Raw genomic sequence first — 57671 nt, forward strand, 5'->3', positions numbered from 1 at the left:
GACTGCGTACCTTTTGTATAATGGGTCAGCGACTTACATTCAGTGGCAAGGTTAACCGAATAGGGAAGCCGTAGAGAAATCGAGTCCGAATAGGGCGAATCAGTCGCTGGGTGTAGACCCGAAACCAAGTGATCTATCCATGGCCAGGATGAAGGTGCCGTAACAGGTACTGGAGGTCCGAACCGACTAATGTTGCAAAATTAGCGGATGAGCTGTGGATAGGGGTGAAAGGCTAAACAAACTTGGAAATAGCTGGTTCTCTCCGAAAACTATTTAGGTAGTGCCTCAAGTATTACCTGCGGGGGTAGAGCACTGTTTAGGCTAGGGGGTCATGGCGACTTACCAAACCTATGCAAACTCCGAATACCGCAGAGTACAGCTTGGGAGACAGAGCACCGGGTGCTAACGTCCGGACTCAAGAGGGAAACAACCCAGACCGCCAGCTAAGGTCCCTAAAATTGGCTAAGTGGGAAACGAAGTGGGAAGGCTAAAACAGTCAGGATGTTGGCTTAGAAGCAGCCATCATTTAAAGAAAGCGTAATAGCTCACTGATCGAGTCGTCCTGCGCGGAAGATGTAACGGGGCTAAGCCAGTTACCGAAGCTGCGGATGTGCAATTTATTGCACGTGGTAGGAGAGCGTTCTGTAAGCCTGTGAAGGTGTCTGGTGACGGATGCTGGAGGTATCAGAAGTGCGAATGCTGACATGAGTAGCGTTAAAGGGGGTGAAAAGCCCCCTCGCCGTAAGCGCAAGGTTTTCTACGCAACGTTCATCGGCGTAGAGTGAGTCGGCCCCTAAGGCGAGGCAGAGATGCGTAGCTGATGGGAAACAGGTCAATATTCCTGTACCGATGTGTAGTGCGATGTGGGGACGGAGAAGGTTAGCTCAGCCAACTGTTGGATATGTTGGTTCAAGCCTGTAGTCGTGCCCGGTAGGCAAATCCGCCGGGCTTAGATGAGGGGTGATAACGAGTCTGCTTGCAGACGAAGTGAGTGATACCCAGCTTCCAGGAAAAGCCACTAAGCTTCAGCTACACACGACCGTACCGCAAACCGACACTGGTGCGCGAGATGAGTATTCTAAGGCGCTTGAGAGAACTCTGGAGAAGGAACTCGGCAAATTGATACCGTAACTTCGGGAGAAGGTATGCCGCAAGTAGGTGATCCTGCACAAGGGGAGCCCAAAGCGGTTGCAAAAAATCGGTGGCTGCGACTGTTTAATAAAAACACAGCACTCTGCAAACACGAAAGTGGACGTATAGGGTGTGACGCCTGCCCGGTGCTGGAAGATTAAATGATGGGGTGCAAGCTCTTGATTGAAGTCCCAGTAAACGGCGGCCGTAACTATAACGGTCCTAAGGTAGCGAAATTCCTTGTCGGGTAAGTTCCGACCTGCACGAATGGCGTAACGATGGCCACACTGTCTCCTCCAGAGACTCAGCGAAGTTGAAATGTTTGTGATGATGCAATCTCCCCGCGGAAAGACGGAAAGACCCCATGAACCTTTACTGTAGCTTTGTATTGGACTTTGAACAGATCTGTGTAGGATAGGTGGGAGGCTTTGAAGTGAGGACGCTAGTTCTCATGGAGCCAACGTTGAAATACCACCCTGGTGTGTTTGAGGTTCTAACCTTGGTCCATTATCTGGATCGGGGACAGTGCATGGTAGGCAGTTTGACTGGGGCGGTCTCCTCCCAAAGCGTAACGGAGGAGTTCGAAGGTACGCTAGTTACGGTCGGACATCGTGACGATAGTGCAATGGCATAAGCGTGCTTAACTGCGAGACTGACAAGTCGAGCAGATGCGAAAGCAGGACATAGTGATCCGGTGGTTCTGTATGGAAGGGCCATCGCTCAACGGATAAAAGGTACTCTGGGGATAACAGGCTGATACCGCCCAAGAGTTCATATCGACGGCGGTGTTTGGCACCTCGATGTCGGCTCATCTCATCCTGGGGCTGTAGTCGGTCCCAAGGGTATGGCTGTTCGCCATTTAAAGAGGTACGTGAGCTGGGTTTAAAACGTCGTGAGACAGTTTGGTCCCTATCTTCCGTGGGCGCTGCAGATTTGAGGAAGCCTGCTCCTAGTACGAGAGGACCGGAGTGGACACACCTCTGGTGTATCGGTTGTCACGCCAGTGGCATTGCCGAGTAGCTAAGTGTGGAAGAGATAACCGCTGAAAGCATCTAAGCGGGAAACTCGTTTCAAGATGAGATCTGCCGGGGCCTTGAGCCCCCTGAAGAGTCGTTCGAGACCAGGACGTTGATAGGTTGGGTGTGGAAGCGCAGCAATGCGTTAAGCTAACCAATACTAATTGCTCGTGAGGCTTGACCCTATAACTTTGATCCCCAGCGGATTAAAGACTAGTTATGCCAAGTCGCAATCAAATATAATCTGATTTCAGTCTCTATGAATTCGCCTAAGCGTTCGACAAACTGAACGCCGAAGCAAAAAGTTATGCCTGATGACCATAGCAAGTTGGCACCACTCCTTCCCATCTCGAACAGGACAGTGAAACGACTTTGCGCCGATGATAGTGCGGGTTCCCGTGTGAAAGTAGGTCATTGTCAGGCTCTTACAGCAAGCAAACCCCCAGCGCCCCAAAGGCCTGGGGGTTTTGTTTTTTCCGGCGCAAAATCCGGACTTCCATGAAGACAAAAAAAGAGAGCGCTGCGCGCTCTCTTTTTGCGTTGAACCTACAGCAGGCTTAGGGAGGGCGGTGGCGGCCTCAATCGCGGCTGGGTATGTGTATGCCCTTGAGCAGATGGCGCATGGACTCTTCCACCTGGCCATTGGCGGCCGCGGGCCGAGCCATCTTGCCCTCGGCAATCAGGCGCTTGACGACCCGCAGCAGCGAGTCAAATTCTATGGGTTTGACCATGAAGGCATCGTAGCCGCCGAACACGCGTCGCACCACATCCTGGCTGGTCGCACTCATGAAGATGAAGGGAATCTGGCTCAGTGCCGGGTCCTGGCTCAAGGCCTGGCCAAACTCGCCGCCATTCATGACGGGCATCATGAAGTCCGACAGTATCAACGCGGGTTTTTCGCTGGTTCTCAGGATGTCCAGCGCTTGCTGGCCATTGGAGGCAAGTGCAACCCTGTAGCCTTCCGCTTCGAGCAAAAGCTGCAATATCTCGGCATTGCCATATTCGTCTTCGACGATCAGAATCATTTTCATCGAGACAGTCCTTGTTCTTAGGGAGTGAGAGCCTGACCTGCATCGGGGCGAGAAACGAAGATGTTCACTGAAGCCTGGGAGGCCGCGCCGCCCCGCACCTTGGCAATCGTGAGAAGGCGTTGGTCGACTTGGCGGTCGCAGGCGGCTGCGGGAGCGAAAGTGAAGACATTGTCGAACCAGCCTGTCACACCATCGGCCAGCGGCGTTCCTGCCGCAACCGCCAGCGCGTGGGGATCGACCGTGAACAGCGAAGTCACACCGCGCCGACGTAATTCCACCAGCAGGCGACCGAGGAAACGGTAGCCACGCTCCGGAAACGCCAAAGTGTCGGCCAATCCTGCAAGACCGTCCACAACCAGCCGGCGGATCTTCAGTTCATCCACCAAGCGCAGCAGTTTGTGGCCCATTTCATCCATTGATTCGTCCTCTTGCCCCAAATTCTTGATCACCAATGCACCAGAGACCACGGCTTCATCGGTTCCCAGGCCGAGTCGAGTCCCGAGCCGACGCAAATCACCGCTGAATTCCATGCTGGAAAGTATCAGCCCTGGAGCATCAGCGGTGGATGCCGCGGCAAAAGCCAGCGCAAACGTGGTCTTGCCTGTGCCAGTGTGCCCTATTACCGCCGAGGCGCTGCCGCAGGAAAGGCCGTTGCCGTGCAGGACATCGTCGATAGCGCGCAATCCGGTCGACAGCATGCTGCTGCCCAGCTTCACATTGCCGTCGCCCAGCGGCAGGCTTTCCAGCCGCGGGAAGAACTGCAGGCCCTGGGTCGAGATGCAAAAGGTATGCTGGCCGCGGATGATCTGGCTACCGCGGAATTTGCGCACCTGCAGCCGGCGCTCCGCGCGCCAGTGAAAGCCGTGGTCCTCGAAAGCGAAGATGCCGTCGACCATGGTCTGTTCTGCGCTCAGTGCATTGCCGTGGCCGCTGGTGAGCACAAGACAGGTGCAGGACATGGCGCTCACCAGGCTCTGGAGTTCGTGCACGAACTGGCGCACCGCATCGTTGGTCATTGAACCAAGGCTGCCGACCACCAGCCCATCGATGACCAGCAGCGATGCACGGTGACGCACCAGTTCGCCGCGCAGCAGGCGCACCACGGCTTTGAGCCCGCCGAGTTCCAGCTCGCGGTAGCCGCTGACATAGAACACGGTGGCGCTGACTTCCTGCTGGTCAAAGAAGATCTGCTGCTCCATGTGCTGCAGCATGCGTGAATGCGATTCCGCCAGCATGGTCACGTACAGCGTGCGGCTTTCACGCCTGGCAAGGGTGTACGCAATCTGATTGGCCAGGGTTGTCTTGCCTACGCCTGGCGGCCCCTCGAAAATGTAGACTCCACCCTCGAACAACCCGCCGTTGAGGATCTCGTCGAGGCCTTCGACAAGGGTTGGCAATCTTTTCATTTTTGTGGACGCTATAGAGATCGAATGGTGTGGACAGCCATTGGCACCACGGAAGTTTTCGATTCTAGGGGAGGCGTGGCATGGCGCGCGGCGTCGCCTGGCCGTATGCGCCGGTATGCTGCGCGTTCATGCGCAGATTGTTCCGACGGCTGCCGAAGGGATGCGGCGGTGAGCCGCTTTCCTTATGCCGTCACTGCAGTGAACTTGCAGCAGTCACCGTTGTCATGGCGCGCTATTTCGCCGAGGCGCCACAGATAGTTCAGATGGGCCAGCGCTTCGCCCAGCGCAAATGTCTGCTCATGCGGGTTGAGGGGGCGGCGGAACATGGCATGCATCACCTTGGCGGCATTGGTTGGGCCCAGCGCGCAGGCGGCGCGCACTTCATCGAGGCGTTCTGCGTGGTGGTCTTGCAGCTGGCGGATGCGCGTGTGCAGGCCCTGAAAAGGTTTGCCATGCGAGGGCAGCACCAGCGTGTCTTCGGGCAGCGGAAGATAGCGTTGCAGCGAATCGAGGAACCAGCCCAGCGGGTCGCCCTGGGGTTCGTTGGCGTGCACGCTCACATTGGTCGAGATGCGCGGCAGCACCATGTCGCCGCTGATCAGCAACTGCAGCTCGGCGCAGTACAGCGCCATGTGCTCGGGCGCATGGCCGTAGCCGGCAATGCACTCCCAGGTCTGCGCCCCTATCTGGATGCGGTCGTGGTCCATCAGGCGGCGAAAGCTGTCAGGGAGGTCGGGAACAAGCTGCGGGTAGTAGGCCGTACGCTGCAGCACATGCTGCAGGAACTCGGGGTCGTCAAGGCCATGGCGCTGATAGAACGCCGCGTAGCGCGCGCCGCCTTCGAGATTGTGGCTCGCGGGCGGCTTGCAGGCGACCAGCGCCACATGGTAGTCGGTGGCGCTGATCCACAAAGGGGCTTGCCAGCGGCTGCAGAGCCAGTGGGCCAGGCCGATGTGGTCGGGATGCATATGGGTGACCAGCACGCGCACGATGGGCAGGCCTTCAAGCTGTTCGGCGAAGATCTGTTCCCATTGCGCGCGGCTGCTGTCGCTGGCCACGCAGCAGTCGATCACGGTCCAGCCTTCGCGCGCTCCCGCGCCGTCGTCAAAGCTGTCGCGCAGCAGCCAGAGGTTGATGTGGTTGAGCGCGAACGGCAAACCCATTCGTATCCATTTGACGCCTGGCGCGACTTCCAGACAGCTCCCCGCTTGAGGCATCGCATCCGCGAGGGGGTAGTGGATTTCGTGTTCAAGCAGGTTCATGGCGCGGACCTAGAGTTATGTTAACGTTGACGTAAACGTCACATTTTGCATTCTAGAGATTCGCGCCAAGATGCATGTCACTTGCGCGGCTCTCTTCAGATCTCCGTATGCCCATCACCTACACCATCAGCGACCTGGCCAAAGAGTTCGACCTGACCACACGCGCCATGCGCTTCTATGAAGACATGGGGCTGCTGCAGCCCGAAAGAACCGGCCCCGCGGGGCGCAACCGCATTTACAGCGCGCGCGACCGCACGCGCCTGCGGCTGACGCTGCGCGCCAAGCGGCTGGGGCTGTCGCTCAGCGAAGCCAAGGACATCATCGACGTGTACGACAGCCCGCGCGACACCGGAGCGCAATTGCGCAAGTTTCTCGAAGTGCTGGGCCAGCACCGCCAGCAACTCGAGGACCGCATGGCCGATCTGCAGATGAACCTGGACGAAGTGCGCGAGCATGAAAACGAGGCACGTCAGCTTTTGGACAAGGTGGATGGGCAAAAATAATTCATAATTGACGTTTACGTAAACGTAATCAAAACAAACCGACAGGAGACAAGCCATGACCGACCTTCCAGGACTCAACTTCCAGCTGGGCGAAGACATCGATGCGCTGCGTGATGCCGTGCGCGAGTTCGCGCAAAGCGAAATCGCTCCGCGCGCTGCCGAGATCGATCGCAACGACCAGTTCCCCATGGACCTGTGGGAGAAGATGGGCGCGTTGGGCGTGCTGGGCATTACCGTGCCCGAGGCCTGGGGCGGTGCGCAGATGGGCTACCTCGCGCACATGGTGGCGATGGAGGAGATTTCGCGCGCCAGCGCTTCGGTCGGTCTGTCGTATGGCGCGCACAGCAATCTGTGCGTGAACCAGATCAACCGCAACGGCAGCGAAGAGCAAAAGCGCAAGTACCTGCCCAAGCTGATCAGCGGCGAGCATGTGGGCGCGCTGGCGATGAGCGAGCCGGGCGCAGGCTCGGACGTGATCAGCATGAAGCTCAAGGCCGAGGACAAGGGCGGCTACTACCTGCTCAACGGCAGCAAGATGTGGATCACCAACGGCCCCGACGCCGACACGCTGGTGGTCTATGCCAAGACCGAGCCGCAGATGGGCGCACGCGGCGTGACGGCCTTCCTGATCGAAAAAGGCATGGCTGGTTTTTCCGTGGCGCAGAAGCTCGACAAGCTGGGCATGCGCGGCAGCCATACCGGCGAGCTGGTGTTCGAGAATGTCGAAGTGCCGGCGCAGAACGTGCTTGGCGGGCTGAACAACGGCGCCAAGGTGCTGATGAGCGGGCTCGACTACGAGCGCGCGGTGCTGACCGGCGGGCCGCTGGGCATCATGCAGTCGGTGATGGATTCGGTCGTGCCGTATATCCATGATCGCAAGCAGTTCGGCCAGAGCATTGGCGAGTTCCAGCTGATCCAGGGCAAGGTCGCGGACATGTACACCGTGCTGCAGGCCGGACGTTCCTTTGCCTATACGGTCGCTAAAAACCTCGATCTGCTGGGAACGGAGCATGTTCGCCAGGTGCGCAAGGACTGCGCGAGCGTGATCCTGTGGTGTGCGGAGAAGGCCACCTGGATGGCCGGCGAAGGCGTGCAAATCTATGGCGGCAATGGGTATATCAACGACTACCCCCTTGGCCGTCTCTGGAGGGATGCGAAACTCTATGAAATCGGCGCGGGAACCAGTGAAATCCGCCGCATGCTCATTGGCCGAGAACTGTTTGCCGAGACCTGCTGAGCGGCCCGCGCCTGTCTTTTGATTACCAGGAATTCCACATGACGACCACTTCCATCGATGAACTCTTCGCTCACAACCGCGCATGGGCTGCCCAGGTGGAGCATGACCGACCCGGGTTTTTCACGGGGTTGATGTCGCAGCAGAAACCGCGCTACATGTGGATCGGCTGCTCCGACAGCCGCGTGCCCGCCAACCAGATCACGGGTCTGGAGCCGGGCGAGATCTTCGTGCACCGCAATGTCGCCAACGTGGTCGTGCCCAGCGATCTCAACTGCCTGTCGACCATCCAGTACGCGGTGGACCAGCTGCATGTCGAACACCTGATGGTGGTCGGCCACTACGGCTGCGGTGGCGTGCTGGCCGCGCTCAACGACCTGCGCATGGGCCTGGTCGACAACTGGATCCGCCATGTGAAGGATGTACGCGACAAGCACCGCGAACTGCTGGAGTCGCTGCCCGTGGCCTGGCGCCACGACGCGCTGTGCGAGCTCAATTCCATCGAGCAGGTGATGAACATCTCGCAGAGCACGGTGATGCAGGACGCCTGGGCACGCGGCCAGAAGGTCACGCTGCACGGCTGGTGCTATGGCCTCAAGGACGGCCTGATCAACAACCTGCAGATGACACTGCCGGGTGTCGAAGGCGCCGACAAGGCCTACAAGCAGGCCGTGGCGTACGTCGCCAGCCGCGAACGCAGCTGACGCGCGGCGACCCGGTACGGCCCGACTGCTCCAGGCACGGCGTGATGTTTCCCCAGCGTCTCGATGCGCCGCAGGCCTATGACATCGCCAAGGCGATGATGGATGGCTTCAACCGCCACTACCGGCTGTTCCGCTCCGAGTCGGCGCGCGCCAAGCACCGTTTCGAAACCGCTGACTGGCATGGCCAGCAGCGCGCGCAGCGCGAGCGCATCGCGTTCTACGACCTGCGCGTCAAGGAATGCACGCGGCGCCTGGAAAAGGAATTCGCCGCCGGCGGATTGCCGATGGCGGTATGGCAGCAGGTCAAGCTGCATTACATCGGCCTGCTCGTGAACCATTTCCAGCCCGAGCTGGCCGAGACCTTCTTCAATTCGGTCACGACCAAGATCCTGCACCGCACGCATTTCCACAATGATTTCATTTTCGTGCGGCCCGCGGTCAGCACGGAATACATAGAGAACGACGACCCGGCCGCACGGCCCACCTACCGCGCCTACTACCCCGCGCGCGCGCCCGCGCCACAGTCGCTGCGCGCGACGCTGCGGCAGATCGTTGAAGACTTCGGTCTGCAGCGCGCGTTCGAGGATCTGCCGCGCGATCTGGCGGCGGTCGAGCAGGCGATCCTTGATCAAGGGGTTCTGGAAAAGCAGCGCACCAATTTCCAGATCCAGGTGCTGTCGAGCCTGTTCTTCCGCAACAAGGGCGCCTATTTGGTCGCCAAGCTGATCAACGGCTTCACCGAACTGCCGCTGGTGCTGCCGCTGCTGCACGGGCCGCGCGGCGGTCTGGTGATCGATGCCGCGCTGTTCGGCGAAGACGATCTGCAGGCACTGTTCAGTTTTGCGCGCGCCTATTTCATGGTCGACATGGAAATTCCCAGCGGCTATGTGCAGTTCCTGCGCAGCCTGATGCCGGGCAAGCCGCGCGCCGAGCTTTATACGGCGCTGGGCCTGGCCAAGCAGGGCAAGACGCTGTTCTACCGCGATTTCCTGCACCACCTGCGCTATTCGAGCGACGCTTTTCGCATCGCGCCTGGCATCAAGGGCATGGTGATGCTGGTGTTCGACCTGCCGAGCTTTCCCTATGTGTTCAAGCTGATCAAGGACTACTACCCGCCGCAGAAGGACACGACGCGCGAACAGGTCAAGGCCAAGTACCAACTGGTCAAGCAGCACGACCGCGTCGGCCGCATGGCCGATACGCTGGAGTACAGCCTGGTGGCGTTTCCACGCGAGCGCTTCGATGACGCGCTGATCGCCGAGATAGAGAAGTTCGCTCCCAGCCAGCTCGAGATCAGCGACCGCGACGGCGACGGTCGCACCGAGGTCATCATCAGCCACCTCTATATCGAGCGGCGCATGATTCCGCTGAACCTCTACCTGCAGGAAGCGCTCGAGGCCGGGCCGGGCGACGCACGCGCCCAGGCGCAGCTCGCGCGCAGCGTGGTCGAGTACGGCAATGCAATCAAGGACCTGGTGGCGGCGAACATCTTTCCGGGCGACATGCTGTGGAAAAACTTCGGCGTGACGCGCAACGGCAAGGTGGTGTTCTATGACTACGACGAGATCGAGTATCTGACGGACTGCAATTTCCGCGCCGTGCCGCAGCCGCGCAACGAGGAAGACGAGATGAGCGGCGAGATCTGGTACGCGGTCGGTCCGCACGATGTGTTTCCGCAGAGCTTCGCGCCTTTCCTGCTGGGCCATCCCGCGGTGCGCGAGGTTTTTCTGCAGCACCATGCCGACCTGCTCGAGCCCGCGTTCTGGCAGGCCCACCAGCAGCGCATACGCGCCGGCCATGTGCACGATGTTTTTCCGTACGAGCGCGAACGGCGTTTCGTGCGGACTGCGACCGATGACCCGGACGCGCACTGAGCGCCGGGCCTTTCTTCCCATTTCAAACCAACTGGAGACAAAAAATGACCGAAGCCATTGTGATTGTGGGCGCAGCCCGCACCCCCATGGGCGCCTTCCAGGGCGACTTCAGCGAACTCGCGGCCCATGATCTGGGCGGCGCCGCGATCCGCGCGGCCGTGGAGCGTGCGGGCATCGCGCCCGAGAAAGTCGACGAAGTGCTGTTCGGCAACTGCCTGATGGCCGGCCAGGGCCAGGCGCCCGCGCGCCAGGCCGGGTTCAAGGGCGGCCTGCCGCAGAGCACGGGCGCCGTGACGCTGTCGAAGATGTGCGGCGCGGGCATGGAGGCGACGCTGCTGGCGCATGACCAACTGGTCGCGGGCAGCCGCGACGTGATGGTTGCCGGCGGCATGGAAAGCATGACCAATGCGCCTTATCTGCTCAAGAAGGGCCGCGGCGGCTACCGCATGGGCCACGACAAGATTTTCGATCACATGATGCTTGACGGCCTCGAGGACGCGTACGAGCCCGGCCGTTCCATGGGCACGTTCGGCGAAGACTGCGCGGCCAAGTACCAGTTCACGCGCGAGCAGCAGGATGCGTTTGCCACGGCCAGCGTGCAGCGCGCCCAGGCCGCGACGCAAAGCGGGGCGTTCACGGCCGAGATCACGCCGGTGACGGTGTCGACACGCAAGGGCGACGTGGTGGTGAGCATAGACGAAGGCCCGGCCAAGGCGCGGCTCGACAAGATCGCCAGCCTCAAGCCGGCGTTCAAGAAGGACGGCACGATCACCGCGGCGTCGAGCTCGAGCATCAACGACGGCGCCGCCGCGCTGGTGCTGATGCGCGAATCGACGGCCAAGGAGCTGGGCTGCAAGCCGCTGGCGCGCATCGTTGCGCATGCGAGCTTCGCCCAGGCGCCCGAGTGGTTCACCACGGCACCCGTGGGCGCGACGCAGAAGGCGCTGAAGAAGGCCGGCTGGAGCGTGGCCGATGTCGATCTGTGGGAAATCAACGAAGCGTTCGCGGTCGTGCCGCTGGCGCTGATGACCGAGCTGGGCGTGTCGCACGACATCGTCAACGTGAATGGCGGCGCCTGCGCGCTGGGCCACCCCATCGGTGCCAGCGGCGCGCGCATTCTGGTCACGCTGCTGCATGCGCTGCAGGCCCGCGGCAAGAAGCGCGGCCTGGCCACGCTGTGCATTGGCGGCGGCGAGGCCACGGCCATGGCGATCGAGTTGGTTTAAGCTGGCTGACGGCCCGTCAACCGCGGGCGGCATCAGAGAAGGGAAACACCGTGATCACCAACGAGGAGCAGCTGCGAACGCTTTATGAAGCGCCCGCGGAGCGGGCCTTGCTCAAGCAGCAGGTGGACCTGGACCGCTACTGCCTGCGTTTCCTGGCGCTGTCGCCGCTGTGCATCGTTTCGACCGCGGGCCCTGCGGGCGCGCTGCTCGATGCCTCGCCGCGCGGCGGCCGCCCGGGCTTCGTCAAGGCGCCCGACAAGAACACGCTGCTGCTGCCCGACGTGGGCGGCAACAACCGGCTCGACAGCATGAGCAATCTGCTGCACGACCCGCGCATAGGGCTGCTGTTTCTCATTCCCGGCTTCGACGAGACGCTGCGCGTCAACGGCAGGGCGCGGCTGCGCGACGAAGCGCACTACACGGCCTTGTTCCGCGCAGACAACCCGCGCATCCGGCTGGTGATCGAAGTGACGGTGCATGAAGCCTATCTGCATTGCGCGAAAGCGCTGATGCGTGCGCGGCTGTGGAAGCCCGAGGCCCAGGTGCCGCGCTCGACCATGCCCGGCATGAATCAGATCGTGCATGCGCAGATCGGCCTGCAGGCACCGGCCGAACCGCACGAAGTGATGGTGGCGCGCTATGCCCACCAGATTGCCCAGGAGCAGGGCGTGCAGCCGGGCGAGGCCACGCGCTGAGGCGCGGATGTTTTTTAAAGGAGGCGCAATGGCGCAGGTATTGGTGATTGGAGCGTCGCGCGGCATTGGCCGCGAGCTGGCGCAGCAGTACATTGAAAACGGCGATCGCGTGATCGCGACGGTGCGCCGCGCCGAGGACCGCGAGGCGCTGCTGGCGCAGGGCGCGTCGGCCGTGCATCTGATCGATGTGGCCCAGCCGCAGTCGGTCAGCGGCCTGGCCTGGCTGCTCGACGGCGAGAAATTCGACTATGCGTGGTATGTGGCCGGCGTGCTCGACCATCTGCACACGACCACGCCGCCCACGCAGCAGGAGTTCGACCGCGTGATGCACACCAATCTGCTGGGCGCGATGCAGGCCCTGCCCCAGGTCGCACCCATGGTGCAGGCCGCGGGCGGCAAGTTCGCTTTCATTTCGAGCAGCATGGCGCAGATCGGCCATGTCGATGACGACCATTCGTGGCTCTATCGCTGCAGCAAGGCCGCGCTGAACATGGCGGTGGCGACGGCCCAGCATGGCTGGCCCGGCGTGCTGCTGCTGACCATGGACCCGGGCTGGGTGCGCACCGAGATGGGTGGCAGCGTGGCACCGCTGTCGGTCGAGGAAAGCGTGCAGGGAATGCGCGCGACGCTCGCCGGAGCGCAGGCGGCCGATGCGGGCAAGCTGCTGCACCACGACGGCCGCCGAGCCGACAGCTGGTAGCGCGGTGCGCGGCTGAAACAAGACAACAACAGATAACGGAGACAAACAACATGCTGCTGACCCCCGACCAGGAAATGATCCGCGACGCGGTGCGCGATTTTGCGCAGCGCGAAATCTGGCCGCACGCGGCGCGCTGGGACAAGGAACACCATTTCCCCAAGGACGTGCACCAGGGCCTGGCCGCGCTGGGCGCCTATGGCATCTGCGTGCCCGAAGCCTATGGCGGCGCGGGCCTGGACACGCTGAGCCTGGCGCTGGTGCTGGAAGAAATTGCCGCCGGCGACGGCGGCACCAGCACGGCGATCAGCGTGACCAATTGCCCGGTCAACGCCATCCTGATGCGCTACGGCAGCGAAGCGCAAAAGCAGCAGTGGCTGGTGCCGCTGGCGCGCGGCGAGATGCTGGGCGCGTTCTGCCTGACCGAGCCGCATGCGGGCTCGGATGCCTCGTCGCTGCGCACCACGGCGCGCAAGGATGGTGACGACTATGTGATCGACGGCGACAAGCAGTTCATCACCAGCGGCCAGAACGGCCAGGTGGCAATCGTCATTGCGGTCACCGACAAGGCCGCGGGCAAGAAAGGCATGAGCGCGTTTCTGGTGCCGACCAGCGCGCCCGGCTATGTGGTCGCGCGGCTCGAGGACAAGCTGGGCCAGCACAGCAGCGACACCGCGCAGATCCGTTTCGAAGGCTGCCGCATTCCGGCCGCGAATCGGCTGGGTGAAGAAGGCGAAGGCTACAAGATCGCGCTGTCGGCGCTCGAAGGCGGGCGCATAGGCATTGCGGCGCAAAGCCTGGGCATGGCGCGCAGCGCGTTCGAGGTGGCGGTGCAGTATGCCAAGGAGCGCGAGAGCTTCGGCCAGGCCATCATCCAGCACCAGGCCGTGGGCTTCAGGCTCGCCGAATGCGCGACCCAGCTCGAAGCCGCGCGCCAGCTGATCTGGCATGCGGCCAGCCTGCGCGACGCGGGCCGGCCCTGCCTGCAGGAAGCGGCCATGGCCAAGCTGTTTGCCAGCGAAATAGCCGAGCGCGTCTGCAGCGCGGCGATCCAGACGCTGGGCGGCTATGGCGTGGTCAGCGACTTCCCCGTGGAGCGCATCTACCGCGACGTGCGCGTGTGCCAGATCTACGAAGGCACGAGCGACGTGCAGAAGATCATCATCCAGCGCGCGCTGGCCTGAGGCTGGTCTGTAACCCATGGCGCTCGAGCCAATCAGCTCATGAAACTGGCGTGTCCCAGCAAGGGGGCAGCGAGGAAGGGCCGCCCCGCACCGAGGCTGCCGTCCCCCTCCACCGAAGGTTGAGAGGGGGAAGCCGCTTTAGCGGCTCAGGGGGTGATTCTTTTTAAAACGATGGTGATATGGCCATCGGTCTCCAGCGTCGCGCGCTCGACTTCGTGCAGGTGCAGGCAGCCGCTGGCGCGCAGCGCGGCGTCGAGGTCTTCGCGCGTGATCAATTCCTGGTGCATGAGTGCCGTGTTGGCCTGGCCTTTGTCGACCAGCACCTGGGCCTTGCCGTCGATGAGGCGCGACAGCTGCGGAAAGTAATAGCCCAGGCGCGACAGCAGCATGTGGCACACCAGCAGCGTGGTCGCCAGAATCAAGCCGCCGAGCAGCGAGTTGTCGCCGGCGTTCATCGCGTTCTGCACCGCGTTGGACAGGATCAGCAGCAGGATCAGGTCGAACGGCGCGTACTGCGCGGTCTGGCGCTTGCCGGTCAGGCGCAGGAAGACCAGCAGGAACAGGTAGACAACCACTCCCCGGAAAACGAATTCCCACCACGGTACCGATAGCTCCAGCATGTCGCGCTCCAAGGGTTGCATGGCCCACTGTGCCGGCCGGCGCGCGGCTTGTCCAGGCCGGCGTGCTGCAGGGATGCTGTGGTCAAAGGCAAAATGGCGGCTGGAACCGCCTGCGCATCCAGGTCGGGCCCCGGTTTTTTGAAGGAATCCTCACCATGCACTCTTCGCTGCCCCCTACCTCTTGCATGACGCGCCGCCAGTGCCATGCGGCCATGGGCGCGCTGCTGCTTGGCGCCTGGCAGCAGGCGCAGGCGGTGTCGTTGGCCCAGCTGTCGTCGGCCGATGCCAGCAGCGGCATCAAGCTGGCGCTGAGCCAGGGCGCGCAGGCCGCCGTGGCCTTGCTCGGGCGGCCCGATGGTTTCCTCGACAACCCCCAGGTGCGCATTCCGCTGCCCGGCTACCTCGACGATGCGGCCAAGCTGATGAAACGCTTTGGCCAGGGCAAGCGCATCACCGAACTGGAAACCGCCATCAACCGCGCGGCCGAAGCCGCCGTACCCATGGGCAAGGACCTGCTGGTGAACGCGGTGCAGACCATGAGCGTCACCGATGCGAAGAAGATACTGACGGGTGGCGAAAACTCGGTGACGGCGTTCTTTGCCGAGAAGACGCGCGCGCCGCTGAGCACGCGCTTTCTGCCCGTGGTCCAGCAGGCGATAGACCAGGTGGGCCTGGCGCAGCAGTACAACCAGTTTGCGGGCAAGGCCGCGGGCCTGGGGCTGATCAGCGCCCAGGACGCCGATCTGTCGCAGTACGTGACGGGCAGGACGCTGGACGGCTTGTTCCTGATGATTGGCGAGGAGGAGCGCAAGATCCGCAAGGACCCCGTGGGCACGGGCAGCGCGCTGCTGCAGAAAGTGTTCGGGGCGCGCTGATGGGCCAGGCAATGGTTGCTGCCTGCCCCTGCGGGCGGGTCGATGGCAAGGCGCGGCCGCTGTCCTATGCCGACTGCTGCGAGCGTTTCATCGCGCATTTCGACACCACGCCCGCACCCGATGCCGAGCATCTGATGCGCTCGCGCTACAGCGCCTTCGTGCGCGAGAACGCCGACTATCTGCAGGCCACCTGGCATGCCAGCCAGCGCCCGGCAACGCTGGATTTCGACGCCGCCACGCGCTGGCTGGGGCTGAGCGTCAAGGACTTCCAGGTGACGGGCGAGGACCGCGCCGAAGTCGAGTTTGTCGCGCGCTATCGCATTGCCGGGCGCGCGGTGCGGCTGCATGAGCGCAGCCGGTTTGTGCGTGAGCAGGGGCGCTGGTTTTATGTGGACGGGGACCAGTTCTAGTCGGGTGTCGGAGGGGTTGGGCGGTTTTTTTTAGGGCAGGACGTTCATGGTTCGACAGGCTCACCACGAACGGTTTTCCCGTTCGCCCTGATCCTGAGCCTGTCGAAGGATCGAAGGGGGAACGGCCTGCGTTCAAGCCACGCAGTTTGGATGATGCCGCGCGCGGCGCCATCGTTCTTTTTTGACTCCATGGAGAAGCCGGCCGATGCCGGCGCAAGCAATGCAATTTGACGCGATCTTGTTTGACTGCGACGGTGTGCTGGTCGACAGCGAAACCATTACCAATACGGTGCTGTGCACCATGCTCAATGAATCGGGCTGGCCGATTTCGGCCGAGGAGTGCATGCGCACCTTCCTCGGCCGCACGGTGCGCAGCGAGACCGCGCGCATCGAGACGCACACCGGCAGGCCGCTGACCGATGAATGGATGGCGGCGTTCTATGAGCGCCGCAACGACCAGCTGCGCGCGCAACTGGTGGCCATCGACGGCGCGCTGGCGTCGGTGCAGGCGGTGCATGCGCAGCTTGACGGGCGCATTGCCGTGGCTTCGGGCGCCGACCGCTTCAAGGTGGAAATGCAGCTGACCCAGGTCGGCATGGCGCCGTATTTCGCGGGCCGGGTGTTCAGCGGCCACGAGACGCCGCGCTCCAAGCCGTTTCCCGATGTCTATCTTGCGGCCGCGGCCGCGCTGGGCATCGCGCCCGAGCGCTGCCTGGTGATCGAGGATTCGGTGCCGGGAATCCAGGCGGGCCTGGCGGCCGGCGCGACGGTCTGGGGCTACTGCCCCGACCCCGTGCTGTTTGCCACGCCGCAGATGCTGCAGGACGCGGGCGTGGCGCGCATCATGCGCTCCATGGCAGAGCTGCCCGCGCTGCTCGCGGCCTGAGGCCCTGGCCCTTCAGGGCCGCAGCAGCGGCGAAGGCGTGGTCGGCACGCCCTGCGCCAGCGCGGCCGCATGCTCGGCAGCAAGCGCGCGCGCAAACGCGGGCCTGGCCTGCAGCCGCTGCCAATAGGCCTGGGTGGCCGGCCCCCATTGGGCCGCCAGCCCCAGATGCACGGCCAGCATCAGCGCATAGCCCACGGCCACGTCGGCGGCCGTGAAGCGCCCGGCGCAAAGCCATTGCTGGGTTTCAACCGCGGCTTCGAGCGCGCGCAGCCGCGCGAGAAACCAGCGCGCATAGTCCTGTGCCACCTGGGGCTGCAGGCGCTCGGGGGGCTCGAAGTGGGTGTAGCGCAGCACCAGCGTCTGCGGAAACGTCAGCGTGGCGTCGCTCATGTGCAGCCAGTTGAGATAGGCCGCGAAATCGCTTTCCTGCGCGCCCACCGACAGGCCTTGCTGCGGATGCAGCGCGGCCAGGTATTCGCAGATGGCCGCCGACTCCGTGAGCCGCGCCGCGCCATGGCGCAGCAGCGGCACCGTGCCCAGCGGGTTGAGTTCCAGGTAGCTGCGCGCCAGCGCGCGCGGCGGAAAGGGCAGCATCAGCAACTCGTAGGACTGCTGCAGTTCTTCGAGAATCCACAGCGCGCGAAACGAGCGCGCGCTCACGCAGTGGTGCAACTGGTAGGGGGCGGGGTTGTGGGGCATGCGCCAGTCTAGGCAGAGCCAGGGAACGCGGCGCGCCGCAAAGGGTGCGGATCGCGCCAGTCTTCTCAGTCGGGCAGGGCCGTGCTGCGCCGCCGGTACTGCGCCGGCGTGTCGCCTGTCCATTGGCGGAAGGCGCGCATGAAGCTTTTCTCGCTGACGAAGCCGCAGGCCAGCGCGACGCGCTTGATCGGCTGGCTGGTGCGGTGCAGCAGGGTCAGGGCGCGCTCGCGCCGCACCGTGTCCTTGAGCGCCTGCAGCGAGGTGCCTTCTTCCTTGAGCTGGCGGTGCAGGCTGCGCGCCGACAGGTGCAGCAGCTCGGCCAGCGTCACGGCCGTGTGCAGGCATTGGGCGTCGGCAATCAGCAGCCGGCGCACGCGCTGGGCCAGCAGCCGCTCGCGCCGGTAGGGGCGCACCTGTATGGGCAGGGCGCGCTGCAGCATCTGCTGCAACGCGGCTTCGTCGCGCGCCAGCGGCAGCGCGAGGTGGCGTGCGTCGAAGCGCAGGCTCGCCTGGGCCGCGCCAAACACCACGCCCCTGGGCTCGGCCACGGGAAACAGCACCGGATAGACATCGGCATGCGCGGGCTGGGCGAAGGGAAAGCGCGCCTGCAGCAGCGGCAGGCGCGCATCGATCAGCCAGCTTGCGAGGCCGTGGATGTTGCGCAGCACCGAGACCAGGCAGAACTCGCGCATCGCGCCCAGCGGCCGCTGTTCGGTGATCACCAGTTCTGCGATGTCGCCCTGGGTCTGCAGGTTCAACGCGATGTCGTCGGCCAGCAGACCGTGGTGGCGGCACCAGCGCGCCAGCGCCAGGCCCAGCGCGCCGCTGCTGATAGAGGCGCGGGCCAGCATGCCATAGCTGCCCCAGGGCAGGCGGCGGCTGAACCAGCCCAGGGCCTCGTCGTCGAGTTCGCGCATCGCGGCGTCGGACAGCGCCTCCATCTGCATCGCGGTGATGCGGGCGTTGTCATCGGCCACCGACTGTGGCGCAATTTGTGCCTTGCTCAGCGCGCCGTCGGCGGGCATGCCGCGGTCGGTGTAGGCCTGCACAATGGCCTGTACAAACGCCATGGGCGTGAGCGCGGGGTGGCCGTCGGCGGCATGCGCGGCGAGCGGCTGGGGCGGGCGGACGAGAACCGGTGTGGACATGGTGCTGGCAATTATTGCAACCTTTGTGGCCTGAATGGCGCAGGGCAGACCCGTATGCTGACAGCCATGCCCTGCCTTGCCCCCGCCGTCCCCCGTCGCTCAATGCGTGGCATGGCCCGTGCTGTGCTCGTCGGCCGGCGGCAGGCCGGCAGCGCGGCGCGCCACGGCCAGGCGCTTGCGCAGCGCCACTTCGGACAGATCCAGTTCATTGACCAGGCTGCGCAACGACTCGTCGTTGATGCGGTGCGCCTGGCGTTCGGCATACAGCACTTCGCGTTCACGCTGCAGGCAGTGGATGCGCATGTCCATTTCCATCACGTAGCGCAGCTTGCGCTGCATCACCAGCTCCGGCGTCTCGCTTTGCGCCTCGACCGACGAGGCCGAGGTGCTGCTGTCGTCCAGCAGGTTCAGCCGGTTGCGGTATTCCTGGGTCAGGTGGCCGACGACTTCCTGGCGCTGCGCGAGCCAGGCCGGGTCGCGCTGGCGCGCCTGCTCGTCGCTGAGCATCAGGCTGTTGAGCGCGGCCTGGCTGGCGGCAACGCGTGCCAGCCGTTCCTCGCGCACGGTCTCGGGCTCGGCGGCCGGCGGCATGTGGCGCAGTATCCAGGGCAGGGCAATGCTGGCCAGCACCAGCGTGAACAGGATGGTGCCCGTGGCCAGGAAGATCAGCAGGTCGCGCGCCGGGAACGGCTGGCCGCCCGGCAGCAACAGCGGCACGGACAGCGCGCCGGCCAGCGTCACCGCGCCGCGAATGCCGGCAACGGTGGTGGCCAGCGTCAGCAGGCGCGAAGGCTTCTCGGCCATCTTGCCCAGGCGGTGGGCCTGGTGCAGGCTGCGCTGCACGCCCAGCATCAGCCAGACCCAGCGCATCAGCAGCAGGGCCGTGGAGATCACGACCACATAACCGACCAGAATCCACCAGTCTTCGCCGGCCGCAAACAGCGTGCTGCCGATGATGGACGGCAGCTGCAGGCCCAGCAGCAGGAAGATCGCGCCGTTGAACGCGGCCTCGACCATGGACCAGGTTGCGGTGCTCTGCATGCGCTCGGTGATGAAGTTGCCGCGGTCCAGGTCGGCGAAGTTGGTCGCCACGCCCGCTGCCACGGCCGCCAGAATGCCCGAGACGCCGATCTTTTCACCGACGATATAGGCGGCAAACGGCAGCAGCAGCAGCAGCAGCACCATCTGCGTCGCGGCGACGTCGCCCAGGCGGCGCGTGATGGTGCTGCGCGCATAGCTGAAGCCCCAGCCCAGCGCCGCGCCCACGCCCAGGCCACCCACGGCCATCCAGGTGAATTCCTTGGCGACATCGCCCCAGGAGAACATGCCGGTCAGCGTCGCGGCCACGGCGAACTTGAGCGCCACCAGGCCCGAGGCATCGTTGAGCAGCGACTCGCCTTCAAGCACATGCATGGTCTTCTCGGGCATGCCCAGGTTGCGCGTGATGGCCGAGACCGCCACGGCATCGGTGGGCGAGATCACGGCGGCCAGCGCAAAGGCCACCGTGAGCGGCATTGCGGGAATCATCCAGTGGATCAGATAGCCCAGACCGAGTACCGTGAACAGCACCAGCACCAGCGCCAGCTTCAGAATGGGCTTGTACAGCGCGAAGAATTCACGCTTGGGAATGCGCGCGCCGTCGGAGAACAGCAGCGGTGGAATGAACAGCAACAGGAACAGCTCGGGATCGAAGGCAATGTGCAGGCCCTTCTGGGGCCAGGCAATCAGGGCGCCGAGCGCGATTTGTATCAGGGGCAGAGGAATGGCGCGGACATATCTGGCAGCGATGCCGGTCAGGGCTCCGAGCATCAGTACCAGCAAGACGGTTTCAACGGTGTGCATGCGGGCATTGTCCTCAGCGGCAAACGCTGCAGACCGCTGAATGGAAATAAAAACCACGTTTGCCGCTAGGGCAAAACATACACAAGGCAGGCCATGGGCATTCTGGACACTCGACTCAACTCCCGCTCGGCGGATTTTCTGGCCAATGCGGCCGCGATGCAAAGCGTGGTGCAGGACCTGCGCCGCCAGGTCGACAAGGTGTTTGCGGGCGGCGGCGAAGCCGCGCGCGCCAAGCACCTGGCGCGCGGCAAGCTGTTGCCGCGCGACCGCGTGCAGCAGCTGCTCGACCCGGGCACGCCGTTTCTCGAGCTCGCGCCGCTGGCCGCGCTCAACATGTACGACAACGCCGCGCCGGGCGCGGGCCTGATTGCCGGCATAGGCCGGGTCAGCGGCATCGACTGCATGATCGTCTGCAACGACGCGACGGTGAAGGGCGGCACCTACTACCCGATCACGGTGAAGAAGCATCTGCGCGCCCAGGAAGTGGCGGCGCAGAACCGCCTGCCCTGCATCTATCTCGTCGACTCGGGCGGCGCCAACCTGCCCAACCAGGACGACGTGTTTCCCGACCGCGACCATTTCGGCCGCATCTTCTACAACCAGGCAAACCTCAGCGCCCAGGGCATTGCGCAGATTGCCGTCGTCATGGGCTCGTGCACGGCCGGCGGCGCCTATGTGCCGGCAATGAGCGACGAGTCCATCATCGTCAAGGAACAGGGCACGATCTTTCTGGGCGGCCCGCCGCTGGTCAAGGCGGCGACCGGCGAGGTCGTCAGCGCCGAGGACCTGGGCGGCGGCGACGTGCACACGCGGCTGTCGGGCGTTGCCGACCACCTCGCGCAAAACGACCTGCACGCGCTGGCGCTGGCGCGCACCGCGGTCTCGCACCTCAACCGCAGCAAGCAGCCCGATGCCGCCGACGCCGCGCCCGTGGCACCGCGCTTTCCCGCCGAGGAGCTCTATGGCGTGATTCCCGTCGACACGCGCAAGCCGTTTGACGTGCGCGAAATCATTGCCCGCGTCGTCGACGACAGCCAGTTCGACGAATTCAAGGCGCGCTTCGGCAGCACGCTGGTCTGCGGCTTCGCGCGCATCGAGGGCATGCAGGTGGGCATCATTGCCAACAACGGCATTCTGTTCAGCGAGTCGGCCGTCAAGGGCGCGCATTTCATCGAGCTGTGCTGCCAGCGCAAGATTCCGCTGGTGTTCCTGCAGAACATCACCGGCTTCATGGTCGGGCGCAAGTACGAGAACGAAGGCATTGCGCGCCACGGCGCCAAGCTGGTCACGGCTGTGGCCACGGCCGCCGTGCCCAAGTTCACGATCATCATCGGCGGCAGCTTCGGCGCCGGCAACTACGGCATGTGCGGGCGCGCGTTCTCGCCGCGCTTCCTCTGGATGTGGCCCAACGCACGCATCTCGGTGATGGGCGGCGAGCAGGCCGCCAGCGTGCTGGCCACGGTCAAGCGCGACGGCATCGAAGGCCGCGGCGGCCAGTGGAGCGCCGACGAGGAGGAAGCGTTCAAGGCGCCTATCCGCCAGCAGTACGAAGACCAGGGCCACCCCTACTACGCGACGGCGCGGCTGTGGGACGATGGCGTGATCGACCCGGCCGATACGCGCCGCGTGCTGGCGCTGGGCCTGTCGGCTGCGCGCAATGCGCCCATCGAAGACACACGCTTTGGCGTGTTCCGCATGTAAAGGAGTTCGCATGTCTACGCTTCACATTGCCTATGACGCGGGCGTGGCCCGCATCACGCTGTCCCAGCCCGAGATCCGCAACGCGTTCAGCGATGTCGCGATTGCCGACATCACCCAGGCGTTTCTCACCGTGGGCGAACGCGCCGATGTGCGCGCCGTGGTGCTTGCGGCCGAAGGCCCGGCATTCTGCGCCGGCGCCGACCTGAACTGGATGCGCCGCATGGCCGACTACACGCGCGACGAGAACCGCGACGACGCGGGCAAGCTCGCCGAGATGCTGCGCGTGATCTATGAATGCCCCAAGCCGACGATTGCGCGCGTGCAGGGCGATGTCTATGCGGGCGGCATGGGCCTGGTCGCGGCCTGCGACATGGCGGTGGCCGCCGACAGCGCGGGCTTTTGCCTGAGCGAAGTCAAGATCGGCCTGATTCCCGCGACCATCAGCCCCTACGTGATACGCGCCATGGGCGCGCGCGCCGCGCACCGCTATTTCCTCACGGGCGAGCGTTTCGACGCCGCCGAGGCGCGGCGCATGGGCTTCGTGCATGAAGTGGCCAGCGCCGACGCGCTCGACGACACGCTGGCCGCCTTGCTCAAGCCCCTGCTGAGCGCCGGCCCGGCCGCGGTGCGCGCCTGCAAGCAGCTGGTGATCGACGTTGCCGAGCGCGAGATCGAGCCCGGCCTGGTCGCGGCCACGGTCGAGGGCATTGCCACCATCCGGGCGAGCGCCGAAGGCAAGGAGGGCGTGCAGGCCTTCCTGTCCAAGCGCAAGCCTTCGTGGCTGGCCTGATCGCCGCCGGCGCCGCCTGACGCACAGCGCAATATGCAGAACGTCTGGAACAGCATCGTGCAGTGGCTGCACGGCATAGGCCTGCACCCCGACCCCGCGGTGCTCGCGCCGCTGGGCGAGGCCGCCGATCGCATAGGCCAGGCGGCCGGCGGCATGGACCTGCCCAGCCTGCTGGCGCTGGCCGCGGCCCTGGGCTGGGCCAGCGGCTTTAGGCTGTACGCGGTGGTGTTTGCCGTCGGTCTGCTGGGCGCCAGCGGAATGATGGCGCTGCCCGGCGGGCTCGACGTGCTGGCGCATCCGCTGCTGCTCGTGGGTAGCGGCAGCTTGCTGTTCGTCGAGTTCTTTGCCGACAAGATTCCCGGCGTGGATTCGGTCTGGGACGTGCTGCACAGCGTGATCCGCGTGCCCGCGGGCGCGGCGCTGGCGGCCGGCGTGTTTGGCGCCGACAGCGCTGCCATGGCCACCTTCGCGGCGCTGATGGGTGGCACGCTGGCCTTGAGCAGCCAGGCGGCCAAGACCACGACGCGCGCCGTGATCAACACCTCGCCCGAGCCCTTGAGCAATGTCGGCGCAAGCCTGGTCGAGGATGGCGCGGCCATGGGCGCGCTGTGGCTGGCGCTGGCCAACCCGGCAGTGTTTGCCGTGGTGCTGGTGGTGGTGCTGATTGCGCTGTGGGTCCTGACCTGGATGCTCTGGCGCTTTCTGGCCGCGGCCGTGCGCAGGATACGTGGCTGGCTGGGCGGCGGCACCGCGGCCCAGCCGCCCTTTCAATAGAAACCGGCCCGCAGCGCCGCAGACCGCGGCGACGGGGCAAGACAACGATAGTCAGGAGACAGTATGTTCAGCAAGATCTTGATCGCCAATCGCGGCGAAATCGCCTGCCGCGTTGCCGCCACGGCGCGCCGCATGGGCATCCGCACGGTGGCCGTGTATTCCGACGCCGACGCGCGCTCGCAGCATGTCGCGGCCTGCGACGAGGCGGTGCACATCGGCGGCAGCGCGCCCAAGGACAGCTATCTGCGCTGGGAGCGCATTCTGGCCGCGGCCCAGGCCACGGGCGCCCAGGCCGTGCACCCCGGCTACGGCTTTCTGAGCGAGAACGAGGAGTTCGCCCAGGCCTGCGCCGACGCCGGCCTGGTGTTCATCGGCCCGCCGCCTTCGGCAATTCAATCGATGGGCCTCAAGGCCGGCTCCAAGCAGCTGATGGAAAAGGCCGGCGTGCCGCTGGTGCCGGGCTACCACGGCGCGGGCCAGGACCCCGAGCAGCTGCAGCGCGAGGCCGATCGCATAGGCTACCCGGTGCTGATCAAGGCCAGCGCCGGCGGCGGCGGCAAGGGCATGCGCGCCGTCGACAGCAGCGCAGACTTTGCCGCGGCGCTGGCCAGCTGCAAGCGCGAAGCCATCAACAGCTTTGGCGACGACGCGGTGCTGATCGAGAAATACGTGCAGCGCCCGCGGCATATCGAGATCCAGGTGTTTGGCGACACGCTGGGCAACTACGTCTATCTGTTCGAGCGCGACTGCTCGGTGCAGCGGCGCCACCAGAAGGTGCTGGAAGAGGCGCCGGCCCCGGGAATGACCGAGGCGCTGCGCAGCCAGATGGGCGCGGCCGCCGTGGCCGCGGCGCGCGCCGTCAGCTACGTGGGCGCGGGCACGGTGGAGTTCATTGTCGAGCAGCGCGACGGCGGGGCGATGGACTTCTTCTTCATGGAGATGAACACCCGGCTGCAGGTCGAGCATCCCGTGACCGAAGCCATCACCGGCGAGGACCTGGTCGAGTGGCAGCTGCGCGTGGCCAGCGGCGAGCCCCTGCCCAAGCGCCAGGACGAGCTGCGCATCATCGGCCATGCGATCGAGGCGCGCATCTGCGCCGAGAACCCCGACAACCAGTTCCTGCCCGCCACCGGCACGCTGCATGTCTACCGCAAGCCGGCCGCCAGCAGCTTCAGCATTGCCGATGTGCGCATCGACGACGGCGTGCGCGAAGGCGATGCGATCAGCCCGTTCTACGACTCGATGATCGCCAAGCTGATCGTGCGCGGCGACAACCGCGAGCAGGCGCTGGCGCGCCTTGACGCGGCGCTGGCGCAGACGCAGATCGTGGGCCTGGCAACCAATGTGCAGTTCCTGCGCCATGTGCTGCGTTCGCCGTCGTTTGCCCAGGCGCGCCTGGACACGGCTCTGATCGAGCGCGAGAAGGCGGTGCTGTTCCATCAGGACCCGGTGGGCCTGCCGCTGGCTGTGGCCGCGGCCACCGCCAGCGCGCTGCTGCAGGAGCAGGCGCAGCAGGGCGCCGACCCGTTCAGCCGGCGCGATGGCTGGCAGTCGCACGGCACGACCGAGCGCCCCTGGTCGTGGCAGATCGGCGGCCAGACCGTGGACGCGCGCCTGCGCTATCTGCCCGGCGGCGTGCTGTCGCTGGCGCTGCCCGCGCAGGGCGATGCGGCTGCCGTGGAATCGCCGCTGGTGTTTTCCGCGTCCAACGGCGGGCTCGACCTGGAGTTTGCCGGCCAGCGCACGCGCGCCCAGGTGCACCAGCTCGGCGAGCAATACCATGTGTTCACGCCGCGCGGCGCGCAGGTGCTGACCGGCATCGACCTGCTGGCCCATGCGGGCGAAGCGCAGACCGAAGGCGGGCGCCTCACGGCCCCTATGCCCGGCAAGCTGGTGTCGTTTGCGGTGCAGGTGGGCGACAGCGTGAAGGCCGGACAGGCCCTGGCGGTGATGGAGGCCATGAAGATGGAGCACACCATTGCCGCGCCGCACGACGGCCTGGTCGAAGAGCTGCTGTACCTGCCCGGCGATCAGATCGGCGACGGCGCCGAACTGCTGCGCCTGGCGCGCGCATAGACGCAGGAATTCCGGGCTTTTGGCGGCCATGCCGCCCAAGCCGGGGTACGCTAGGCGCCCATGAAAATCACTTTTTGCTGCACCGATATCAAGCCCGGTCCCTGGATCGAGGACCTGCGCGCGGCCCTGCCCGAAGCCGAGGTCTCGGTCTGGCAGCCGGGCGACCCGCAAGCCGACTATGCGCTGGTCTGGGCCCCGCCCCAGCAGTTCATGGACGAGCAGCCCGGCCTCAAGGCGATGTTCAATCTGGGCGCCGGCGTCGACGGCCTGCTGCGGCTGAAGCTGCCTGCGGGCGCGGCCGTGGTGCGCATCGAGGACGCCGGCATGGCGGTGCAGATGGCCGAGTATGTGTGCCAGGCCGTGATCCGGCATTTCCGCGAAATCGATGCCTATGAAGCCGGTATGGCGCGCGGCGAATGGGGCTTTCGCAAGCCGCGCCGGCGCAGCGACTTTCCCGTCGGCGTGATGGGCCTGGGCGTGCTGGGCCAGCGCGTGGCGCGGGCGCTCGCGCATTTCGAGTTTCCGGTCAACGGCTGGAGCCGTTCGCCGCGCGAACTCGAAGGCATCACCACGTACAGCGGCGCCCAGGGTTTCGGCGACTTCCTCGGCGCGAGCCGGGTGCTGGTCAACCTGCTGCCGCTGACGCCCGACACGCGCGACATCCTCAACGCCGACACGTTCTCGCGCCTGCTGCCGGGCGCCTATGTGATCAACGTCGCGCGCGGCGACCACCTGGTCGAGCAGGACCTGATCGATCAGATCGATTCCGGTCATCTGGCCGGCGCCACGCTTGATGTGTTTCGCACCGAGCCCCTGCCCGCGGACCATGCGTTCCGCCGCCATCCGCGCATCCGGCTCACGCCGCACGCGTCGGCGCGCACGCTGCGCGAGGACAGCCTCGCGCAGATGATAGGCAAGCTGCAGGCGCTGGCGCGCGGCGAGCCTTTGACCGGAGTGGTCGAAAGCCACCGCGGCTACTGAAAACTTGCGCCCGCAGCACAATCTACTATCCCTACGGAATGAATACCATGCGCTATCCCTCTCGCGTCAAACTGGTGGATGTCGGCCCGCGTGACGGCCTGCAGAACGAAAAGCAGACCGTGCCCGCGGCCGTGAAGATCGAGCTCGTGCACCGCCTGCAGGCCGCCGGCCTGCGCGAAATCGAAGTCACGAGCTTCGTGAGCCCCAAGTGGGTGCCGCAGATGGGCGACAACGCCGAAGTCATGGCCGGCATCACGCGCCAGCCCGGCGTGCGCTACTCGGTGCTCACGCCCAACATGCGCGGCTTCGAGTCGGCGCTGGCCAGCCGTCCCGACGAGATCGTGGTGTTTGCCGCGGCCAGCGAGGCCTTCAGCCAGCGCAACATCAACTGCTCGATTGCCGAAAGCATCGATCGCTTTGCCCCCGTGGTCGAAGCCGCGCGCGCGGCCGGCATCTATGTGCGCGGCGCGATGTCGTGCACCGTGGGCTGCCCCTACGAAGGCGAGATCGCGCCCGAGCGCGTGGGCTATCTCGCAGGCCTGATGAAAGGCATTGGCGTGCAGCATGTGGGCGTGGCCGACACCATTGGCGTGGGCACGCCGATCAAGGTGCAGCGCGCGATCGAGGCCACGCTGGCGCATTTCGCGCTGGACGATGTCTCGGGCCATTTCCACGACACCTATGGCCAGGCATTGAGCAACACGCTGGCTTCGCTCGAGCTGGGCGTCTGGCAGTTCGACACCTCGGTTGCCGGCCTGGGCGGCTGCCCCTATGCCAAGGGCGCGACCGGCAATGTCGCGACCGAAGACGTGGTCTACATGCTGCAGGGCATGGGCATTGAAACCGGCATCGATCTCGATGCACTGATCGACGCCGGCCAATACATCAGCGATTTCCTCGGCCGTCCCACGCAGTCGCGCGTGGCCAAGGCCTTGCTGGCCAAGCGGGAGGCGAATGTCTGTGACGCTGTCTGACATTGCGGTCGTCGCGGCACCGGCCGTGGCCGAAAAGCCCGTGATCGACATTCCCGTCGCGCTGGCGCAGCGCGCCGCGCAGGTCCTGGCCGAAGGCGGCTTTGCCGAAGATTTCGACGGCGTAGTCACTTCGCCCTGCATCAGCGTCTGCCGCATGACCGCCGATCGCAGCCATTGCCAGGGGTGCTTTCGCACGCTGGAAGAGCTGCGCGCCTGGGGCAAGGTCGATGCCGCGCAGCGGCGTGCCATCTGGGCGCAGCTGCTGGTGCGGGCCGGGATTGCGCATCCGGCAGCGGCGGTGGCTGGCGCTGATTAGAAATGCCGGCCTTCGATCCTTCGATCCTTCGACAGGCTCAGGGCTCAGGGCTCAGGGCTCAGGACTCAGGGCGAACGGCAGGAGCCCGAGCACTATGGGTGCACCCAGAAACCCCTGACGTATCACAAACGATATACCAACCGTTCGTGCTGAGCCTGTCGAAGCAGGAACGGCCAGGCCTCAAAGTGAGCTCCCGCGCATGAAACACATCACCTTCCATCTCGATTTCGTTTCCCCCTATGCCTGGCTGGCCTTCGAGCGCATGCCCGAAGTGCTTGAAGGCCTGAGCTATACGGTCCAGTACCGGCCGGTGCTGCTGGGCGCGCTGCTGCAGCGCGACGGCAATCCCGGCCCCGCAGGCATTGCCGCCAAGCGCGCCTGGACCTACCGCCATGTGCACTGGCTGGGCGCATCGCTGGGCGTGGGCCTGGACATGCCGGCCGAACACCCTTTCAATCCCTTGCCGCTGCTGCGCCTGGCACTGCAGTGCAGCGACGACGGCAGCATCAACCGCTATGTGGCCGGCGCGGTGCTGCGCCATGTCTGGCAGGGCGGTCAGTCGGCGCTTGACGCCCAGCGCCTGGCGCAATTGCAGCAGCAGCTTGGCGAGCAGCTGCGCACCGACGAGCAGGCCGCGCAGCGTGCCAAGGACTGGCTGCGCGCGAACACCGATGGCGCGGCCGCGGCCGGCGTGTTTGGCGTGCCGGCCTGGGAAGTCGACGGCAAGGTTTTCTGGGGACTCGACGGCCTGCCCATGCTGCGCGCCTATCTGGCGCAGGAGCCGTGGTTTGATGCAGAACATTGGGAGGCGCTGGCGCGCACGCCATCGGGCCTGAAAGCCTGAAACGCCCTGCCGGCCCGGATTTTTCACATCCCAAAATGCAGGCCAAGGGTTGGACCTGAGAATGTCAGCGCGGCGTCAGTTTGATGCAAGTTCCTGTTGGTTTGGTGTCAGAGAGGGGTCAGTACCGTCTCCAAGAATGGAGGTGACCGCTGCAGGCGGTACCAATAACCAACAGGAGACAACAGCATGGCCATCAACGCTGCACCCGGCGTGGGTGTCAAGGGCGTCGCACCGCGCCCGATGACACCCGAAGAACGCAAAGTGATTTTTGCGTCATCCCTCGGAACGGTTTTCGAGTGGTATGACTTCTACCTCTACGGTTCGCTGGCGGCCATCATCGCCAAGCAGTTCTTCAGCGGACTCGACGAAGGCTCGGCCTTCATCTTCGCGCTGCTGGCATTTGCCGCGGGCTTCATCGTGCGACCTTTCGGCGCGCTGGTGTTCGGCCGGCTCGGCGACATGATCGGGCGCAAGTACACCTTCCTGGTGACCATCCTGATCATGGGCATGTCGACGTTCATCGTCGGCATCCTGCCCACCTACGCTTCCATCGGTGTGGCCGCTCCCGTGATCCTGATCATCCTGCGCATGCTGCAAGGCCTGGCGCTGGGTGGTGAGTACGGCGGTGCCGCGACCTATGTCGCCGAGCATGCGCCGCATGGCCGCCGCGGTGCCTACACTTCATGGATCCAGACCACGGCGACGCTGGGCCTGTTCCTGTCGCTGCTGGTGATCCTGGGCGTGCGCACATCGCTGGGCGAAGCCGCATTTGCCGACTGGGGCTGGCGCATTCCTTTCCTGGTGTCCATCCTGCTGCTGGGCGTGTCGGTCTGGATCCGCATGACGCTGTCCGAGTCGCCCGCCTTCCAGAAAATGAAGGCCGAAGGCAAGACGTCGAAGGCGCCGCTGGCGGAATCGTTCGGTCAGTGGAAGAACCTCAAGGTGGTGCTGCTGGCGCTGTTCGGCCTCACGGCCGGCCAGGCCGTGGTCTGGTACACAGGCCAGTTCTATTCGCTGTTCTTCCTGACGCAGCAGCTCAAGGTGGATGCCGTCACGGCCAACCTGATGATCGCTGCCTCGCTGCTGATCGCCACGCCATTCTTCGTGGTGTTCGGCACGCTGTCGGACAAGATCGGCCGCAAGCCCATCATCATGCTGGGCTGCGTGCTGGCCGTGCTGACCTACTTCCCGGTGTTCAAGGCGCTGACCGAAGCCGCGAACCCGGATCTGGCAGCCGCCCAGCTCAAGAACAAGGTGGTGATCGTTGCCGACCCCGCCGAATGCTCGTTCCAGTTCAACCCCACGGGCACCGTGAAGTTCACCAGCTCGTGCGACGTGGCCAAGCAGGTGCTGGCTTCGGCTTCGGTCAGCTATGACGCCGTCGACGCGCCTGCCGGCACGCCTGCGGTGATCAAGATCGGCACGACCGAGATCCCGAGCTTCTCGGCCAAGGGCCTGACGCCCGAAGACGCCAAAGCCAAGGACGTGGCGTTCAAGAAGTCGGTGGCCGACACGCTGAAGGCCGACGGCTATCCCGCCAAGGCCGATCCCGAGAAGATGAACAAGGTGATGATGGTCGTGATCCTGACCTACCTGGTGCTGCTGGTGACCATGGTCTACGGTCCCATTGCCGCCATGCTGGTCGAGCTGTTCCCGACGCGCATCCGCTATACCTCGATGAGCCTGCCGTACCACATCGGCAATGGCTGGTTCGGCGGCCTGCTGCCCACGATGTCGTTCGCCATCGTGGCGCAGACCGGCAACATGTACAGCGGCCTCTGGTACCCGATCATCATCGCCGGCATGACGGCGATCGTCGGCACGCTGTTCGTGCGTGAAACCAAGGACATCGACATCTACGCGGGTGACTGACCCCCTGTGCGCTGAATGACGGCGCAACGCTGCGCGGCGGCCCTGGTCGCCGCGCATTGCATTGAGGACCGCACTTTGCGCACGCTCTTGCTGCAAAAGTGTGGTGAGGAAGCATCAATTTGCAGCGAAAGCGTGTCGGTTGTGGCTTTCGTCATCCTCGTGACTCTAGAATTTTCATCGTAGCCGGAGTGGGCGCCAGCAACGCGCCGCCGCCCTGTCTACTCCGCGTCGAAACATACAAATCAAGGAGCTCCAATGAACAACACCCAACGCGCATTGCTGGCCATTCTGGCCGTCGCTGGCACTTCGGCCGCCATGGCCCAAAGCAACGTCACCATCTACGGCCGTGTGAACACCACGGTGGAACGTCAGAAGGTCGGCGACGCCAAACTCACCGCCATGCAGAACAATGCTTCGCGCTGGGGTGTTCGTGGTTCGGAAGACCTGGGCGGCGGCCTCAAGGCCGGCTTCCAGCTCGAAAGCGGCTTTGCTTCCGACACCGGCGTGGCGGCTTCGCAGTTCTTTGGTCGTCAAAGCGAAGTGAACCTGTCGGGCGGCTTCGGTGCGCTGCGTCTGGGCAATTTCATCTCCGATTCGTACTACGCCACGGCCGACTACATCAGCATGCACAACCACGACACCGGCACCTCGGCCGACGTGCTGTATTCGTATGTGATGCGCGACGTGAACAAGATCGGCTACCGCTCGCCCGCATTCGGCGGCTTCAGCGCCGAAGGCGCGGTTTCGCTGAGCGAAAAGGCGCCAGGCGCGAAGAACGCTTTCGACCTGTCGGCCAACTACAACGCCGGTCCCCTGGGCCTGGGCCTGGGCTACACCAGCAACAAGGCTGTGACCGGTGTGTTCGGCAGCTTTGCCGGCGAGGCACAGCAAGTTGCACTGCGCGGCTCCTACGCCCTGGGCGCGTTCACGCTGGGCGCGTACTACCAGTACACGACGCTGGACAACATCAACGGCACCAGCGCCGATGCCAAGCGCCACGCCTACCGCCTGGCCGCCATGTACGCCATGGGCGCTTCCGAACTGCACGCCAACTTCGGCCGCGCGGAAAAGATCAAGGCCGGTGGCAACACCCTGGGCGGCACTGCTGCCAACCAGTGGACCCTGGGCTACAACTACAACCTGAGCAAGCGCACCAAGGTCTACGGCTTCTACACCAAGGTCGACAACGGCTCGAACATCAGCTACCAAGGCGGCCCTGCGGGCGCCGACTTCAGCTCGCTGGCCGTGGGCGTGCGCCACAACTTCTGATGGCCTGAGCCTGGCTGCGGCCAGTGCCTGAAAGCCTCAACCTCCCGGTGCTTCGGTGCCGGGAGGTTTTTTTATGCCTGTCGCAGCGCCTGCGCCGACATATGCAGAATCACTGAATAAATACACAGTAATATTGACTGGCATTATCGCCACAGGCGGCGCAATCCGCAGGTCCAGTCCTAGAATGGTTCGCCTTCATTCAGAAAGACTGCCTGTATGTCCCAGGGACTGATCCGCATCCGCGGCGCGCGCCAGCACAATCTCCAGAACGTCGACCTCGACATTCGCACCGGCGAGTTGACGGTGGTCACGGGCCCGAGTGGATCGGGCAAGTCGAGCCTGGTGTTCGACACCCTGTATGCCGAAGGCCAGCGGCGCTATGTCGAGACGTTCAGCGCCTACGCGCGGCAGTTTCTCGACCGCATGGACAAGCCGGCTGTCGACCGCATCGAAGGCGTGCCGCCGGCGATCGCCATCGACCAGACCAACCCGGTGCGCAATTCGCGCTCCACGGTGGGCACGATGACCGAGCTCAACGACCACCTCAAGCTGCTGTTCGCGCGCGCCGCCCACCTGCACGACAAGGTGACGGCGCTGCCCGTGCGGCACGACACGGCGGAGTCGATCTACGCGGCGCTGGCGCAGCGCAGCGCGGCCGCGGGCGATCCCCGGCTGGCGATCACGTTCGCGGTCGAGCTGCCGGCCAATACCTCGGCCGAAGAAGTGGAGCAATGGCTGTCGGCCAGCGGCTTCACCAAGGTCCAGGCCGAGCGCGAAGTCGAACTCGCGGCGCCCGTGGCCGAAGGCGCCAAGGGCAAGGCAAAGAAGGCCGCGCCAACGCGCGTGAAGATGCTCGATGTGGTCGCCGACCGCTTCCGCCTGGGCCGCACCGAACGCGCGCGCGCCATGGAAGCCATCGAAGTCGCGCTCAAGCGCGGCAGCGGCCACATGACGGTCTACTGCCTGCCCGAGGAAGGCGAGCCCGAACTGTGGCGCTATTCGCTGGGCCTGCACTGCCCTGAAAGCGGCCTGGGCTATACCGCGCCCATGCCGTCGCTGTTCTCGTTCAATTCCGCCGTCGGCGCCTGCGAGGCCTGTCGCGGCTTCGGCCGCGTGATCGGCGTCGACTGGGGGCTGGTGATTCCCAATGCAAAGCTCACGCTGCGCACCGGCGCCGTGAAGGCCATACAGACGCCCGCGTGGAAGGAAGTCCAGGACGACCTGATGCGCCACGCCGAAGCCGAAGGCATTCCGCGCGACACCGCCTGGGCCAAGATGACGGCCGAGCAGAAGGCCTGGGTGCTTGACGGCTCGCCGAACTGGAACGGCAAGTGGAACCAGACCTGGTACGGCATCAAGCGCTTCTTCGAATACCTCGAAAGCAAGGCCTACAAGATGCACATCCGCGTGCTCTTGTCCAAATACCGCAGCTATACCGAATGCCCCACCTGCCTGGGCGCGCGTCTCAAGACCGAAAGCCTGCTGTGGCGCCTGGGCACCAAGGCCGGCGCCGATGCCGTGCTGCCGCCCGCGCAGCGTTTCATGCCCGCGGGCGTGTCCTGGAGCCGCGCCCAGCTCGAAGCCTTGCCTGGACTGTGCCTGCACGATCTGATGCGGCTGTCGATCAACCGGCTGCAGCAGTTCTTCGCCACGCTGGCACCCACCGAACAGGCCCAGGCCTCGGACGGCGAAGCCCAGGCGCTGAAGATGCTGCACGCCGAAATCCATACGCGGCTCAAATACCTGGCCGATGTCGGCATAGGCTATCTGACGCTGGACCGGCAAAGCCGCACGCTCAGCGGCGGCGAAGTGCAGCGCATCAACCTGACGACGGCGCTGGGCACCTCGCTGGTCAACACCTTGTTCGTGCTCGACGAGCCCAGCATAGGCCTGCACCCGCGCGACATGCAGCGCATCACCGAAGCCATGCAGCGCCTGCGCGACGCGGGCAATACGCTGGTCGTGGTCGAACATGACCCGGCCGTGATGTTTGCCGCCGACCGCGTGATCGACATGGGCCCGGGCCCGGGCGCGCGCGGTGGCCAGATCGTGTTCGACGGCACGCCCGAAGACCTGCGCCATGCCGACACGCTGACCGGCGCCTACATGGGCGGGCGCAAGCAGGTGGGCTTTGGCTTCAAGCGCATGGTCACCGATTCGACGCCGCGGCTGGTGCTCGAAGGCGCGCGCGAACACAACCTGCAGCACCTCGATCTCGACTTCCCGCTGCAGCGCCTGGTCACTGTGACCGGCGTCAGCGGCTCGGGCAAATCGACGCTGATCCAGGACGTGCTCGCGCCCGCGCTGCTGCGCCATTTCGGCAAGCCCACGGACTCCGCGGGAGCGTTTGATCGCCTCATGGGCGCGGACCACCTGAGCGACGTCGTTTTTGTCGATCAGTCGCCCATAGGCAAGACAGCGCGCTCCAACCCGGCCAGCTATGTCGGCGCCTGGGACAGCATCCGCGAGCTGTTCGCGGTCGCGCCGCTGGCGCGCCAGCGCGGCTACACGGCATCCAAGTTCAGCTTCAACAGCGGCGACGGCCGCTGCCCCACCTGCGGCGGCTCGGGCTTCGAGCATGTCGAGATGCAGTTCCTATCCGACGTCTATCTGCGCTGCCCCGACTGCGACGGCAAGCGTTACCGCCCCGAAATCCTTGAAGTGCATATCGAGCGCCATGCGGTGGGCGAATTGCAGCCGCGCCTGCTGAATGTCGCCGATGTGCTCGAACTCACGGTGAGCGAAGCCGCCGTGCTGTTCGCCCAGGACCGCGACGTGGTGCGCGCGCTGCAGCCCATCGTCGAAGTCGGTCTCGAATACGTGAAGCTGGGCCAGCCCGTGCCCACGCTCAGCGGCGGCGAGGCCCAGCGCCTCAAGCTTGCGGGCTTTCTGGCCGAAGCCGCGAAGACCGCGTCCAAGTCGCGCCAGGCGATCGCGCGCAAGGGCACGCTGTTCCTGTTCGACGAGCCCACCACGGGCCTGCATTTCGACGACATCGCCAAGCTGATGCGCGCGCTGCGCAAGCTGCTCGAAGCCGGCCACTCGCTGATCGTCATCGAGCACAACCTCGACGTGATACGCGCCAGCGACTGGCTGATCGACCTGGGGCCCGAAGGCGGCGAGGGCGGCGGCTTCATCGTCGCCCAGGGCACGCCCGAAGACGTGCGCCAGCACCCCACATCGCACACCGCCCAGGCGCTGCGCGAGTACGACCTGGCGATGGGCGTGGGCGGCCAGTTGGTCACCGAAGTCGCGCCCATGCTCTACCCGCGCGTGGCCCGGGCGCGGCCCGCGCTGCCCGCGAAGAACGTGATCGAGATCGTCAACGCGCGCGAGCACAACCTCAAGCAGCTGTCGGTGGAGATTCCGCGCGGCAAGTTCAATGTGGTCACGGGCGTCAGCGGCTCGGGCAAGTCGACGCTGGCGTTCGACATCCTGTTCAACGAAGGCCAGCGCCGCTATCTCGAATCGCTCAACGCCTATGCGCGCTCCATCGTTCAGCCCGCGGGCCGGCCCGAAGTCGACGCGGTGTACGGCATTCCTCCCACCGTGGCCATCGAGCAGCGGCTGTCGCGCGGCGGGCGCAAGTCCACCGTGGGCACGACCACCGAAGTCTGGCATTTCCTGCGCCTGCTGTATGTGAAGCTGGGTACCCAGCATTGCATCCATGACGGCGCGGCCGTCGAGCCGCAGACGCCCGACAGCATCGCCGCGCAGCTGATGACGCAGTTCCGCGGCCAGCACATAGGCCTGCTCGCGCCGCTGGTCGTCAACCGCAAGGGCGTCTATACCGAGCTCGCCGACTGGGCGCGGCCGCGCGGCTACACGCATCTGCGCGTCGATGGCGAATTCCTGCCGACCACGGGCTTTCCGCGCCTGGACCGCTTCAAGGAACACAGCATCGATCTGCCCGTGGCCAGCATCGAAGTCTCGCCGGCCAACGAAGCCGAGCTGCGCCGCTACCTGACCCAGGCGCTGGAGCTGGGCAAGGGCGTGCTGCATGTGCTCAGCGGCATAGAGAACCTGGGCGCGGCCATGGCCGGCGGCCAGAGCACGGCCGGCGTCGGCACGCTGCAGGCGTATTCGACGCAGCGCGCCTGCCCCATCTGCGCGACCAGCTATGCCGAACTCGATCCGCGGCTGTTCTCGTACAACAGCAAGCATGGCTGGTGCCCCGACTGCGTGGGCACGGGCGTCAGGCTGACCAAGGACCAGCGCCAGGTCTATGACGACACCCTGATGGCCGAAGACAACCGCGGCCGCGAAGTCAAGTTCGAAGGCCAGGAAGTCGAAGACCTGGCCGAAGTCACCTGCCCCTGCTGCGCGGGCACGCGGCTCAACGCCACGGCGCGCGCCGTGCGCTTTCACGGCGTGGGCATCACCGACATCGCCAGCCTCGCGGTCAACGATGTGCGCACCTGGGCGCAGAAGCTCACGCTGACCGGCCGCGAAGCCGGCATCGCGCGCGACCTGCTGCCCGAAATCCTGGGCCGGCTCGAGTTCCTCGAAGAGGTGGGCCTGGGCTATCTGACGCTGGACCGCGGCGCGCCCACGCTCAGCGGCGGCGAAGCGCAGCGCATACGGCTCGCTGCCCAACTGGGCAGCAACCTGCAGGGCGTTTGCTATGTGCTCGACGAGCCCACCATAGGCCTGCATGCGCGCGACAACCACATCCTGCTCAACGCGCTGCACAAGCTTGGTGAGAAGGGCAATACGCTGGTCGTGGTCGAGCATGACGAAGACACCATTCGCCGCGCCGACCATGTGATCGACATAGGCCCTAGCGCGGGCAAGCGCGGCGGCCGGCTGGTCGCCGAAGGCAGCCCGGCCGATGTGATGCGCGCCGAGGACTCTGTCACGGGCCGCTATCTGCTGCACGCCATGCGCCACCCATTCCAGCCGCGCCGGCCCGTGGTCTGGCCGCCGGTGGCCCAGGCCGCCGTGGAAGAAAGCGCCGAAGCGCCGAAGAAGCGCACCAAGAAGCAGATCGCCGCCGATGCCGCCGCGGCCCTGGTGGCCGACAGCGCGGCCGCGAACGCGGCGCTGGCCGTGGCGCCGCGCGAGCGCGCGGCCAGCGGCCCGCAGCGCTGGCTCACGGTGCTGGGCGCCGATCTGCACAACCTGCAGAAAGTCGACGCCCATGTGCCGCTCAAGCGCCTGGTGGCGATCACGGGCGTCAGCGGCTCGGGCAAGTCTACGCTGGCGCGCGATGTGCTCTGGACCAATGTCGCGGCCTGGGTGGGCCAGCGCAGCACCTTTGCCGGGCGTGAAGCCATGGATGCGGGCAAGGCACCTGCGCTGATCGGCTGCGCGGGACTGCGCGGCTTCGAGACCATAGACCGCGTGCTTGAAGTCGACCAGACGCCCATAGGCAAGACGCCGCGCTCCTGCCCCGCGACCTATATCGGTTTCTGGGACACGATTCGCAAGCTGTTCGCCGATACGCTGGAATCGCGCGCGCGCGGCTACGGCCCGGGGCGCTTCTCGTTCAACACCGGCGAAGGCCGCTGCCCGGCCTGCGAAGGCCAGGGCCTGCGCACCATAGAGATGAGCTTCCTGCCCGACGTCAAGGTGCCTTGCGACACCTGCCATGGCGCGCGTTTCAATCCCGAAACGCTGGCCGTGACCTGGCGCGGCAAGAGCATTGGCGACGTGCTGCAGATGGAAGTCGACGAAGCCGTCGATTTCTTCGCCAGCATGCCGGCCATCGCCCACCCGCTGCAGCTGCTCAAGGATGTGGGCCTGGGCTACCTCACGCTGGGCCAGCCTTCGCCCACGCTCAGCGGCGGCGAGGCCCAGCGCATCAAGCTGGTGACCGAGCTGACCAAGGTGCGCGACGACATTGCGCGCCGCGGCAACAAGGCGCCGCATACGCTTTACGTGCTCGACGAGCCCACGGTGGGCCTGCACATGGCCGATGTGGAAAAACTGATCGAAGTGCTGCATCGTCTCGTCGACGGCGGGCATTCGGTGATCGTCATCGAGCACGATCTCGACGTGATCGCCGAAGCCGACTGGGTCATAGACCTGGGCCCCGAAGGCGGCAATGGCGGCGGGCGCATCGTTGCCGCGGGCACGCCCGAGCATCTGGTCGCGCAGCGCACGCATACCGGCAATGCGATTGCGCCGGTGCTGGCGCGCGGGCCGGCGAAAGCCCCCGCAGCGGCGCCCGACGCAGCGGCGCCCGACGCAACGGCGCTCGCCTGATGCGCGAATACGCCGTGCTGTGGCATGCCCGGGCGCCGGCCAAGCCGGCGCTGGGCGCGCCCTGCAATGGCTGCGGCCTGTGCTGCCTGGCCGAGCCCTGCCCCATGGGCATGCTGGTCTCGCGCCGCCGCACGGGCGCCTGCAGCGCGCTGCGCTGGGACGAGCAGGGCGCGCACTACCGCTGCGGCGTGCTCGAAGATGCCAAGGCGATGGCCGCCGCGCCCGCGCGCTGGCAGCGCTGGCGCGGCCGACTGTGGCTGCGCCTGAGCAAACGCTGGATTGCGGCCGGCGTGGGCTGCGATGCCGATCTGGAGGACATCCCTTAGCCAAACCCGCGTAGCGCTAAGTCCCATGGACGGAACCTTTTCCCGGTGCGGTGACTAAATGGTCTCCAAGTCGTTGTGCAAAGGCGTTTTATGTTCGAGGCCGGTCAGGATTTTTGGGGCGCGGTGGCAAGGAATCTCCCGGGTTTCTCCCGCGCGCGTTGGGCCGGCCTGGCGGGCGGCGCTCTGGTCTGCGCCATGCTCGTCGCCTGCGGTGGCACCGAGGTCGATGCGCAGCACAGTCCGCCCTATCCATTGGCCGAATTCACGCAGCAGACGCTCGATTGGCAAGCCTGTGTGCCCGAACGCATAGGCCAGGACCAGGAGGCGCTTCTCGCTGCGTTGCCGGATCGCACCCGCTGTGCACTGCTGCGCGTGCCGCTGGATTACGACCATCCCGGCGAGGGCGTATTGCAGATAGAGCTGCTGCGCGTGGCCGCGGCCCAGCCCCAGCGCCGGCTGGGGGCGATAGTGTTCAACCCCGGTGGCCCGGGAGAGGACGGCCTGGCTTCGGCGCTGGTCCATGGCATGCAGTGGGCGCTGGCCAGCCCCGACGATGTCAGCGGCACGCAGTTGCGTGAAATGAGCCAGCGTTTCGATGTGATCGGCTTCTCGCCGCGCGGCACGGGCGCGAGTCATCCGCTGATCTGCGATGTGCCCGGAACCTTTGAGGACCAGGACAGCCTGACCTTTGATCGCAGCGCTGAAAACCTGCAGCGCGCGCAGCGCAATGCGCAGCGCATGGCCCGCGCCTGCCTCGACAATCCGCTGAGCGCGCATATCCACACCGAAGCCACGGCGCGCGACATGGACCTGTTGCGCGCCGTGCTGGGCGATGCCCAGCTGAACTACATCGGCTACTCCTACGGCACCTGGCTGGGCAGCTGGTACGCGCGGCTGTTCCCGCAGCGCGTGGGCCGCATGCTGCTCGACAGCAGCCTGGATGTGACGCAGCGCCTCGACGATCAATTCATGCTGCAGGACATGGCCAATCAGCGCATCCTGGACGAGATCATGCTGCCCTTCGCCGAGCGTCACCGGGACACGCTGGCACTGGGCAGTGCGTCCGAACTGCGCGCCGCGCTGCTGGCGCTGCCGTCTTCGCTCAAGGAGGCCTTGTTCGACGACATGGACTTCATGGACTCCTCGCTGCTCGAGCGCGCGGTGCTGCGCATGAGCGCGGCGCTGGGTCTGGACGCGTTGATGCGTTCCCACCCGGACGCCGACAATGACGCTCTGCTGGCCCTGGTCGACAGCCATCTCTTCGCGCCCGTGCCGCGGGTCAATGTCGCCGTGGCGCGGCTGGCGCGCGAGCTGATCGAGGCCCTGGCGGGCGACGAGAACCAGGCCGTGAAGGCGGACTGGATAGAAACCGACGCGCAGGGCGCGCTGCGGCTGCTGCCCGAGTTCACGGTGAACATGGCCGTGCGCTGCAACGACACCGGAACCGCGGGCGATGCGGCGTACTGGCTGGGCGTCAGCAACGACCAGGTGGCGCGCTATCCCATGGTGGGCGGCGACACGGCGTCCAAGCCCTGTGTGTACTGGCCCGTATCGTCGCGCACCATCCCGCCGCTGTCGACGATCGCAGGCTTGCCGATACTGATGCTGCAAAGCCGTTACGACGGCGCAACGCCCGTCGAGAGCGCGCAGGCGACGCTGGCCGCATTGCCGGGCGCACGCATGATCCTGGTCGAGAACGAGTACCAGCACGGCCTGTTTCCCTATGGCACGGAGTGCGTCGACACCCAGGTTGCGAACTACTTCCTGCAGGGCACGCTGCCGCCGCGCAACAGCAGCTGTGCGGGCAAGGCGCTTGCGGGCAAAGCCGGTGCATAACCGCAGACCACCATGACAGTGCACCTTTCATCGCTTTTGCATTCCTTGCGCCTGGCCGGTGCCGGGCTGCTCGCCGCACTGCTGGTCGCCTGCGGCGGCTCCTCGCCCGAGGACCCCTGGACCGCGTTTGCACAGCAGCGGCTCGATTGGCAGGCCTGCGATCCCGACCAACTGGGCGAAGAAGCGGCCCATGCGCTGACGCAGCTGGGCGCACGCGCGCAATGCACGCTGATACGCGCGCCGCTCGATTACAGCCATCCTGACCGCGGCGAGCTGCAGGTGGCCGTGCTCCGGGTGGCGGCCGAGCAGCCGTGGAAACGTGTGGGAGCGATCTTTTTCAACCCCGGCGGTCCGGGCGGCGACGGCACGGGCTTCGCGGCGGTGCAAGCCGCGGCGTGGCGCTATGCCAAGCCCGACAGCGCGACGGGCCAGCTGCTGATGCAGCTTGCCAACCGCTACGACCTCGTCGGCTTTGCACCGCGTGGCGTGGGAGCGAGCAGCCCCCTGACGTGCGAATCGGCGGAATTGAATGAAATCCAGTTCAACCTGAGCTTCGACCGCAGTCCGCAGAATGTAGGCAATGCATTGCGCAACGCGCGCCTGGAGGCCGACGCCTGCCGCACCAATCCCTTGAGCCCGCATATCCATACCGACGCCACGGCACGCGACATGGATCTGCTGCGCGCGCTGCTGGGAGACCGCCAGCTCAATTACATCGGCTACTCCTATGGCTCCTGGCTGGGCACCTGGTACGCGAGCCTGTTTCCCGACCGCGTGGGGCATATGCTGCTCGACAGCAGCATGGATGTAGGCGCGGACTTCGACGCCGCCACCTTGCAGCGGGAAATGGGGCACCAGCGCACGATGGACGAAATCCTGCTGCCCTATGTTGCCCGCCATCCGGAATTGTTCAACCTGGGCAGCAGCGCCATCGCATTGCGCGCGACGCTACTGGCGCTGGCTCCGGCCATCAAGTCGCAGCTGTTTTCCGCGCTCAATTTCAATGATTCCGCGCTGATCGACCGCAACGGCCTGCTGCTGAATGCGGGCATCCATTTGAACGCCTTGCGCGAGCAGCTTCCCATGGCCGATGCCGACCAGCTGCACGCCGCGATCGACGCCCATGCCTTCATTCCCGCCGCGGAGGAAAACCAGGCCGCAGTCTTTTTTGCGCATCGCCTAGCGGACCGGTTGCTGGCCGCGCCGGCGCGCGCCAGCATACTGCTGGCGCCGCCGGCGGCGGTGAATGTCAGCGTGCGCTGCAATGACCTGGCGACGCGTGCCAGCGAGCAGTACTGGATTGATGTGGGCAACGACTACGCGGCGCGCTATCCGTTCTTCGGCGGCGCGGCCACCGAGAACCCCTGCCTTTACTGGGGCGCGCCGCGCGCCGTCAGGCCGCCATTGTCGGCGGCGGCCACGGCCTTGCCCTTGCTGCTGCTGCAAAGCCGCTACGACGCGCTGACCCCCGTGGAAGGCGCGCAGGCAAACCTCGACAGCTTGCCGAACGCACGCCTGATCGTGGTGGAAGACGAATACGCGCATGGCGTGTTTCCCTACGGCGATCCATGCGTCGACGAGAAGGTGGCGCATTATTTCCTGCGCGGCGCGGTGCCGGCGCGCCTGAGCCACTGCACGGGCAAGCTGCTGGCCGGCGATGTGCCGGCGAGTGCGGCGCGCCTCGTGGCCCAGGCCGCCCAGGAAAGCACTCGGGACCAGGACTTCATGGCGCGCATTCGTCGCCAGATCGGCGTGCCCGCGCCCCGAGGCCTTTGATGCGCGTCGGCTAGCCCGGACCCTTGCCGGTCTGCAGATGCTGCTGCAGCAGCTGCACGAAGACATCGGCGCGCGCCGAAGGTGCGCGGTGCAACGGCAGGGCCAGCGCGATCTCGACCGCGCACTGCGGCAGCAGCGGCCGAATCGCCAGCTCCGCGGCAAACTTGCTCGCCACATAGGGGTTGACCACGCCTATGCCCGTGCCTTCGGCCGCGAGGCAGCAGATGGTCGAGGAGTAAGTGGTCTCTATGGTCGAGCGCGCCTGCACGCCGTGGCGCTGCATGGTCTGCTGCAGCTGCAGGAAGATGTTGTCATCGGCGTTGAGCGTGAGCAGCAGCTGGTCGGCCAGGTCGCTGACATGCAGTTCGTCGCGCTGCGCCAGCGCATGGCCCGGGTGCATCACGCAGACCGCCTGGCTGCGGTGCAGCACGCTGGCGCTGAGATCGGGTGCCTCTATGGCCATGGTGCTGACCACCAGATCGAACTGGCCCAGCTGCAGGCCTTCGCGCAGATGCGAGGTGCCCAGAGTCTGCAGGCTGAGCGGCGTGCTCGGGTGCTGCTGCGCGAACGCATGCACTACCGCGGGCAGCACCGACAGGCCCAATGCCGGCGTACAGCCTATGCGCAGCGTGCCCGCGCCCGACAGCCGCAGGCCCTGCAGGTCGCGCTCTATGCGCTCCAGGCCGACGAAGTGCTGCTGCACCGTGGCAAACAGCTCCAGCGCTTCGGGCGTGGGCCGCAGCCGGCCCTTGTGCATGTCGAACAGCTTGAGGCCGGCGCCGGCCTGCATCTGCGCCAGCAGGCGGCTGACGGATGGCTGGGTGGTGTGCAGCAGCTGCGCGGCGGCGGTGGTCGTTCCGGCCTGCATCACGGCGCGGAAGGCTTCGATTTCGCGAAAGCTCAGAGGGCGGGGCATGGCGCGAGGGTATACCAATCCTGTATAGATGGCGCGAAAAAATGCATTTTGTCGTCTGGTCTGGGCTGCCTACACTGGCCTCACACCAGACAAGGTCGCGCACAGCGGCCGTATTTCCCAAGAGGCATTCCCATGAATAAAATCGCCCGCCGCCATTTCGGACTGACCGCCCTGGCCGCCACCCTCATGGCCTGCTCGGCCAGCGCCTGGTCCAGCGACGCCGCCTTTCCCAACCCGTCGCGCCAGGTGCGCATCATCGTGCCGTTCACCGCCGGCGGCAGCTCGGATGTGCAGGCGCGCATGCTGGCCGACAAGCTCAGCCGGCTGTGGGGCCAGACGGTGGTGGTCGAGAACAAGCCCGGCGCGGGCGGTCACCTGGGCGGCCGCTATGTGGTCGACCAGCCCGCCGACGGCTATACGCTGATGGTCGGCTCCATAGGCCTGCACGCGGCCTACGGCATCTACAAGAAGCTGTCGTACAACCCGGCCACCGACCTGCGCGTGGTCACGGTGCTGGCGGAAATGCCCCACGTGGTGGTGGCTTCGCCGGGCCTGCCGGTCAAGGACCTGCAGCAGCTCACGGCGCTGGCCAAGAAGGAGCCGGGCACGGTCAACTTCGGCTCGGCCGGCGTGGGCTCGTCGGTGCACATGATGGGCGAGCTGTACAAGCTGCAGTCGGGTGCGCCCATCGTGCACGTGCCCTACCGCGGCAGCTCGGCCGCGCTCAACGACCTGCTGGGCAACCAGATACAGCTGATGTTCGAGAACCCGCCCACGGTGCTGGGCCACATCCGCGGCGGAAAGATGAAGGCGCTGGCCGTGACCGGCAAGCAGCGCCTGGCCGCGCTGCCCGACGTGCCGACGGCGACCGAAGCCGGCATCCAGGGCTTTGAAGCCACGTCCTGGACCACGGTCGCGGTGTCGGCCAAGGTGCCGCAGGCGATTGTCGAGAAGATCAGCGCCGATGTGCGCAAGGTGATCAACACGCCCGAGTTCCGCAAGGGCCTCGAAGACCAGGGCATGACGGCCGTGGCCAACAGCCTGCCCGAAGCCCAGCGCTTTGTCGCCCAGGAAAAAGTCCGCTGGGACCGCGTGATCCTCGAGGGCAAGGTCTCGGCCGACTGAGGCCGGACCCGGGCGCAGCCCCGTTATTCCTCTGCCCGGACCACCGGGCAGCTTCATTTGAGCCTCCCACTTTCCGTATGACCGACTCTTACAACGCCGCCCCCTATGTGCCCTGCCGCCGCGTGGGCGATGGCAGCCAGCACCATTTCTTCGGCTACTACAACAAGTCCAACTGGGACCGCAGCAACCGCCTGATCGCTGCCCAGCGCACGCCCGCGATGGACCAGTATCTGACGCCCGACGCCAAGGCCACCATAGGCTATTTCGACACGCTGGACGGCGACCGCTTCCACGCCGTGGGCGAGACCGGTGCCTGGAACTGGCAGATGGGCAGCCAGCTGCAGTGGCTGGCCGGCGCTGCCGGCCGGCAGCTGGTCTACAACGACCGCACGGGCGACATGACGGCACGCTACCCCGGCTTTGGCGCGGTGGTGGTCGATGTCGACACCCTGGCGCGCCGCGTGCTGCCCATGCCGGTCTATGTGGTCGCGCCCAGCAGCCAGTGGGCGCTGTCGGTCAACTACCGGCGCCTCTATGTGACGCACGAGACCATTGGCTACAGCGAAGCCGGCGGCCCGTTCGCGCTGCCGCTGGCACCGGCCGACGACGGCATCTGGCGCATGGACATGGGCACGGGTGACGCCGCGCTGCTGGTCAGCTATGCCGACCTCAAGGCCTTCCATCCAAAGGCGTCGATGGACAAGGCCATCCACTGGGTGAGTCACATCGAAGTCAATCCCTCATCGTCGCGCATGCTGTTCCTGCACCGCTGGACCGAGCGTGTCAAGGACGAAACCTGCTTCCTGCACCGCCTGATCACCATGAATCCCGACGGTTCGGACATGCGCCTGCTCGAATGCTCGGACCACCCGCTGCCGCAGCTGGCCGCCGACTTCGACCCCAGCGCCGTCGGCACGTTCGACTACGAGAAGTCCGAATACCAGATCTCCCACCCGCTGTGGCAGGACGACAGCCACATCATCGTCTGGGGGCCGCACGCAGGCGAGATCCACTACCACCTCTACCATGACATGGAAGGCGGTGAAGTGCAGGTGGTCGGTCGCGGCGTGCTGGTCGAGAACGGCCACATGACGTTCTCGCCCGTGAGCACGCGCTGGATGCTCAGCGACACCTACCCCGACGACAAGACGCATGAGCGCTTCCTGTTCCTGTTCGACATGCAGACCGGCGAGCGCCGCAACCTGGGCAGCTTCTACGCGACGCCCGACCTGAGCAAGGAAAACCGCTGCGACCTGCATCCGCGCTGGAGCCGCGACGGCCGCGAGGTCTGCATCGACTCGGTGCATGAACACCAGCGCCAGATGTATGTGCTGGACGTAGCGGCCATTGTCGGCGGCTGAGCTGCCCGTGGCTTGCGCCAAAGGCCTATAAGTTACATTTTGTAAATTTCATTACTTTATTTATCGGTGGTGGTAGCTTCGGCAGGCAAAAATCTTTTTGCAAACACACCTCCCCAAAATGAAAAAACTGTTCTTTGCCTTTGTGTCCGCCGCAGTGCTGGCGTCGACGGGGGCCGCAATGGCTGCCACGGACTACAACAAGCCGCCGGCCGGAGACAGCCAATACGCGGCCTGCATCAAGGCATCCAATGAGAACTACACCGGCGGAAACGACAAGAGCCTGATCAAGGGCCAGACCATGGCCCAGGCGTACTGCACCTGCGTCTGGAACGAAACACCCGAAGACTTCAAGGGCAGCCTGGCGCGTTTCGCCGAAACGCCCAAAGGCAAGAGCACCAAGGCTTTGTGCGAAAAGCATTCCGGCTGGGAAAGCTGATCGAGCATCCCCAGGCATGAACAGAAAAGGTCCCGCACAAAATGCGGGACTTTTTTTTGCGCGTCGCTGCCCGGCAAGCGCGCCAGCCAGGTCGTCAAGCCGCAATGCCCCAAGCGCATGCCGGCAGCGATGGGCAACAGCATCTGCGCCCGATCGATGTGCCGGCCATTGCCGGGCCGGCGGCGTCAGGGCTTGCTCACAGCTCGGGCGGCTGGAGGGCGTCATCCGACTGCTTGCCATGGACGATCTGGCCACGAAAACCGCGGTGCACCTGCTGGAACAGCGCACGCAGCTCGGGGTAGTCCTGCGGCTCGCACAGCGTGCAGGTGCCGCGTATCGCATTCAATTGCAGCCGGTGGCGAACGCTCACGCGCTGGCCCTGGCGTGTCCATTCCGCCCGGTACTCTCCGGCCGAATTGCGGAACTGCCGGTTGGCGGGAATGGCGATGATGGGGATGTGGGCGGGAAACTCCAGGTGATAGGTTTCATCCCGCAGTCCCGCGTCGCACGCAAACGGCGTGGCGTTCGCCGGGGCGGCGGTGCTCGATGCCAGGCTGCGAATGGACCAGCTGCCCGGCGGCGGCGGTACGACGATGCCGCCCACCATGCTGAAATCCAGGAATTCGCTCGCCTGAAAGACATAGGTGGAGGAGTTGAACGGGCGACTTAGGTCTAAGGGGTCGCCCTTCATCTCGATGCGTCCACGGCCATCCATGCCGCAGGCGGCCATCAAGGACTCCTCCACAGCGGTGCGGTTCTGGGCATTGAGCTGGGAGAACTGGGCACGATGGTGGATTTCGTCGGCTTCGCTCAATTCCAGCCGCGTCCGGCCGTGCAGGTTGCCCGCTGCGTCGAAAACCAGGTCCACCGTGACGCCGTTGCGGTTGCGCACAAGATCCCTGTGCGGCGTGTAGGCCAGCCTGGCCTCCTGGGTGTGCAGCACCGGGGCACCCAGGTCCTCGGCGGGCAACTGGCCAAAACGCGCCCAGGGAGTGGTCGAGTCCACATACAGATCAAACTCGGGGAGGTAGGTCAGCGCATGGTTGAAACGCTCGACCATGGGAATGCTGGGCAGAACCGGACCGCCTCCCGCGCCTATCAGCACCGGCGAACTGGCGATGCCCTTGGCTGCGAGCAGCGCTTCCAGCAGGACGACATGGTCCTTGCAATCTCCATAGCGGTGGTCCAGAACGCTTTGCGCGCTGTTGGGCTCCAGGCCGCCATTGCCCAGATATACCGCGACATAGCGAATGTTCTGTGCAACCCAATGGTGCAAGGCCGCGGCCTGGGCACGGCGCTGCGTCATGCCCTGCGTGATCTTCTCCGCCAGGACGCGGATGGCCGGCGTGACTTCGGCCGCTGGCTTGGCCTTGACCTGATAGGCCCTGGCAAGCTGTGCCCAGTCGCCATAGGTGCTGGCCATGATGGTCGGGCTGAAGGTCCACACCGGCGCCACGCGGTTCTGCACCGCCAGCGGCTGCGCGCGCTGATACTGCCAGCGCCAGTGGGCGCGGCCGTCGCTCAGGGTCGCGGTATTGCTGCCTTGCACATCGCGACTGAACACATGCATGGGCATGTCGGCCGGCGCCGTCAGGGTGACTTCGGCATTTTCATACTGGTGGAATACGCTGAAGGTGTTCCACAGGCTGAAGTAGCCGGGGAAAGAGGGGATCTTGCGCGTGCGTCGGATCTGGTAGGCCAGACGATTGCCGGGAGCCAGGTGGGGAAACACGATGACGCGCACCTTGCGGTCGGCATAGATAGGCGCCGCCGCACTGGAATGGCTTTCCTGGGTATAGATGCGTTCCGGCGCCACGTCATGGCGCTGGCCGTCGGCGGTCAGGGTATAGGCCGAGAGCACTTCCAGCGTCTCCATCTTTTCGCTGTAGCTCTGGTAAATCTGGCTGAACTGGTCGACGGCCGCCTTGGTCTTCAGCAGGATCTCGACGCTTTCGGTCGATGCACTGCTGGCATCCGCATGCACTTCATGGTCGGCGCGGTAGCGCAGGTAGCTGAAGTCATTGCTGATTGCCGCGGCCTGTGCGGCCGGCGGGCCTGAAGCCGCGGCATCCGCCTTGGCGGGATGCGCCGAGAGGAGGCAGGTCAGCAGCGCAAGTGACGTAATGATGAATTTCATATTTGGCTCTTGAGGAGTTGTTTTTTCCATCAAGATGCAAGGCGCTGAATGGCCTACCTCGCGGCGGTGGGCAAGCTTTCCCGGGACTCGGCGTGCCAGTCCCGGTAATGCATCATTGATAAATACTATTGTATTCAATCTTTGATAGTTTTGATTGTGTTTTTCTGCGTCAGCGGTGTTCTGACCCGCATGCCACCGGCCGCACCATGAAAAAAGGCCCCGACATGCGGGGCCTTGGCAGCAGAGCAGGGCGCGGTTTACTGGAAGCCCAGCGAATGCGGCAGCCAGGTCGACAGCTCGGGAATGAAGGTCAGCAGTATCAGCACCACCAGATGGGCCAGCAGGAACAGCGGCATTTCGCGCGTCAGGTCGGTGATGGTCACGCGCGTCGCGACCGCTGTGACGAACAGCAGGCCGCCGACCGGCGGGGTGATCATTCCCAGCGTCAGGTTGACGATCACCACCATGGCGAAGTGCGTGGGATCGATTCCCAGGCTGAAGGCGATCGGCGCCAGGATGGGCACCAGGATCATCACGCCGGGCAGAGGCTCCATGAAGATGCCGAACACCAGCAGCAGGATGTTGACCGCGACCAGGAACAGGGTCGGCGACAGCTGCCAGCTGACGATCAGCTCGGACAGATACTGCGGAATGCCTTCCACCGTCAGCACCCAGGCAAAGGCCGCCGAAGTCGCCATCACCAGCAGCACCGAAGCCGTGAGCATGGCCGAGCGTGCGGTGATGCCGGGAATCGCTTTCCATTCGAGCGTGCGGTAGATCCACTTGCCGCAGACCAGTGCGTAGAACACCGCGACCACCGAAGCTTCGGTGGGCGTGAAGATGCCGAAACGGATGCCGACGACGATCAGCACGATCAGCATCAGCGCGGGAATCGCCTTGAAGCTCGTGACCCACATTTCGCGTGCGGTCGGACGCGGCTCGGACGAGTGGTAGTTGCGCTTCTTGCAGACCCACCAGTTGACGCCGGCCATGGCCAGCGCGATCAGGATGCCGGGAATGAAGCCCGCCATGAACAGCCCGCCGACCGAGACGTTCTCATCCTGCATCGCATAGATGATCATGCTGACCGATGGCGGAATGATGGGGCCGACGATGGCCGTGCTCGCCGTGAGCGCCGCGGCGTACGGGCGGGCGTAGCCGGCCTTGTCCATCATCTTGACCATCATCGAGCCCGGGCCCGCGGCGTCGGCCAGGGCCGAGCCGGAGATGCCCGAGAACAGCGTCAGCGACAGCACGTTGGCATAGCCCAGGCCGCCGCGCAGGTGACCGACGAACTGCGCGGCAAAGCGCAGCAGCACATGGGTCAGCGCGCCGCCCGACATCAGTTCGGCCGACAGAATGAAAAATGGCACGGCCATCAGCGGAAAGCTGTCGATGCCGGTGAACATTTCCTTGAACACCACCAGCTGGGGGTAGCGGCCGCCGACCAGCACGGCCAGCGCCGCCGAGATCGCCAGCGCGAAGGCCACCGGAAAGCCCAGCACGAGCAGGACGATGATGGCAATGAAAAGGGTGATACCCATGATGCTTGAACCTCTCAGATGGACGCTGCGGCGTCCGCATTCATCTCTTCGGACTGGGCGTAGTCGCCGGCCGTGATGTAGTTGCGCGCAACGAAAAGCAGGTGCACCAGCATCAGCGCGAAGCCCACGGGCATCGCGAGATAGATATAGGAAATCGGGATGTCGGTCGCGGCCGTGGTCTGGAAGCGCGTGGCCCAGGCATAGAGCACCGAGAAGTAGGTCATGAAGACGCAAAAGCCCGCAATGCCCACGACCACGATGGTGCGCAGGATGCGGGCCGAGCGCGTGCTCACTGCGCGGTGCAGGTTGTCGATCGCGACATGGCCGCCAAAGCGCAGCACCAGGCCCGCGCCGAGGAACGTGACCCAGATCATCATGTGGCGCGCGACTTCCTCGGCCCAGACAATGGAGTCGCCCGTGGTGTAGCGCAGCACCACATTGGCAAAGACGATGCAGGCCATGGCCAGCAGCAGCACGATGAGCAGCCAGCGGTTGCAGGCGACCAGGGCGCGTTCGATTCGTTCAAGCATATGCATTTCGGCTGCTTGCCGGCGCAGCCGCTTTCTGAAAAGGAGTCACGGCGCGCGCCGGGACCGGCCCGGCGCGTGCGGTGCGCATTCCGGGCCGCGGCGGCCCGGAATGCGCGGGGATCACTTCGTGTTGGAAATCGAGTCCAGCGTCTTCTGGCCGAACTTCGTGGCGTATTGCTTGTATGCGGGCTCGAGCGCCTTGCGGAAAGCGGCCTGGTCGATCTTTTCCACGACCTGCATGCCGTGCGACTTGGCTTCTTCCACGCCCTTCTTCTCGACCGCGTCGACAAACGCGCGCGAGGCCAGGGCGCCGCTCTTGGCGCCTTGCGTGAACGCGGCCTTCTGCGTGTCGTTCAGGCTGGCCCAGAAGCCGGGCGAGACGATCAGTGCGACAGGCGCGTAGACATGGGCGGTCAGCGTCAGGTGCTTTTGCACTTGCCACAGCTTGGCCGACGACAGCACCGAGATCGGGTTTTCCTGGCCGTCGATCGTGCCCTGCTGCAGCGCGCCAATCACTTCGGGCCAGGACATGGGCGTGGGCGAAGCGCCCAGCGTGCGGAAGGCCGTGATGTGCACCGGGTTCTCGGTCACGCGGATCTTCAGGCCCTTGAGGTCGGCAACGCTCTGCACCGCGTGCTTGTTGTTGGTCAGGTGGCGAAAGCCTTGCTCGCCCCAGGCCAGCGCGATCAGGCCGCGCTTCTGGAACTTGCCCAGCAGTTCCTGGCCGAAAGCGCCGTCGAGCACGGCGCGCGCATGCGTGGTGTCACGGAACAGGAAAGGAATGTCGACCACGCCCACGTCGGGAACGAAGTTGCTCAGCGCGCCGGTGGAAACGATCACCGCTTCGACGGTGCCCAGCTGCAGGCCTTCGATCAGCTCGCGCTCGCCACCCAGTGCGGAGGCGGGGAACTGCTTGAACTTGAAGGCGTTGTTGGTGTTCTTCTCGACCGAGTCAGCCCAGGCCTGGGCGGCTGCGCCGTAGTGCGAGTTGATCGCCAGCGCATACCCGATCTTGACTTCCTTGGATTGGGCAAGGGCCGGCACGCCAGCAGTGGCTGCAGCAGCCGCGACACAGGTGACAACGAAGGAACGGCGAATCATGCGCATGACAGATGTCTCTTGTAGGTGATGGAATAGGAACGGGAACGCTGGCGCATTTTAGGTGCTGTTGCCGCGCAGCAAGAGGCCATTGGCCGGGCGTTGTCTGACATAGCCGACATTCGTTCATATCGACGCGCGCAATCGGCGATGGATGGCATCGCCGATTGCGCAGGCCGCGCCGGATCAGGCGTGCGCGTTGCCCAGGATGGCGCGCGACAGCTCGACGAAACCCTCGCCACGCTCGCTGGGCGTGACATAGCGCGGCAGATGCGCGAGCTGGGGCACGAAGCGCGCGATGTTGGCCACGCCGAAGCTGTGACCGAAGCGCTCGAACATCAGCTGGTCATTGGTGGAGTCGCCGATGTAGACCCAGCGATCGAGCTCCGCGGCCAGGTCGCGGTCGAACAGCGTGCGCACTATCCACTGCGCGCCGTCCCACTTGTTGTGCGCGCCGAACCAGCCGTTGATGTGGATGGAGCTCACGGTGGCGTTCATTCCGGCCGCGCGCATGATGGCCACGCATTCGTCGATCTGCGCCTGGGGCAGCTGGGTGAATTCGCTGTGGTCCACGGCAATGTCGCATTCGCGTCCCGCCGAGTCGGTCGCGCGGCGCGCGCCGGGCACCGTGGCCTCGATCTGCGCCAGCACTTGCTGCATGCGCGCGAAGTTGGCGCTGCGCGTGGCCGCGTCCTGCTGGTAGAGCTTGTCGAGGCCGCCGGCCGCATTGCGGCGCAGCGCCACGGCGCCGTTCTCGGCGACGATGGCGTCGACCGGCCAGGACTGGGCGAAAGGTACGCTCCAGCCCACGGGGCGGCCCGTGATCGGCACGACCTTGAGGCCGGCGCCGCGCAGCGCGCCTATGGAGTCCACCACATGTGCGGGCACTTCGCCGTCGGTGGTCAGGGTGTCGTCGATATCGGTGAGCACACCGAGCAACTGGCCAGGCGCAGGGCGCGGCCATTGTCCCAGGGGCAGCAGAGTTTCCATGGAGGGCATATCGATCAGCTGTTGCTCAGCGACAGACCCGCGTGCTCGCGCAGCGGGTGGAAGTGGATCTTGGGAAAGCGCTCCTGCGCCAGGCGCACGTCGTAGGGCGACGTGCACAGATACGCCAGCGTGCCGGCCGCGTCGTGCGCCATGCGCAGCACATAGGCGTTCTCGAACTCGCGCAGCTCGGCCGGGGTGTCGGCCGTGATCCAGCGCGCGCCCGTGTACTGGCAGCCTTCGAGGCGGATGTCGGCGTCGTACTCGGCCTTGAGGCGGTGCTGCACGACTTCGAACTGCAGCTGGCCGATCGCGCCCAGCAGCATGTTGCCGCCCGCATCGGGCTTGAACACCTGGATCGCGCCTTCCTCGCCGAGCTGGGCCAGGCCCTGCTGCAGCTGCTTGGTGCGCAGCGGGTTCTTGAGCACCACGGTCATGAACATTTCGGGCGCGAAGAACGGCAGGCCGGTGAACTGCAGCGCCGCGCCATCGGTGATGGTGTCGCCCAGCTGCACGCCGCCATGGATGGTGAAGCCGATGATGTCGCCCGCGTAGGCTTCCTCGACGGCTTCGCGGCGCTGGCTCATGAAGGTCACGACCGAAGTCGGACGCATGTCCTTGCCGGTGCGCTGCACGCGCAGCTTCATGCCGGGGGTGTAGCGGCCCGATGCCACGCGCACGAACGCGATGCGGTCGCGGTGGTTGGCATCCATGTTGGCCTGGACCTTGAACACCACGCCCGAGAAACCGGTGTCTTCGGGCTCTATGGTCTTGACCACGGGCTGCTTGTTGACGACCAGCGTGCTCACGCGCGGGCCCGGCGAAGGCGACATGTCGACCAGGGCGTCGAGCACTTCCATCACACCGAAGTTGTTCACGCCCGAGCCAAAGAACACGGGCGTGAGCTTGCCGGCGAGAAACGCCTCATGGTCCCAGGCGGGCGACGCGCCCACGGCCAGCTCCATGCTTTCCATCGCGGTGTCGAACGTGTCGCCAAAGCGCGCGCGCAGATTGTCGACATCGGTCAGAGGAATCGTCTCGAAGTCCTGCGGGCGGCGCTCGCTGCCCGACTCGAACACCGTCATGGTGCGGGTGCGCAGATTGATGATGCCGCCGAAGGCCTTGCCCTGGCCCACGGGCCAGGTCATGGGGCAGCAGGGCATGCCCAGCTCGCGCTCGACCTCGTCCATGATGTCCAGCGGATCGCGCACTTCGCGGTCCATCTTGTTGACGAACGTGATGATGGGGGTGTCGCGCTGGCGGCAGACCTCGATCAGCCGGCGGGTCTGGGCCTCGACGCCGTTGGCCGCGTCGATCACCATCAGCGCCGAATCGACGGCCGTCAGCACGCGGTAGGTGTCTTCGGAGAAGTCCTTGTGGCCCGGGGTGTCGAGCAGGTTGACCACATGGTCGCGGTAGGACATCTGCATCACCGACGAGGCCACCGAAATGCCGCGCTGCTTTTCGATTTCCATCCAGTCGGAGGTCGCATGGCGGCTGGCCTTGCGGCCCTTGACGGCGCCCGCGATCTGGATCGCGCCCGAGAACAGCAGCAGCTTTTCGGTCAGCGTGGTCTTGCCCGCATCCGGGTGGGAAATGATGGCGAACGTGCGGCGGCGCCGGGTCTCAGAAGCGTAGGACATGTACGGGTGGGTGGTCGCTGGCGGTGAGGCCGGCTGCAGTAAGGCGGACGGGTGCGCGCGGCGCTGATGCAGCGCCTGGCGACGGGATCCGAAGAAGACCAGGATTTTAGCGAGCGCGGCGCGTCTATGGGGAGCGGTGGGATTAAACGGGGCGCGGCGGCGCTGCCGCAGTCCGGTTGGCGTCCGACGCAGAGGGCTTCGATGATGACGGCGCGGGCGCTGGTTTTGACGACAGGGCGCTGTCTGGATTCGCTGGCATGGCCGGGTTTTGACTTCGATGACCATAAGGCCAGAGCGATGCGCGCGCCCCAACCGACGAGGAGCCTGTCCGATGAAGAACATATTAGCGCTGGCTGCCGCCCGAAAGGAACGCCTGGCGGCCCATTCATTCTTCGCGTGGATACGCGACGCGCAGGTCCCTCTGGAGATCAAGCTCGACATCGCGCCGATCATGGCGAACTTCGTCATGAACTTCCGCGACATGAACCTCTGGTTCATACGCTTCGAAGGCGCTGCCAACGCGTTCGAGCAGGTCATCAACGGCAATACCGACGAGGACGAGACCCACTCGCGTCTGTTCATCGAGGACTGGCGCAAGCTGCATCTCGACGACAAGCTCGGCTGGCGCGCGTCCGACGCGCTCTGGTGGCTGTTCCTCGCGCCCGAGACCGAGCCGTTTCGCGGCTATGCGTTCGACTTCGCCCGGATGACCGTGGCCGATCGCGGCGATCCGCTGCTGCGCTTCGCCCATTCGGAGGCCGGCGAGGCCTGCGGCAACGCCTTCTTCAGCGCCGTGAGCCCGCTGGCGGTCGAGTTGCGGCGCCAGACCGCCGTCGATTACCGCTATTTCGGCGACTACCACCTGCAGCGCGAGCAGGGGCATGTGATCGCGTCCGAAGGCGTGTTCGACCGCCAGGAACTGGACCCGCAGCGGCGCGAGAAGGGGCTGGCGCTGGCCAACGCGATGTTCGACATCTTCTTCGGCATGCACGACTGCTTCGACGACTATGCGCGCAGCTACGTCGGCCGCGGCTTGGTGCCGCAGCGCACGTCCTGCCGCCTGCCGCCCATGCGGCCCAGGCCCCAGGCGCAGCCGCCCCAGGCGCAGTCGATCGCGGGACGCCATGCCGAGGTGCAACGCGTGCTCGAGAGCCGCAAGGCGGCCACGGCGCGCCATCCCTTCTACGCCTGGCTGCAGGCCAGCGGCCCGCTGCCGCCGCTGCGCCGCCTGCAGCGCTTCGTTCCGATGTGGGTGATGGACATCATGGGCTATCGCGACCTGAACCGCTACGCGCTGCGCTTCAAGACGCCGCAGCAGGCCGACGAAATGGCATTCAATCGCTGGGTGCAGGCGCTGGAGACCCACAGCGAACTGTTCCTCAATGACTGGGATGCCCTGGGCATGGACGACGCCCTGGGCTGGAGCGCCAGCGATACCCTGGAGTTTCTCTTTCTCGATTCCGGCACCGACCTGCACCGTGGCAACATCGCCAGATTCACCAAGCTTGCGCTCGCGCATGAATCGACGCCGCTGCGGTTCTGGCTGCTCGAGGCGCTCGAAGCCAGCGGCGAGGCCTTCTTTGCGAACACCCGCGAACTCGCGCTTGCCGTCGAGCGCGACTGCGGCCTGCGGCTCGACTACCTGGCCGACCGGCATTACCTCGCCCATGCCGAAGGCGAGGTCGACCCCGGGCGAAGCTATCCGTTCAAGAGCGAGCCGCTGAGCGCCGAGCAGGCGCAGATCGCGATCGCCATGGTCCACACCGTGTTCGACGCCGTCGATGCGCAGCTGAGCCTGTCGCTGGCCGTGGCCGCGCAGGACCGCTTGGGCATAGACCGCCGCGCCGCGGCCATGGGCCCGGCATGAACGCGCTGCCGCCGGGCCCGCGCTGGCTGCGACCGCTGAATTTCTTCCAGGCCGGGCTCACGCCGCCGGCGCCGGTGCTCGCGCGCCTGGCCGCAAGATATGGCGATCCGTTTCGCGTGTCCTACTTTTCGCGCCCCGTCACTTTCACCGGCAACCCCGAGGCGCTGCGCGCGATCTACACGGCCAGCCCCGACTGCTTCGATGTGTGGGGCGGGGGCTTCATCGAGCCGGTGTTCGGCGCGACCTCGGTGGTGGTGATCTCCGGCGCCCGCCACCGGCAGGACCGCAATATCCTGGCGCCGGCGTTCACCGGGCCCGCGCTGCGCGCGGACGGCGAAACCATGGCCGCAGTGGCCGAAGAAAAGATGGCCCAGGTCGACGTGGGCCAGCCGTTTCGCATGCTCGACGTGACCCAGCGCATCACGCTCGACATCATGATCAGGGTGGTCTTCGGCATGCAGGACGCGGCGCGCATCACGTGCACGCGGGCGGCGGTGCTCGAGCTCATCGAGTCGCTGCATGTGATCCTCTTTCTCTTCCCGTCCGCGCGCCGCGTTCTGGGCGGCCATGGCCCCTGGGCCAGGAACCAGCGCGCGGTCGACGCATTGAGTGCGCTGCTGCGCGAGCAGATGCGCGAACGCCGCGCGTCGGCAGCGCTCGGTGCCGATCTGCTGGGCCGGATGCTGGCCGCGCGCTACGACGACGGCGCGGCCATGGACGATGCGCAAATCCTCGATCAGCTGCGCGGATTGCTCTTTGCGGGCCATGAGGCGACGGCCACGGTGCTCGCCTGGATCTTCTATTGGCTTGCGTGCGAGCCCGCGGTGGGCGCGCGCGTCGCCCGGGAAATCGCCGACCTGGGGCCCGCGCCCGCGCCCGAAGCGCTCGCGGCCCTGCCTTACCTCGAAGTGGTGTGCAAGGAATGCCTGCGCCTTTATCCGCCGGTGGTCGATCCGGCGCGCGTCGCGCGCGCACCGTTCGAGCTGCTGGGCTATACGATTCCCGCGGGCGAGGTGCTGCGCGCCTCGAGCGCGCTGCTGCATTCCCGGCCCGAGCTCTATCCCGAGCCCGGGCGCTTTCGGCCCGAGCGCTTCCTGGAGCGCAAGTACTCGCCGTTCGAATACATTCCTTTCGGCGGCGGTGCGCGCCGCTGCCTGGGCGCGGCGTTCGCCATGTATGAACTCAAGGTCGTGGTCGCAACCATCCTGCGCCGCCACAGTCTGCGCCTGCTCGGCACGCAGCAGGTGGCGCACGCGCGCCGCGCGCTGAGCCTGGGGCCGCGCGGCGGCATTCCCATGGTGGTGCAGCGGCGGCGGGCGTGAATGGTCTGCGCGCTGCGCGAAGTAGTGTTGCGCCGCACAATCAGCAGGTCTGTCTTCCTCCTGCTCTGTTCATGTCTTCCCCAACAAGCGGCGCCGCGCCGCAAGCTTCCTGGGTCGTGCGCGGCTCGCCGGCCTATCGCCGCATCAGCGTGGCGCTGTTTCTCGCGGGTTTTGCGACCTTTTCGCTGCTGTACTGCGTGCAGCCGCTGCTGCCCGCGTTTGTCGCCCATTTCGGCGTCACGCCCGCGGCCAGCGCGCTGTCGCTGTCGCTGACCACGGGCTGCCTCGCGGTGTCCATCGTGCTCGCCGGCGCGCTGTCCGAAGGCCTGGGGCGGCGCGGGTTGATGTTTGTCTCCATGCTGCTCGCGGCGCTGTGCAATCTCGCGGCCAGCCTCGCCCCGACCTGGGAGACGCTTCTTGCGGCGCGCGCGCTCGAAGGCTTTCTGCTCGGCGGCGTGCCGGCCGTGGCCATGGCCTATCTTTCCGAAGAGATGGAGCCCCGTGGCCTGGGCTTTGCGAT

At 65.4% G+C, this 57671-nt stretch carries 45 protein-coding genes and 2 rRNA genes (2 of these 47 only partly in view); 33 read left to right on the forward strand and 14 right to left on the reverse strand.

Translation table 11 applies throughout. The features are described from left to right. Both ACSVDO_RS02310 and rrf read left to right on the forward strand, forming a co-directional pair. Positions 1-2332: ribosomal RNA gene (locus ACSVDO_RS02310) — 23S ribosomal RNA — on the forward strand; it begins 545 nt to the left of the window's first position. 125 nt (positions 2333-2457) lie between these two features. After that, positions 2458-2570: ribosomal RNA gene (gene rrf / locus ACSVDO_RS02315) — 5S ribosomal RNA — on the forward strand. Between the two features lie 155 nt (positions 2571-2725). Here rrf and ACSVDO_RS02320 read toward each other — a convergent pair. The 3 genes from ACSVDO_RS02320 to ACSVDO_RS02330 all read right to left on the reverse strand — a co-directional run bounded on the left by ACSVDO_RS02320 (position 2726) and on the right by ACSVDO_RS02330 (position 5846). Then, the gene (locus ACSVDO_RS02320) at positions 2726-3178 is read right to left on the reverse strand and encodes a response regulator (RefSeq protein WP_332540286.1); all 453 of its coding nucleotides are present in this window, start codon (positions 3176-3178) and stop codon (positions 2726-2728) included. Between the two features lie 17 nt (positions 3179-3195). Continuing rightward, positions 3196-4584, reverse strand: coding sequence for an RAD55 family ATPase (locus ACSVDO_RS02325; RefSeq protein WP_489594758.1), 1389 nt, complete (start codon positions 4582-4584; stop codon positions 3196-3198). Positions 4585-4766: 182 nt separating this feature from the next. Next, complete coding sequence (locus tag ACSVDO_RS02330) at positions 4767-5846, reverse strand: MBL fold metallo-hydrolase (RefSeq protein WP_489594759.1); 1080 nt, start codon at positions 5844-5846, stop codon at positions 4767-4769. A 107-nt stretch (positions 5847-5953) separates the two neighbouring features. Between ACSVDO_RS02330 and ACSVDO_RS02335 the strand changes: the two genes are divergently transcribed. Genes ACSVDO_RS02335 through ACSVDO_RS02370 form a run of 8 tightly spaced genes read left to right on the forward strand, consistent with a single transcriptional unit; the run spans position 5954 to position 13963 of the window. After that, on the forward strand, positions 5954-6349 hold the full coding sequence (locus tag ACSVDO_RS02335) for a MerR family transcriptional regulator (protein WP_332540284.1): 396 nt from the start codon (positions 5954-5956) through the stop codon (positions 6347-6349). 55 nt (positions 6350-6404) lie between these two features. After that, entirely contained in the window at positions 6405-7586 is a 1182-nt protein-coding gene (locus ACSVDO_RS02340; protein ID WP_332549694.1) for an isovaleryl-CoA dehydrogenase, read from the forward strand. 38 nt (positions 7587-7624) lie between these two features. Next, positions 7625-8287, forward strand: a complete 663-nt coding sequence (gene can / locus ACSVDO_RS02345; protein WP_332540184.1) for a carbonate dehydratase — start codon at positions 7625-7627, stop codon at positions 8285-8287. Between the two features lie 44 nt (positions 8288-8331). Beyond that, positions 8332-10161: a bifunctional isocitrate dehydrogenase kinase/phosphatase gene (gene aceK, locus ACSVDO_RS02350; RefSeq protein ID WP_489594760.1), complete on the forward strand. Its 1830-nt coding sequence runs from the start codon at positions 8332-8334 to the stop codon at positions 10159-10161. A gap of 44 nt (positions 10162-10205) precedes the next feature. After that, complete coding sequence (locus ACSVDO_RS02355; RefSeq protein WP_489594761.1) at positions 10206-11387, forward strand: acetyl-CoA C-acyltransferase; 1182 nt, start codon at positions 10206-10208, stop codon at positions 11385-11387. A 50-nt stretch (positions 11388-11437) separates the two neighbouring features. Beyond that, positions 11438-12082, forward strand: coding sequence for an MSMEG_1061 family FMN-dependent PPOX-type flavoprotein (locus ACSVDO_RS02360; protein ID WP_489594762.1), 645 nt, complete (start codon positions 11438-11440; stop codon positions 12080-12082). A 28-nt stretch (positions 12083-12110) separates the two neighbouring features. Continuing rightward, positions 12111-12782, forward strand: coding sequence for an SDR family oxidoreductase (locus tag ACSVDO_RS02365; RefSeq protein ID WP_332540180.1), 672 nt, complete (start codon positions 12111-12113; stop codon positions 12780-12782). A 50-nt stretch (positions 12783-12832) separates the two neighbouring features. Further along, entirely contained in the window at positions 12833-13963 is a 1131-nt protein-coding gene (locus tag ACSVDO_RS02370) for an acyl-CoA dehydrogenase family protein (protein WP_489594763.1), read from the forward strand. A gap of 146 nt (positions 13964-14109) precedes the next feature. Here ACSVDO_RS02370 and ACSVDO_RS02375 read toward each other — a convergent pair whose 3' ends face one another. Further along, positions 14110-14583, reverse strand: coding sequence for a DUF421 domain-containing protein (locus tag ACSVDO_RS02375; RefSeq protein WP_332539329.1), 474 nt, complete (start codon positions 14581-14583; stop codon positions 14110-14112). Positions 14584-14768: 185 nt separating this feature from the next. On the opposite strand from ACSVDO_RS02375, the gene ACSVDO_RS02380 reads away from it, so the two are divergent. The 3 genes from ACSVDO_RS02380 to ACSVDO_RS02390 all read left to right on the forward strand — a co-directional run bounded on the left by ACSVDO_RS02380 (position 14769) and on the right by ACSVDO_RS02390 (position 16754). Next, on the forward strand, positions 14769-15458 hold the full coding sequence (locus tag ACSVDO_RS02380; RefSeq protein ID WP_489596311.1) for a DUF4197 domain-containing protein: 690 nt from the start codon (positions 14769-14771) through the stop codon (positions 15456-15458). Between the two features lie 11 nt (positions 15459-15469). Further along, positions 15470-15868, forward strand: coding sequence for a YchJ family protein (locus ACSVDO_RS02385; RefSeq protein WP_489594764.1), 399 nt, complete (start codon positions 15470-15472; stop codon positions 15866-15868). Positions 15869-16088: 220 nt separating this feature from the next. Next, positions 16089-16754, forward strand: a complete 666-nt coding sequence (locus tag ACSVDO_RS02390) for an HAD family hydrolase (RefSeq protein ID WP_489594765.1) — start codon at positions 16089-16091, stop codon at positions 16752-16754. A gap of 12 nt (positions 16755-16766) precedes the next feature. Here ACSVDO_RS02390 and ACSVDO_RS02395 read toward each other — a convergent pair whose 3' ends face one another. The 3 genes from ACSVDO_RS02395 to ACSVDO_RS02405 all read right to left on the reverse strand — a co-directional run bounded on the left by ACSVDO_RS02395 (position 16767) and on the right by ACSVDO_RS02405 (position 20443). Then, positions 16767-17453, reverse strand: a complete 687-nt coding sequence (locus ACSVDO_RS02395; RefSeq protein WP_489594766.1) for a glutathione S-transferase family protein — start codon at positions 17451-17453, stop codon at positions 16767-16769. Positions 17454-17518: 65 nt separating this feature from the next. After that, entirely contained in the window at positions 17519-18601 is a 1083-nt protein-coding gene (locus tag ACSVDO_RS02400) for an AraC family transcriptional regulator (protein ID WP_489594767.1), read from the reverse strand. A gap of 99 nt (positions 18602-18700) precedes the next feature. Further along, positions 18701-20443 (reverse strand): Na+/H+ antiporter, encoded by a 1743-nt coding sequence (locus ACSVDO_RS02405; protein WP_489594768.1) that lies wholly within the window; start codon positions 20441-20443, stop codon positions 18701-18703. A 93-nt stretch (positions 20444-20536) separates the two neighbouring features. On the opposite strand from ACSVDO_RS02405, the gene ACSVDO_RS02410 reads away from it, so the two are divergent. From ACSVDO_RS02410 to ACSVDO_RS02475, 14 genes are all read left to right on the forward strand, one after another. Beyond that, a complete protein-coding gene (locus ACSVDO_RS02410) occupies positions 20537-22144 on the forward strand; it encodes a carboxyl transferase domain-containing protein (protein WP_489594769.1) in 1608 nt (535 codons plus the stop codon). Positions 22145-22154: 10 nt separating this feature from the next. Continuing rightward, positions 22155-22934 carry an enoyl-CoA hydratase/isomerase family protein gene (locus tag ACSVDO_RS02415; protein WP_489594770.1) on the forward strand — a complete coding sequence of 260 codons (780 nt, stop codon included), beginning with the start codon at positions 22155-22157 and terminating at the stop codon, positions 22932-22934. A gap of 33 nt (positions 22935-22967) precedes the next feature. Continuing rightward, a complete protein-coding gene (locus ACSVDO_RS02420) occupies positions 22968-23708 on the forward strand; it encodes a DUF4126 domain-containing protein (RefSeq protein WP_332548343.1) in 741 nt (246 codons plus the stop codon). Positions 23709-23771: 63 nt separating this feature from the next. Further along, positions 23772-25784: an acetyl/propionyl/methylcrotonyl-CoA carboxylase subunit alpha gene (locus ACSVDO_RS02425; RefSeq protein WP_489594771.1), complete on the forward strand. Its 2013-nt coding sequence runs from the start codon at positions 23772-23774 to the stop codon at positions 25782-25784. Positions 25785-25844: 60 nt separating this feature from the next. Continuing rightward, the gene (locus ACSVDO_RS02430; protein ID WP_489594772.1) at positions 25845-26765 is read left to right on the forward strand and encodes a 2-hydroxyacid dehydrogenase; all 921 of its coding nucleotides are present in this window, start codon (positions 25845-25847) and stop codon (positions 26763-26765) included. Between the two features lie 47 nt (positions 26766-26812). After that, complete coding sequence (locus ACSVDO_RS02435) at positions 26813-27739, forward strand: hydroxymethylglutaryl-CoA lyase (RefSeq protein ID WP_489594773.1); 927 nt, start codon at positions 26813-26815, stop codon at positions 27737-27739. Between the two features lie 43 nt (positions 27740-27782). Continuing rightward, complete coding sequence (locus ACSVDO_RS02440) at positions 27783-28055, forward strand: DUF1289 domain-containing protein (RefSeq protein WP_489596313.1); 273 nt, start codon at positions 27783-27785, stop codon at positions 28053-28055. A 199-nt stretch (positions 28056-28254) separates the two neighbouring features. Further along, entirely contained in the window at positions 28255-28899 is a 645-nt protein-coding gene (locus tag ACSVDO_RS02445; protein WP_332539312.1) for a DsbA family protein, read from the forward strand. Positions 28900-29085: 186 nt separating this feature from the next. Beyond that, positions 29086-30771: an MFS transporter gene (locus ACSVDO_RS02450; protein WP_332539310.1), complete on the forward strand. Its 1686-nt coding sequence runs from the start codon at positions 29086-29088 to the stop codon at positions 30769-30771. A 255-nt stretch (positions 30772-31026) separates the two neighbouring features. Then, complete coding sequence (locus ACSVDO_RS02455; protein WP_332548341.1) at positions 31027-32040, forward strand: porin; 1014 nt, start codon at positions 31027-31029, stop codon at positions 32038-32040. A gap of 216 nt (positions 32041-32256) precedes the next feature. After that, positions 32257-38247: an excinuclease ABC subunit UvrA gene (gene uvrA / locus ACSVDO_RS02460; protein ID WP_489594774.1), complete on the forward strand. Its 5991-nt coding sequence runs from the start codon at positions 32257-32259 to the stop codon at positions 38245-38247. Beyond that, positions 38247-38573 carry a hypothetical protein gene (locus ACSVDO_RS02465; protein WP_332533837.1) on the forward strand — a complete coding sequence of 109 codons (327 nt, stop codon included), beginning with the start codon at positions 38247-38249 and terminating at the stop codon, positions 38571-38573. The genes uvrA and ACSVDO_RS02465 overlap by 1 nt, the downstream gene beginning before the upstream one ends. A gap of 195 nt (positions 38574-38768) precedes the next feature. After that, complete coding sequence (locus ACSVDO_RS02470; RefSeq protein ID WP_489594775.1) at positions 38769-40409, forward strand: alpha/beta hydrolase; 1641 nt, start codon at positions 38769-38771, stop codon at positions 40407-40409. A gap of 12 nt (positions 40410-40421) precedes the next feature. Beyond that, positions 40422-42185 (forward strand): alpha/beta fold hydrolase, encoded by a 1764-nt coding sequence (locus tag ACSVDO_RS02475; RefSeq protein WP_489594776.1) that lies wholly within the window; start codon positions 40422-40424, stop codon positions 42183-42185. Positions 42186-42195: 10 nt separating this feature from the next. On the opposite strand, the gene ACSVDO_RS02480 is transcribed toward ACSVDO_RS02475, so the two are convergent. Further along, positions 42196-43101 carry a LysR family transcriptional regulator gene (locus ACSVDO_RS02480; protein WP_489594777.1) on the reverse strand — a complete coding sequence of 302 codons (906 nt, stop codon included), beginning with the start codon at positions 43099-43101 and terminating at the stop codon, positions 42196-42198. A 186-nt stretch (positions 43102-43287) separates the two neighbouring features. On the opposite strand from ACSVDO_RS02480, the gene ACSVDO_RS02485 reads away from it, so the two are divergent. The 3 genes from ACSVDO_RS02485 (at position 43288) to ACSVDO_RS02495 (ending at position 46023) form a co-directional block, all read left to right on the forward strand. Continuing rightward, positions 43288-44226, forward strand: coding sequence for a Bug family tripartite tricarboxylate transporter substrate binding protein (locus ACSVDO_RS02485; protein ID WP_489596314.1), 939 nt, complete (start codon positions 43288-43290; stop codon positions 44224-44226). Positions 44227-44303: 77 nt separating this feature from the next. Continuing rightward, a complete protein-coding gene (locus ACSVDO_RS02490; RefSeq protein ID WP_489594778.1) occupies positions 44304-45587 on the forward strand; it encodes a hypothetical protein in 1284 nt (427 codons plus the stop codon). Between the two features lie 118 nt (positions 45588-45705). Further along, positions 45706-46023 (forward strand): hypothetical protein, encoded by a 318-nt coding sequence (locus tag ACSVDO_RS02495; RefSeq protein WP_332533842.1) that lies wholly within the window; start codon positions 45706-45708, stop codon positions 46021-46023. 196 nt (positions 46024-46219) lie between these two features. Here the strand turns inward: ACSVDO_RS02495 and ACSVDO_RS02500 are convergent, their stop codons facing one another. The 6 genes from ACSVDO_RS02500 to ACSVDO_RS02525 form a co-directional block, all read right to left on the reverse strand. Then, positions 46220-48160, reverse strand: a complete 1941-nt coding sequence (locus ACSVDO_RS02500; protein ID WP_489594779.1) for a DUF3857 domain-containing protein — start codon at positions 48158-48160, stop codon at positions 46220-46222. A gap of 257 nt (positions 48161-48417) precedes the next feature. Further along, entirely contained in the window at positions 48418-49704 is a 1287-nt protein-coding gene (locus ACSVDO_RS02505) for a TRAP transporter large permease (protein ID WP_332533844.1), read from the reverse strand. A 14-nt stretch (positions 49705-49718) separates the two neighbouring features. Beyond that, a complete protein-coding gene (locus ACSVDO_RS02510; RefSeq protein ID WP_489594780.1) occupies positions 49719-50234 on the reverse strand; it encodes a TRAP transporter small permease in 516 nt (171 codons plus the stop codon). Positions 50235-50354: 120 nt separating this feature from the next. Further along, complete coding sequence (locus ACSVDO_RS02515) at positions 50355-51341, reverse strand: TRAP transporter substrate-binding protein (RefSeq protein ID WP_489594781.1); 987 nt, start codon at positions 51339-51341, stop codon at positions 50355-50357. A gap of 177 nt (positions 51342-51518) precedes the next feature. After that, complete coding sequence (locus ACSVDO_RS02520) at positions 51519-52331, reverse strand: HAD-IIB family hydrolase (protein WP_489594782.1); 813 nt, start codon at positions 52329-52331, stop codon at positions 51519-51521. Positions 52332-52336: 5 nt separating this feature from the next. Next, positions 52337-53962, reverse strand: coding sequence for a peptide chain release factor 3 (locus ACSVDO_RS02525; RefSeq protein ID WP_332533848.1), 1626 nt, complete (start codon positions 53960-53962; stop codon positions 52337-52339). A 331-nt stretch (positions 53963-54293) separates the two neighbouring features. On the opposite strand from ACSVDO_RS02525, the gene ACSVDO_RS02530 reads away from it, so the two are divergent. From ACSVDO_RS02530 to ACSVDO_RS02540, 3 genes are all read left to right on the forward strand, one after another. Continuing rightward, positions 54294-55829, forward strand: coding sequence for a hypothetical protein (locus tag ACSVDO_RS02530; RefSeq protein WP_489594783.1), 1536 nt, complete (start codon positions 54294-54296; stop codon positions 55827-55829). Continuing rightward, complete coding sequence (locus tag ACSVDO_RS02535; protein WP_489594784.1) at positions 55826-57151, forward strand: cytochrome P450; 1326 nt, start codon at positions 55826-55828, stop codon at positions 57149-57151. The genes ACSVDO_RS02530 and ACSVDO_RS02535 overlap by 4 nt, the downstream gene beginning before the upstream one ends. Before the next feature lie 71 nt (positions 57152-57222). Then, positions 57223-57671, forward strand: partial view of an MFS transporter gene (locus tag ACSVDO_RS02540; RefSeq protein WP_332533851.1) — the 5' end (the start) only. The gene runs 793 nt beyond the window's last position; only the first 449 of its 1242 coding nucleotides appear in the window; the start codon lies at positions 57223-57225; its stop codon lies beyond the right edge, outside the window.

The sequence above is a fragment of the Comamonas sp. DB36 genome, assembly GCF_057914905.1.

Coding starts and splice junctions, on each gene's coding strand:
- ACSVDO_RS02320 (WP_332540286.1), bottom strand. CDS start 3,178: ATGAAAATGATTCTGATCGTCGAAGACGAATATGGCAATGCCGAGATA.
- ACSVDO_RS02325 (WP_489594758.1), bottom strand. CDS start 4,584: ATGAAAAGATTGCCAACCCTTGTCGAAGGCCTCGACGAGATCCTCAAC.
- ACSVDO_RS02330 (WP_489594759.1), bottom strand. CDS start 5,846: ATGAACCTGCTTGAACACGAAATCCACTACCCCCTCGCGGATGCGATG.
- ACSVDO_RS02335 (WP_332540284.1), top strand. CDS start 5,954: ATGCCCATCACCTACACCATCAGCGACCTGGCCAAAGAGTTCGACCTG.
- ACSVDO_RS02340 (WP_332549694.1), top strand. CDS start 6,405: ATGACCGACCTTCCAGGACTCAACTTCCAGCTGGGCGAAGACATCGAT.
- can (WP_332540184.1), top strand. CDS start 7,625: ATGACGACCACTTCCATCGATGAACTCTTCGCTCACAACCGCGCATGG.
- aceK (WP_489594760.1), top strand. CDS start 8,332: ATGTTTCCCCAGCGTCTCGATGCGCCGCAGGCCTATGACATCGCCAAG.
- ACSVDO_RS02355 (WP_489594761.1), top strand. CDS start 10,206: ATGACCGAAGCCATTGTGATTGTGGGCGCAGCCCGCACCCCCATGGGC.
- ACSVDO_RS02365 (WP_332540180.1), top strand. CDS start 12,111: ATGGCGCAGGTATTGGTGATTGGAGCGTCGCGCGGCATTGGCCGCGAG.
- ACSVDO_RS02370 (WP_489594763.1), top strand. CDS start 12,833: ATGCTGCTGACCCCCGACCAGGAAATGATCCGCGACGCGGTGCGCGAT.
- ACSVDO_RS02375 (WP_332539329.1), bottom strand. CDS start 14,583: ATGCTGGAGCTATCGGTACCGTGGTGGGAATTCGTTTTCCGGGGAGTG.
- ACSVDO_RS02380 (WP_489596311.1), top strand. CDS start 14,769: ATGACGCGCCGCCAGTGCCATGCGGCCATGGGCGCGCTGCTGCTTGGC.
- ACSVDO_RS02385 (WP_489594764.1), top strand. CDS start 15,470: ATGGTTGCTGCCTGCCCCTGCGGGCGGGTCGATGGCAAGGCGCGGCCG.
- ACSVDO_RS02390 (WP_489594765.1), top strand. CDS start 16,089: ATGCAATTTGACGCGATCTTGTTTGACTGCGACGGTGTGCTGGTCGAC.
- ACSVDO_RS02395 (WP_489594766.1), bottom strand. CDS start 17,453: ATGCCCCACAACCCCGCCCCCTACCAGTTGCACCACTGCGTGAGCGCG.
- ACSVDO_RS02400 (WP_489594767.1), bottom strand. CDS start 18,601: ATGTCCACACCGGTTCTCGTCCGCCCGCCCCAGCCGCTCGCCGCGCAT.
- ACSVDO_RS02405 (WP_489594768.1), bottom strand. CDS start 20,443: ATGCACACCGTTGAAACCGTCTTGCTGGTACTGATGCTCGGAGCCCTG.
- ACSVDO_RS02410 (WP_489594769.1), top strand. CDS start 20,537: ATGGGCATTCTGGACACTCGACTCAACTCCCGCTCGGCGGATTTTCTG.
- ACSVDO_RS02415 (WP_489594770.1), top strand. CDS start 22,155: ATGTCTACGCTTCACATTGCCTATGACGCGGGCGTGGCCCGCATCACG.
- ACSVDO_RS02420 (WP_332548343.1), top strand. CDS start 22,968: ATGCAGAACGTCTGGAACAGCATCGTGCAGTGGCTGCACGGCATAGGC.
- ACSVDO_RS02425 (WP_489594771.1), top strand. CDS start 23,772: ATGTTCAGCAAGATCTTGATCGCCAATCGCGGCGAAATCGCCTGCCGC.
- ACSVDO_RS02430 (WP_489594772.1), top strand. CDS start 25,845: ATGAAAATCACTTTTTGCTGCACCGATATCAAGCCCGGTCCCTGGATC.
- ACSVDO_RS02435 (WP_489594773.1), top strand. CDS start 26,813: ATGCGCTATCCCTCTCGCGTCAAACTGGTGGATGTCGGCCCGCGTGAC.
- ACSVDO_RS02445 (WP_332539312.1), top strand. CDS start 28,255: ATGAAACACATCACCTTCCATCTCGATTTCGTTTCCCCCTATGCCTGG.
- ACSVDO_RS02450 (WP_332539310.1), top strand. CDS start 29,086: ATGGCCATCAACGCTGCACCCGGCGTGGGTGTCAAGGGCGTCGCACCG.
- ACSVDO_RS02455 (WP_332548341.1), top strand. CDS start 31,027: ATGAACAACACCCAACGCGCATTGCTGGCCATTCTGGCCGTCGCTGGC.
- uvrA (WP_489594774.1), top strand. CDS start 32,257: ATGTCCCAGGGACTGATCCGCATCCGCGGCGCGCGCCAGCACAATCTC.
- ACSVDO_RS02465 (WP_332533837.1), top strand. CDS start 38,247: ATGCGCGAATACGCCGTGCTGTGGCATGCCCGGGCGCCGGCCAAGCCG.
- ACSVDO_RS02470 (WP_489594775.1), top strand. CDS start 38,769: ATGCTCGTCGCCTGCGGTGGCACCGAGGTCGATGCGCAGCACAGTCCG.
- ACSVDO_RS02475 (WP_489594776.1), top strand. CDS start 40,422: ATGACAGTGCACCTTTCATCGCTTTTGCATTCCTTGCGCCTGGCCGGT.
- ACSVDO_RS02480 (WP_489594777.1), bottom strand. CDS start 43,101: ATGCCCCGCCCTCTGAGCTTTCGCGAAATCGAAGCCTTCCGCGCCGTG.
- ACSVDO_RS02485 (WP_489596314.1), top strand. CDS start 43,288: ATGGCCTGCTCGGCCAGCGCCTGGTCCAGCGACGCCGCCTTTCCCAAC.
- ACSVDO_RS02490 (WP_489594778.1), top strand. CDS start 44,304: ATGACCGACTCTTACAACGCCGCCCCCTATGTGCCCTGCCGCCGCGTG.
- ACSVDO_RS02495 (WP_332533842.1), top strand. CDS start 45,706: ATGAAAAAACTGTTCTTTGCCTTTGTGTCCGCCGCAGTGCTGGCGTCG.
- ACSVDO_RS02500 (WP_489594779.1), bottom strand. CDS start 48,160: ATGAAATTCATCATTACGTCACTTGCGCTGCTGACCTGCCTCCTCTCG.
- ACSVDO_RS02505 (WP_332533844.1), bottom strand. CDS start 49,704: ATGGGTATCACCCTTTTCATTGCCATCATCGTCCTGCTCGTGCTGGGC.
- ACSVDO_RS02510 (WP_489594780.1), bottom strand. CDS start 50,234: ATGCTTGAACGAATCGAACGCGCCCTGGTCGCCTGCAACCGCTGGCTG.
- ACSVDO_RS02515 (WP_489594781.1), bottom strand. CDS start 51,341: ATGCGCATGATTCGCCGTTCCTTCGTTGTCACCTGTGTCGCGGCTGCT.
- ACSVDO_RS02520 (WP_489594782.1), bottom strand. CDS start 52,331: ATGCCCTCCATGGAAACTCTGCTGCCCCTGGGACAATGGCCGCGCCCT.
- ACSVDO_RS02525 (WP_332533848.1), bottom strand. CDS start 53,962: ATGTCCTACGCTTCTGAGACCCGGCGCCGCCGCACGTTCGCCATCATT.
- ACSVDO_RS02530 (WP_489594783.1), top strand. CDS start 54,294: ATGAAGAACATATTAGCGCTGGCTGCCGCCCGAAAGGAACGCCTGGCG.
- ACSVDO_RS02535 (WP_489594784.1), top strand. CDS start 55,826: ATGAACGCGCTGCCGCCGGGCCCGCGCTGGCTGCGACCGCTGAATTTC.